This is a genomic window from Aquitalea sp. USM4 (assembly GCF_004328945.1).
In the GTDB taxonomy this organism is placed as follows: Bacteria; Pseudomonadota; Gammaproteobacteria; order Burkholderiales; family Chromobacteriaceae; genus Aquitalea; species Aquitalea pelogenes.
In genome coordinates, this window is sequence record NZ_CP029539.1 from 1 (window position 1) to 57,671 (window position 57,671).

Consider the following 57,671-nt stretch of genomic DNA (forward strand, 5'->3'; position numbering starts at 1 on the left):
TCTCACGCCTTGCGGCGCTGGAACCTAAATCCAGTGCGTCTACCAATTCCGCCACGCTCGCACAATTGGGTAACAAGGATATTGCCACCCGAAAGGAGGCCGAACTATACCGCAGGACAGCCTATCTTTCAAGCCATCCGGAATGAACCAAACACACGGTTTCGTGTCAGAATGCAGGCACATCGCCTTGAGCACACACAGACGCAGTATAAACACACAAAGGGAGCGCAGCATGCAACCAGATCTGCACAATACCTACCAAACCAGCACCGCCGACCTGTCGCGAAACAAGATTCTGCGCAATACCTATGGCTTGCTTGGTCTCTCGATGATCCCCACGGTCATGGGTGCACTGATTGGCACCCACCTGAACTTTGCCTTCATGGCAGCCAGCCCCATCATGGGCATGCTGGCCATCATGGCAGTATTTTATGGCCTGGTTTTTGCCATCGAAAAAAACCGCAATAACTCGCTGGGCGTGTTCCTGATGCTGGGCTTTACCTTCATGATGGGCCTGCTGCTGGGGCCTTTGCTGCAATTTGCCCTGCGCTTCAGCAATGGCGGCCAGCTCATCATGACAGCCGGTGCGGCAACTGCTCTGGTTTTCATCGTGATGGCAGGCATTGCCAGCACGACCAAGCGTGATTTGTCCGCACTGGGCAATTTCCTGACCGTAGGAGCCATCGTGCTGATGGTGGCTGTTGTTGCCAACCTCTTCCTGCAAATGCCCGGCGTACAACTGGCCATTGCTGCAGCCTTTGCCTTGTTCAGCTCGCTGATGATCCTGTGGCAAGTCAAGGTGGTGGTGGATGGCGGTGAGTCCAGCTATGTCTCGGCCGCCCTGTCCATTTACATCAGCATTTACAATCTCTTTACCAGCCTGCTGCAATTGTTGCTGGCTTTCAGCGGCGATCGGGATTAATCATAAGCTGCATAAGAAAAAGCGCCTTGTTCAAGGCGCTTTTTTCATTTCTGGCACCCATTCAGGCCAAAAGCCGCCGGGATCAAAACAATCACTTGCTACCGCGACGCCAGGTACTGCCAGCAGCCTGCCTTCAGCAGAATAAATTAGCGGCCATTGCTTGCGCAAAACCGGGGGCATTCCCGCCTCCTGCAACAGCTTACGCACTTCCTTGCGGCCATATGGCTGCATCAGCACCTCTCCACCCAGACGGGGTTGCAGTACCAAACCTTCGGCAATGACATCCATTGACAAGCCACCGCCTCCCTTCCACTGCAAGCCCCCAGCCCAGTCAGGTGAGCAAACGGTATTTTCCAGCGAGGCTGCATCCAGCCTGATCGGACTATCTGGCACATTTTTGAGCTGGGTCACCAAATAGAGAGACTGCCGATAGCGCAACAAAACCCTTCCATCCAATTGCAAAGAAGGATGCGCCTCGGCACCCGCGTGGCGCAATTGTCGCAGGAACTCTTGCAATCGATTCGGGGCAACACCTTGCAAACCCCTCTCCTGCAACCAGGCCAGCATGACAAAGCCCTGCCGAACCTCGGACAATGCCAGTAGCGGTGCCACTGCCAGGCCATCTGCCGTCAGGCAGGCAGAAAAATCGCCAGCCACCACCTCATCCAGCAATTGGGTAGCCTGCGCCATATGCCAGGCGGAACGAGCGATTTGGTGCCGATAAGCGGGAACATGCTGCTGCAGCAAGGGCATGATGCGATGACGAAGCATATTGCGCCGATAGCTCAGATCGTGGTTGCTATCATCCTCCACCCAGGCCAGCGCATGCTCACTGGCATATTGCTCCAGTTGCTGGCGGGTGAATTGCAATAGAGGACGCCACAGCGGCCTGTCGGTCAGTTGCCGCAATACCGGCATGCCAGCCAAAGCCCTTACCCCACCGCCACGTAACAACTGGAGCAGTACGGTTTCCGCCTGGTCATCCAGATGCTGCGCCAGCACCACCGCATCGGCCTTTGTTTGCTGATAGGCCTCATAGCGCAATTGCCTGGCATAGGCTTCAATGCCTTGCGGAGCGTTGCGATCAACCAGCACACGAACAACGCGCAGCGGAATGTGCCACTGGGCGCAAACCTGCTGACAGTGTTGCACCCAGGCTTCTGCAGCCGGGTTGAGGCCGTGATGAACATGCACCGCAGAAACCTGCAGGCCTGGACGGTGTGCCCGGGCACGCGCAAGCAGGGAGAGCAACACCATGGAGTCCAGCCCACCGCTGAGGCCAAGCTCAAAAGCACAAAGGCCGGACAATTCGTCCGGCCAGTTGGCTAATACATGTTCAAGCAGATCAGGCTGCATCTTCCTTGAAGCGTCCATAACTCATCAAACGATCAAAGCGCTCTTTGAGCAGTGCATCAATCGGCCGATTGGCAAAGTCTTTCAATTGCTCCTGAATGACGCGCTTCATGGCATTCATCATTTGCGCATGATCACGATGAGCGCCACCTGCTGGCTCATTGATGACGCGATCAATCAGTCCCAGTGTTTTGAGACGGTTGGCAGTAATGCCCAGCGCTTCAGCTGCTTCCGATGCACGCTCAGCCGTTTTCCACAGAATGGAAGCACAGCCTTCAGGCGAAATCACGGAATAAGTTGAATATTGCAGCATATTCACCTGATCACCCACCGCAATGGCCAGCGCACCACCGGAGCCACCCTCACCGATAACGGTACAGATGATGGGGACACGCAGGCGCGTCATCTCGTAGAGGTTGCGACCAATCGCTTCGGACTGACCACGCTCTTCTGCACCAATACCAGGGTAAGCACCCGGAGTATCAATGAAGGTGATGATGGGAATGCCAAATTTTTCGGCCAGCTTCATCAGGCGCAATGCCTTGCGATACCCTTCCGGGCGCGGCATGCCGAAATTACGGTAAATCTTTTCCTTGGTATCACGGCCCTTCTGATGACCAATCACCATGACTGGCTGGCCATTGAAGCGGGCCAGGCCACCCACGATTGCCGGATCATCAGCAAACGCGCGATCACCATGCAGCTCTTCAAAGTCGGTGAAGATGCTGCGCAGGTAATCCAGCGTATACGGACGCTGCGGGTGGCGCGCCACCTGCGAGATCTGCGAGGGGGACAGTTTGGCATATAGAGTCTTGGTCAGTTCCAGACTCTTCTTTTGCAGGCGTGCGATCTCTTCAGAGATGTCCAGTACGGAATCATCTTGTACGAATCGCAGCTCTTCTATCTTGTTCTCGAGCTCGGCGATAGGCTGCTCAAAATCGAGAAAGGTCGGCTTCATTATGCACATCATCCGATTAAGCGAATCGGGCAATCATACATGACAGCAAAAGAATCCGTCACGCCCCTGTCTGACAAAATTCAGTCTGCATAAGGAGTCGATCCGTTTATTCCGGCTATTACGCAAAAAAGTGAAACCAACCTCTTGCGCGGAGTTTTAGCCTGTGCTTTAATTCGCCTCCTCGCTGAGACGCAAACGCAGACAGCGAAAAGATTTCAGGGCGTTTAGCTCAGTTGGTAGAGCGTCTGCCTTACAAGCAGAATGTCGGCGGTTCGACTCCGTCAACGCCCACCAGGTTTGGAGTGGTAGTTCAGTTGGTTAGAATACCGGCCTGTCACGCCGGGGGTCGCGGGTTCGAGTCCCGTCCACTCCGCCAACAGTTTAAAAGCAGTAACCCTTTTCGGGCGTTTAGCTCAGTTGGTAGAGCGTCTGCCTTACAAGCAGAATGTCGGCGGTTCGACTCCGTCAACGCCCACCAAGGTTGGAGTGGTAGTTCAGTTGGTTAGAATACCGGCCTGTCACGCCGGGGGTCGCGGGTTCGAGTCCCGTCCACTCCGCCAATAATCAAAAAGCAGCCATCGGCTGCTTTTTTGCATTCAGATCATCCCCTCTCCAATAAAAAAACCGGCATTTCGCTGCATGCGAAATACCGGCCTGATCAGTTGTTTGCTTCAGGATTTACGAAACGCCAACCACAGTTGCAGCACAATCACACCGACAAAGAATACCGCCACCCAGAACGGCATTGCCTGCCCCAGGAAGGTCCAGTCAACCTTGGCACACTCGCCACTACCTTTGAATACCTTGGACAGCACATCCCACATCGGTGAGGTTTCCATCAGGTAATCCAGGCCAGGCCCACAAGCAGGAACCATGTCCTCAGGTAGGCTTTGCAACCACAACTGACGCAAAGACACCGCGCCACCAGCCATCGCCGCCAGCACGCCCAATACACCCCAAACCCTGTAACCAGTACGCCCCGGGTTATGCAGGGCAGCCAGCAAGGCAATAATACCGACCAAGATCACCCCTACCCGCTGAAAAATGCACAAGGGGCATGGCTCCAGATGCAATACGTATTGCGAATAAAGGGCAAAGGCCATTGCGGCGGCGCAGCCGACTGCGACCAGAAAAAAACCCTGTCTGCGTGATAAACGAATACTCACAACTTCCCCTTGTCTTTGTATTGGGCTTGAAAATGGAACATCTAGGATTTTAGTCCTGATTCAAAGTTCCAGAAATTGTCTGATGGCATCTTTCTGTGCCAGCGCATCCTTATAACCGAGTGCAATCAGTGCGCGACAATAACCCGGTTCAAACAGCAAATAAGTGGCCAACGTCATGCCACGCTGCCTGGTTCCACCTGCACCTTTCATCAGAAAGCGCAGCACGGGTGGAAATTCATGGGCGTACTGGTAGGCAATACTCTCCAGTGACTGACTGGGACTGAGCATGAAAATATCCACCTGCTTGAGGCTGGTCTGAGCACATAATTCCTCATGCCCTTGCAGCAGGGATACCGTGTGATTCACCCGCAGCAGACGCTCCATGTCCATGGACATGCTGTCAACAAACACACTATTGAGCAGATGACCGAAAATCTGCGCTGGCGAGGGTGCAACACCGGCAGCGCGACGCTCCACCGCCTGAGGCCGCTGACTGGTGAGGCCGACAATGAACAATTTGTCAGCACCCAGATGCAAGGCTGGTGACAAAGGCGTCATTTGCCGGATGGCACCATCGCAATAATGCAGTTTGCCAATCTGGGTGGAAGGAAAAATCAGCGGAATGGCCGAGGTCGCCATCAAGTGATCCAGGCCGATTTTTTCCCGCAACCCCATGCGCTGATGGCGATTCCACTCATCTATCTGCGGCTGTCCCTGAAAAAACGTCACCGACATTCCGGTGGTAAAACAGGATGCCGTCAGTGCCAAAGCCTGCAATGCCCCCTGCTGCAACGAGTGCTCGATGCCATCAAATGGCATGGCCTTGCCCAGGAATTCACGTAAGGGCGAATTATCCAGAAAGCTTTTCGGGTTGTGCCAGCCATGGCCACCGGTTGCAATGGAAATGCCAAAGTGGAAAAAGGTTTTGATGAAATAGGAAAGGCTGGCATCGTAAACATCATGGATGTGGAGGTTCTTCCACATCTGCGCAAGGTAGTGCACTGCTTGCCGGTAATTGGCAGCACCGGAGGCCACCGCCACCGCATTGATTGCCCCTGCTGATGTGCCACAGATAATGGGGAAAGGATTCACATCCGGATCGGGCAACATGCGCGAAATGGCCAGCAGCACGCCGGCCTGATAGGCCGCTCTGGCACCGCCTCCCGACAGCACCAGGCCGATATTGCATTTCCCCGCCATCTTGCACCTCGCTACGGATGCTTTTTCATCCATTCAGGAATAGCTGCCCACCAGCCACTTTGACAAGAACGGAAATGCCTGACAGAACGATGAAGGGTAGCCTGTTTGCCACCCTGCCTGCCTTGCAGCAAGGTAGCAAACGCTTGAGGACAGCTTAATCCTCGCCAGCCACCATCATGGACTCGATCAGCACCGAACCCATCACCTTGCCACCACGCGACAGGGTGTCCGTGCCCACGGCAACCATGCGGCTGAACATGTCGCGCAAATTGCCGGCGATGGTGATTTCTTCTACCGGATAGGCGATCACCCCGTTCTCCACCCAGAAGCCAGCCGCTCCGCGCGAGTAGTCACCTGTGACGGTATTAATGCCATGACCCAACAGTTCGGTAACCAGCAGGCCGGTACCCACCTGCTGCAACAGCTCGGCAAAGCTTTCACCGGTGGTATGCACCAGCAGATTATGTGGCCCACCGGCATTGCCGGTTGATTGCATACCCAGCTTGCGTGCGGAATAGCTGGCCAGCATGTAACCCTGCAACACACCCTGATCAATCAGGCGTCGCGCCGAGGTTTCCACCCCTTCGCTGTCAAACGCGCCACTGGACATGCCACGCAGTACAAACGGGTCTTCATCAATGATGATGTTGGGATGGAACACCTGCTGCCCCAAGGCATCCAGCAGGAAAGACGATTTGCGGTACAGGTTGCCACCGCTGATGGCGGAAACCAGATGACCAATCAACGACGCCGCAACCGGCGCTTCAAACAGCACCGGGTACTGACCTGTTTTTACGCGGCGTGCCGACAAACGACGTACGGCTCGTTCGCCCGCGGTCCGGCCTACCTTGATCGGGTCATCCAGATCATCCGGATGACGAGCGGCCGAATACCAGTAATCCCGCTGCATGGAGCCGGCCTCCTCCGCCACCACCGCAGCGGAGATGCTGTGACGGCTACCCGGGTAGCCCGCCATGAAACCATTGCTGTTGGCGTAGATGAAGTGACTGGCCTGTGCCGATACTGAAGCCCCTTCGGAATTGCTGATCCGCGCATCCACCCCGCGTGCGGCATCTTCGCAGTGGCGTGCCAGATCAATGGCCTGCTCGACAGACAGCTGCCACGGATGGAAGAGGTCCAGATCCGGAAAATCCGTTGCCAGCAATTGGCGATCCGCCAGGCCGGCACAAGCATCTTCTGCAGTAAACCTAGCAATATCCAGTGCAGCCTTCACAGTGTCCTGCAGAGCTTGATCTGAAAAATCCGAGGTACTGGCGTGGCCCTTTTTCTGTCCCAGATAAACAGTGACCGAAACGCCTTTGTCCTGATTGTATTCAATGGTTTCCACTTCACCCAGGCGCACGCTTACCGTCTGGCCCAAGCCTTCCGACACATCGGTCTCGGCAGCCGTCGCCCCTTGCTGACGCGCCAGGTCCAGTACCCGACTGGCGATGTCCTGCAATACGTCCTTACTGAAACTGAAAGTGTTGTCTGCCAATGTTTTATCTACCATGATGAATGTTGCCTTGCCGATGACGCATTATTGCCGTGACAGCAACACGCCATGCGAGTTTGCGCGGGAATCGGCCCGCCTTTTCCGGTATCATACCAGCCTTGAAAACCGTAGAGACTGTTGAACGATGACTGATTACCAGAACGACAACCTGCCCGATGGCATGGTCAGCAAATCCCAGCGCAAACGCGATATGGATGCGCTGCAAGACCTGGGCAAGGAGCTGGTCGAACTCTCCAAGGATACGCTGAAGAAAATGCAGCTGCCGGAGGATTTGCTCACTGCCATTCTGGACTACAAACGCTTTACCGCCCACGGCGCACTGCGCCGTCAGCTGCAATACATCGGCAAGCTGATGCGAGACATCGACCCGGAACCCATTCGCCAGTACCTGCTGGTCATCAAGGGCGAGTCAGCTGAGCACATCGCCTGGCAGCATTTGCTGGAACGCTGGCGCGAGCGCCTGATGAGCGACGATAAAATGTCCGCCACCTTCATCAACGAATTCCCCGGCGTGGATGCACAGCAGCTGCGCACCCTGATTCGCAATGCACGCAAGGAACAGGCTGAAAGCAAGCCGCCAAAATCCTTCCGTCTGCTGTTCCAGCTGATCAAGCAAGCCATTCCGGAACCGGGCAAGCCGCGTCAACAATCTGCTGATGCCGCCGCCGATGATGTCGAAGGAGAAGAGGAATAATGCTGAAGATCGGACTGGTATCAGTTTCGGATCGCGCCAGTAGCGGCGTATATCAGGATCAGGGCATTCCCGCCTTGCAAGACTGGCTGGCCAGCGCCTTGAGCAACCCGTTTGCCACAGAAACCCGCCTGATTGCCGATGAACAGGCAGTCATCGAAGACACCCTGCGTCAACTGGTGGATGAGGAAGGCTGCCAGCTGGTGCTGACGACCGGCGGTACTGGTCCGGCTCCGCGAGATGTCACACCGGATGCCACCCTGGCGGTGGCAGATCGCGAAATGCCCGGCTTTGGTGAACAGATGCGCCAGATCAGCCTGCGCTTTGTGCCCACTGCCATTCTGTCCCGTCAGCTTGGCGTGATCCGCAAGAGTTCGCTGATCCTCAATTTGCCCGGCCAGCCCAAGGCCATCAAGGAAACACTGGAAGGCCTGAAGAACGAACAGGGCGAATCCATCGTCCCAGGCATCTTTGCAGCCGTTCCCTACTGCATAGACCTGCTTGGCGGACCGTATATCGAAACCCGTCCGGAGGTCATCAAGGCATTCCGGCCCAAATCGGCCCAGAAGCCTCCCAGCGCCTGATGCGCTACACCGCACCACCCTGGCTGCCAGAAGGACATAGCCAAACCATCTGGCCCGCCCTGATGATTCGTACACCACGCCCCCACTATCGACGTGAACAGTGGCCCACCCCGGATGGCGGCAGCATTGTGCTGGATTTTATCGACGGCAAGCCTGGCAGCCCGCTGGTGGTGCTGTTTCACGGGCTGGAAGGCAGTAGCGACAGCCACTATGCCCGCGCCCTGATGCACGCACTGACCGGACTGGGCTGGCACGGCGTGGTTCCGCACTTTCGCGGCTGCGGTGGCATCGACAACCCTTTGCCACGCGCTTACCACGCCGGTGATGCAGATGAAATCCGCTGGATTCTGCAAAAACTGGCCATCCGCCACCCTGTCATGGCTGTTGCTGCCGTTTCGCTGGGCGGCAGCATGCTGCTGAACTATCTGGCCTGCGAGGGTGAACAGGCCATCCCCCGTGCGGCAGCAGCCATTTCCGCCCCGCTGGATCTGGTGGCGGCCAGCACCCGGCTGGACCGAGGCCTGGGTCGATTGCTGTATACCCGCATGTTCATGAACACGCTCAAACCCAAGGCCCTGGCCACCTTGCAACGTCATCCCGGCCTGTTTGATGGCAAGAAACTGCGCAAGGCGCGTACCTTCATCGAGTTTGACGACCTGGTCACCGCCCCGCTGCACGGCTACGGTACCGCACTGAACTACTGGACCAGCGCCAGCAGCAAGTCACGCTTGCAGTTGATCAGTTGCCCCACCCTGATTCTCAATGCCAGGAATGACCCCTTCCTGCCGGCAAGCGCCCTGCCCGCCCGGCACGAAGCCAGCCCGGCGGTGCAATTGGAGTTCCCCGCAGACGGCGGCCATGTCGGCTTTGTCAGCGGACGTTTTCCCGGCCACATCAACTGGCTGCCACAACGCATTCTGGACTTCTTCAAACCCCATCTGCAGGTTTGAAACCAAAGCCTTGCCTGTTCACCAGCCGAGCGCGCATTGCCAAAGCCCGCACAGTTCTGCATGATGTCCGTTTTGGCTGAACGCATCATCACAGGCTTACAGAATGTCCGACATCCTCAATACCATTGTTGCCACCAAACATCAGGAAGTCTCTGCCGCCCTGCAGCAGCGCCCGCTCAGTGCGGTACGCGAGGCTGCCGAAGCACGCAGCACCGACAAGCGCGACTTTGTTGCCGCCATGCGTGCCAAGCATGTATTGGGCCAGCCGGCAGTCATTGCTGAAATCAAGAAAGCCAGCCCCAGCAAAGGCATCATCCGCGCCGACTTTGATCCGCCCGCCATTGCCAGGAGCTATGCCACCGCTGGTGCCGCCTGCTTGTCGGTACTGACCGACAAGCAGTACTTCCAGGGGGATGCCGCCTATCTGGAAGCTGCCCGCGCCGCCTGCCATTTGCCGGTACTGCGCAAAGACTTCATGGTGGACGAATACCAGCTGTATGAAGCACGCGCCATGGGTGCCGACTGCATCTTGCTGATTGCCGCTGCCCTGCCGCTGGCGCAGATGCGCGATTTCGAGGCCCTGTCACGCGAACTGGGCATGGCCGTATTGGTGGAGGTTCACAACGAGGACGAGCTGGAACAGGCTTTGCAACTGGAAACCGAGCTGATCGGGGTGAATAACCGCAATCTGCGCACCTTCGAAGTGAGCCTGACCACCACGCTGAAGCTGCTGCCCGAAATCAGCAACGGGCGCATTGCTGTCACCGAAAGTGGCATCCTGACCCAGGACGATGTCCGACTGATGCGCAGCCATCAGGTGCATAGCTTCCTGGTTGGCGAAGCCTTCATGCGCCAGGATGACCCCGGTGCGGCCTTGTCCGACTTGTTTTTCCCCGCTTAAGCGTAAGCCCGCTCATAAACCGGTCTTCACCTGGACAGCAAAACGGCCACTATTACAGTGGCCGTTTTTGCTTTGGGCAACATTAATAATCCGCACCCAGGTAGAGATAACCGCTTAACTTGCCGTTACGGGCATTGCCTACCCCCAGGAAGAATGGCCCCAGAATGGTATCCGCAGCCAGGAACACAGACCCGGCAGGTATCCATGGGGTATTGCTGCCATTGAATGGATTGCCCCACACCCTTCCTACCTCGGCAGACATCCCGGCATACAAGCCGCTACCCAGGACCGAGGGCAAGGATGAAGCGCGCCAGTAAACCATCAGGCGGGATAGCGACACCTTTTCTCCCAGCAATTCGCCTGCCTGATAACCGGTCAGGTTCAGAAATCCACCCAGGGATTCCAAGCGGTAGTCATCCTGCTTGCGATTGACAATGCCCCGCATTTTGCCTGTCAGACGGAAAGTAATGTCACCAAAGGTTTTGACACCCTCCACCACTGCATCGTAATCGCGGCTGGCCGTGTAGCTGCCAAGTGCGGGCAAGGAAGAAGTAAAGACCGTACTCATGAAATAGCCGGAACGGGGCCACCGTGGATTATCAAACTGGTCGATGACAAAGCGGCTGCGGATACCGGCATAGCTGTGGTAGACGGTGGATGACAGCAAGGGAAACTGCCCCTGCGACAGATAACTTTCCACTCTGGAATCAAACAATCCCAGCCTCAGCTCGCCGAAACGGCCAAGCACCGTGCCGATATCGGCATTGACCGACGCAACGTCATTACTGACTTCTGCATATTTGATGTGATTGTCATCGTAAAAAGACAATGGCTGCACGTGATAGCTGAAGGAAGCCGCAGCAAACAAGGGGCTGTCATAAGACCAGGGCTGATACAGCTCGGTCTTGAACAGCTTGTCCTTGCCAATGGCCATTTCATTACGCCATGAGCCACCCGCAGCATTCAGCCAGTTACGCTGATGTGCTGCCAGAAAGGTAAAACTGGAATCACCGGGTGTAGAGCTGTTGAGGCTGAGGCCGAAATGAACGGCATTCGGACCGATACTCTTCTCCAGCGGCATCACTGTCATCACATGACGGCCATTCCTGTCATCAATGGCATAACTGAGCTGATCGTAGTCACCCGAGGCAAACACATTACGCAATTTCTGGCGAATATCATCCACAGCCTCCCCATCCTTGAAGTTGGCAATACTGCTGGCCAGACCCTCGGTATTGACAAAGTGGCTATCGGATTTCACCTGGACAACATCCACGCGCGGATGCTCCGGCAACTGCAAACGCTGACGCCAGGCCGCATAGCGCTCGGCACTGATGGCAAACTGGCTCAGCTGGGCTGCCTGTGCACTCGCCGCTTCGCTACCACGCTTGATGATGGCCTGGTTATCACCAAACGAAGCGGCACTGAAACCATCCAGGTCTGGACGAATCAGCACATCTCCCGGCTTGAGCAAAGCCATTTGCTCCTTGACGTTCCGGCTCACCATCAGATTGCTGGTTTGCGCCACCACATCGAACAGGCTGTTGATCTGGTCCTTGGTAAGCGGCGGGGTGCCAACATCCACCACAATCAGATTCCGTGCACATTGACGGGCATCCTGGATGGGCAGATTGCGCGCCAGCCCGCCATCCACCAGCAGACGACCATTGGTTTCCACCAGATCAAACAGTCCTGGCACAGCCATGCTGGCCCGCAAGGCTTCCGCCAGCGGGCCTTTGTCAAAAACCACGGCCTCGCCATTGGCCAGATCGGTAGCAACCGCACGGAAGGGAATGGGTAATTGATCGAAGGAATCCAGCTGACGATCGCGCGTCAGCTTGCGGATGAACATTTCGATTTCCTGCGAGTTGATGGCGCTACGCGGCACGCGCAACTGCCCTCCTTGCAGGCCGAAAGTGATATCCAGATAGTTTTTGTAGTCGTCGCGCTTCTTGTCGTAAGGAATTTCAGTGCGCGGCAACCGGCCGGACAGCATCTGATCCCAGTTGGCATGGTTGAAATCCGTGGCCATCTGATCCAAATCCAGCCCATTGGCATACATCCCGCCAATCAGGGCCCCAGCACTTGTGCCAGCGATGCAGCGAATGGGAACATGCAGGCGCTGCAACTCACGCAATACGCCAAGATGGGCAAAGCCACGCGCTCCGCCACCGCCAAGCACCACGCCCACGCCTTCATCCGGTGCCAGTTCAAAGGCCAGCGCGGGTGGGACATGCAGCATGCACAGAGCGGCAAGTATGATTCTGCTCAGAAAGCGGACAAATCTTTTCAGACAAACATGCATATTCGGTAAAAAAGGAAAAATTGCTATTTCACCCACGCATCCGGTGACGTAAGATATAGTGACATACATTCGATAAAACATAGAGCCCAACAAAGCTAAGGCACAATGTTCGATTTTAAATCTCTGGTCAGTTCCCTGCTCACAAAAAACTCTCTGGCAACAGGTATTGCGCAATCCGCTACCATGCTGGTGAGGGACCTGCCGCAGACAGAATACTTTACCGCCCTGGTTGAAATCATCAAGGCCATCTCCAAAATCAACGCGGACACCGACACCCCGTTGAAGGAGCGTATCAAGACCCTGGTTTATGTGGACGACAAAGCCCACAACATTCACCACCAGCTGTGCCAGGATTTCCTGGCCGCCACGCCGGGCAGCAAGAACTACCTGCCCACCATTCTTGCCTTCTGGCATGAACTGGCCAATGCCTACCAGATTTGCCTGCGCCTGTATCAGGCAGCTCCGAATACCGCGCTGGAAGCGGATATCCGCCTGATCACCGCACGCGGTCTGCATCACCAGATGCGCCTGATCGCGTGGAATTCACTGCGTTACCTGAAACCGGAAGGGTCGGTCTGGCAACAAGGCTTCCGCTTTTACATGCAGGCTGAAGAAGCCGGCGTTGCCCGCACGCCCTTGATGCTGTATCCGGACTCCAAGGTTGAGGTCAGCTGTGAACAGCTACTCCTGCAAGGCTGCATGCTGTATCTGGCGCAAACAGACAATATGCTGCACCGGGAAATCATTGCGGTAGACCAACTGATGATGCCGCTTAGCCAGGGTATTCATCTGGAAAAGCAGCCCCCTATCCAGGAGCCGGTTTTTGTCGTCAATCTGAGCATGCCGGAGCATCCGCAACCCATCCTGCGCGGCATGGCCGGCAAGTGGCTGCGTTACTGGTCCACCAACGACCTGACCAGCCGGCTTGCCGACCTGATGTTTGATCTGGACCGCTCGGTACCACCCGTCCTGCGTGCGCTGGATGCCAAGCTGGAACGGGAAGAATGGCTGGCCCTGTGTGAAAAGCTGGCCATCCGTTGGTCGGATGATGGTGGCAAATCCTTGCGCAAGTCCGAGCGCTCGCTGCACAGCTCGGCCGCACAAGTCACCATCGGCTTCGAACGCGCCGCCTTTGCCGTCAAGATTCAGGACATTGAAAACAATAGTGCCAACTCCATCCAGGAGTGGAAGGTCAACGATATCAGCAGCACCGGGATGGGCCTGACCTTTGTTGGCAAAAGTGTCGAACAACTCGCCATTGGTCGTATCGTGCTGGTCAAGACCGAGAGCCATCCCCTGTTGCTGGGTGCCATCCGCCGCATCTTGCGACAGCAGAATGACACGCGGGTCGGGATTGAAATACTGGGGCAAAACCCGGTTGGTGTTTCCCTGAGCGAGCCCGGTGGTAATCGTGACCAGCCCACCACTGCCATCTATATTACCCAGCCGAATTCACGCAAGGGTCAACGCTGGTTCCTGATGCCCAAGCCACTGGCCGAACCGGGCCGGGAGCAGATTCTCACGGCACAGGGCAAGTCTTACCTGATTCGCCTGAAAACGCCGCAGCAAGAATTCGAAGACTGCAGCAACAGTGATTTTGACACCTTGTCAAAGGTTGACTGAGCAACTCCATCCAAATCGAAACCAGAAACAAAAAACGCCCGTCAAACGGGCGTTTTTCATGCTGGGGTACTTGTTTACAGCACTTCGATAATGCCTGCCGCACCCATGCCGGTACCGATACACATGGTGACCATGCCGTAGCCCTGCTGGCCGGCATTACGCATGCCATGCACCAGCGTTGCGGTACGGATGGCACCCGTAGCGCCCAAGGGGTGACCCAGGGCAATGGCACCACCATGCGGGTTGATCTTGCTGGTATCCAGCGCCAGATCACGCGCCACGGCCAATGCTTGCGCAGCAAAAGCTTCGTTCAGCTCGATCCATTTCAGATCATCCTGTGTGATACCAGCTTGCTGGCAGGCAGCCGGAATGGCTTCTTTCGGGCCGATACCCATGATTTCCGGCGGCACACCCTTCACCGCGAAGGTGACATAGCGTGCCAGCGGCACCAGGTTGAATTCCTTCAGTACACGCTCGGACACCAGAATCACCGCGCCGGCACCGTCGGACATTTGCGAAGAGTTACCGGCGGTCACCGAGCCCTTGGCATCAAACACGGTTTTCAACTTGGCCAGGCCTTCCAGCGTGGTCTCGCGACGCGGACCTTCGTCAGTATCCAGCAGCCTGGACTTGCTGATGACTTCACCGGTTTCCAGATTCGGGGTGCGATAAGTCACCTCCAGCGGGGTGATTTCGCTCTTGAAGGCACCGGAATCAATGGCGGCGATGGCACGGCGATGCGACTCGACGGCAAAAGCGTCTTGGTCTTCACGCGACACACCCCACTGCTGGGCTACTTTTTCTGCCGTCAGGCCCATGCCGTAAGCGATGGCATAGTTCTCATCCTTGGCAAAAATTTCCGGGTTCAACGATACCTTGTTACCCATCATCGGCACTAGCGACATGGACTCGGCACCCGCGGCAATCACCACGTCGGCCTCACCCAGGCGAATGCGGTCAGCCGCCATCTGTACGGCATTGATACCGGACGAGCAGTAACGGTTGATGGTGATACCACCAACGGTATTGGGCAGCCCCGCCAGCAGCACGCCGATACGCGCCATGTTCAGGCCCTGCTCCGCCTCAGGAAAGGCGCAACCCACCACGCAGTCGGAAATCAGTTTCGGATCCAGCGTCGGCACCTGGGCCAGCGCGCCGGTAATCACATGCGCCAGCATGTCATCCGGACGCACATGACGCATCATGCCACGCGGTGCCTTGCCCACCGGGGTACGGGTGGCAGCGACGATATAAGCTTCCTGTACTTGCTTGACCATTTTTCAATCTCCTTGCAGCCGACGGCTCCGCCCCTCGCGGCCGTCGGTCTGATGCATTGTTCGTATTAGTTGCGCAGCGGTTTGCCGGTGGTGAGCATGTTGGCAATGCGATCCTGGGTTTTGGAATTTTGCAGCAGGGTCATGAAGGCCTTGCGTTCCAGATCCAGAATCCACTGCTCGTTCACCAGCGTACCGGCCTCAACATCACCACCGGTCATGACATCGGCGATTTGCGAAGCAATGAAGAAGTCATGCTGGGAGATGAAATTCCCTTCCAGCATATTGATCAGCGAGCCCTTGATGGAAGCGGCGCCAGAGCGGCCAGCCACCGGGAAGCCCTTCACTTTCAATGGCGGGCGATAGCCGGATTCAGCCATGGCCAGCGCTTGCTGCTTGGCGACATACAGCAGTTCGTAAGCATTGAATACCACCGGATCGCCCTTGCGGAAGAAGCCGATTTCCTGTGCTTCCTGACCGCTGGTGGCCACCTTGGCAGTAGCAATCGCCATGAAGTAATCCTTCAGCGCGGCCAACACATCACCCTTGGCTTCCTGTGCGGCACGCAGGGCGAATTCCTTGCAACCACCACCGCCCGGCAATAGGCCAACACCTACTTCCACCAGACCAACGTAGGATTCCAATGCCGCAACGGTCTTGTCGCAGTGCATGGCAAATTCGCAACCACCGCCGAACACATAGCCTTGAGTCGCGGCTACGGTGGGCACCTGGCTGTAACGCAGGCGCATGGAGATTTCCTGGAAGCGGCGCACGGTAGCGTCAATGGCAGCCCAGTCGCCGGTCATGAAGGCCGGCAGCATGGATTGCAGGTCGGCACCAACCGAGAACGGCTCTTCGGTCTGCCAGATCACCAGACCCTTGAAGCGCTGCTCTGCAACATCCAGCGCAGTGTTCAAACCGGTGATGACATCCGGGCCAATGGCATGCGCCTTGGACTTGAACGACACCACCAGGATTTCGTCACCCGTGGTGAAGGCACGTACGCCATCGTTTTCGAATACGGTTTCGCCCAGCGGAGCAGCCGCTTCACCCAGCACACGCGCTGGAGCCAGCTGGCGTTGGTATACGTCCAGCGTGGAGCGGCCTACCAGGTTCTGACCTGCCGCGTTGTAGGAGCCATCCGCAAAATGCACGCCGGCACGGTCGGCCTGCAATGCCCAGGCAGGCAATGCGGCACCGGACAAGGCCTTGCCTGCCTTGATGTCTTCATCAATCCACTGTGCTACCTGCTGCCAACCGGCAGCTTGCCAGGTTTCAAACGGACCAACCGACCAGCCAAAGCCCCAACGAATGGCAAAATCCACATCACGGGCGCAGTTGGCAATATCTGCCAGATGGTAAGAGATGTAATGGAATACATCGCGGAAGCAGGCCCACAGGAATTGTGCCTGCGGATGCTCACTCGCGCGCAGCTGACGGAATTTCTCCGCCGGGTCGGCAATTTTCAGGATGTCCTTGACCGCATCATCACCCTTTTGCCCGCCACCAACGTATTCGCCGCTAGCCGCGTCGAACACGAACATTTTCTTGCCGTCTTTCTTGTAGATACCAACTTTGGTCTTGGCACCCAGCGCACCGGCTGCAATCAGCTTCTGCAACCATTCCGGCGATTTGAACAAGCCATGCCACGGGTCACCCGGCAGGGTGTCGTCCATGGTTTTCACTACGTGGGCAAAGGTGTCCAGGCCTACAACGTCGGCAGTACGGAAAGTGGCAGACTTGGGGCGACCCAGGCGCGGGCCGGTCAGGTCGTCGACAATATCAAAGCGGATGCCGAATTTTTCAGCATTGGCGATGGTTGCCAGCATGGAGAACACACCAATGCGATTGGCAACAAAGTTGGGAGTATCCTTGGCACGTACCACACCCTTGCCCAGGGTGGTCACCAGGAAACGCTCCAGATTGTCCAGCATGCCCGCGTCCGACGTTACGCACGGGATGATCTCGACCAGGTGCATGTAACGCGGCGGGTTGAAAAAGTGCACGCCGCAGAAGCGCGTATGCACGGAATCGGGACAGCTCTCGGCCAGCTTGTTGATGGACAGGCCAGAGGTGTTGGTGGCGAAAATGGTGTGTTCGCCCAGATGCGGTGCCACCTTGTGATACAGGTCGGCTTTCCAGTCCATGCGCTCGGCAATGGCCTCGATCACCAGATCACAATCCTTGAGCAGGTGCAGGTGGTCTTCGTAGTTGGCCGGTTCTATGTAACCGACTGCGTCTTTATTGGACAGCGGGGACGGCTTGAGCTTTTTCAGGCCATCCAGTGCCTTGAGCACGATGCCATTCTTGTTGCCTTCTTTGGCCGGCAAATCAAACAGGATGGTCGGCACTTTGGCATTGACCAGATGAGCGGCAATCTGCGCACCCATCACGCCAGCACCCAGCACTGCCACCTTGCGTACATTGAACTTGGTTTGAGACATGGTTTCCTCGTTATGTTGAAACTCATCAATCATGGGGCAGGCCCCTCATGCCTGCCTTGCTTTCGGGCAGCAGCGACCAAGGCCACCGCTGCCCTGCCACGCCCCTAAACCGTTACTGTCTGTTTAGAAGCTGTAGTTGTACTGCAGACCAAGGAATTGCAGATTGGTCTTGTAAGAGCCCTTGGTGGTTTCGCCGTTACCGGTACATGTGGTCGACGTGGTAGTGCAGCTGTCGGTGTAGTTGACATTAGCATTCTTGAAGAACACATAAGAGTAGGCAAAATCCAGCGACGACTGCTTGCTCAGCTTGTAGTTGGCACCAAAGGACAACCAGTAGCGGTCGCTATCCGGCAAGGCCGGATGGGTTTCGTCTGCATTCTTGACCGGAGACTGGTCCCAGGCCACACCGGTACGCAGCAGCAGGTTGTCGCTGTAATGGTAATTGGCACCCAGGGACAGCTTGAAGGTATCGCGCCAGCCCTGCTTGATCACCAGGTCGCCTTCACCCGGCTGGCTGAACTTGATATCAATCTGGTCGAGGCGGGAATGGCGGGTCCAGGTCAGGTCGGCCATCAGGTCTACCTTGTCATTCAGCTTGTGGAAGCCATTGACCGAAATGGACTCTGGGGTATCCACAGTTACCGTGCCATCCGAATTTACGTGATGGAAGTTGTTTTGAATGACGGATGCAAACGAACCTGCCGCGCTCAAATCCCAGTACGCCTGCCCATCAAGCTTTTGACGGATATTGGAACGATAGGCAACACCAAAGCGGGTAGCATCATTCAGCTGGTACATGTAGCCAAGATTGAAACCGAAACCCCAGCCATCTGCACTCAAGGCAGCATGGCCATCACCGTTGTGAGGTACACCTGTCAGATCAACCGCCTTGGACAAGTATGCCTTCATGTATTGGGCAGAAACGCCAAAACCAAAGGCATGGTGATCATCCAGCTTGTAAGACACCGAAGGATTGAAGTTCAGGGTTTCCAGCTTGATGCTTTCCAGCGAATAACGGCCCGCCCAGGTTTCGCCATAGTTCAGTTCTGCACCAAACGGGACGAATACACCCAGACCAACCGTCCATTTATCATTGATCTGATGCGTTGCATAGAAAGATGGTGCAACTACATAGTCCGGCGCATAGCCACTGGCACTGCCACCGCCAGTCGAAGTTCCGGAATGTGTCTTGGAACCATTATCGGTATAGCTGGAATCCGGCACTACCAGGGTCAGGCCACCGGAGAAGTTGTTGCCAGTCAGGCGCGACATGCCAGCCGGATTATAAAAGATGGTGGAAGCGTCGCTGGCTTCTGCGCTATTGGCAAATGCCGTGCCTTGCGCGGAAACGCTTTGCGAGCCGAAGTGGTAACCGGAAGCCTGTGCTGTGGAAGAGAACGCCCCGACGGCAACTCCCATGAGCATCACGGATTGGCTGAGGTGCTTGAGTTTCATGTGTCATCCCTCTCTTGCGAATATATCTGTATGTAGTCCTAATCGCTTTTTATGTCCGTATTACTACGGATCAATTTGGATACTACCAGAGAATCTAAGCATGTCCACCAAAATAAGAGCGTTTGTTCCAAACGACCGTTTCACACAACAAACAAGCAACAAACACTCTTAAATTCAACCAACTTCCGCCAAATTTCGCGATTTACCATCAACATCAATTGCCACAAAAGTGGCGATTACTTCCGTGACAAATACCAGCTCGCCATCCAGCCGCTCCGCCTCAACCGATATCTTCAGCGTGACCGACTTTTGCCCCACCCGCAGCCTTTCCACATACAGATTGACCACATCCCCCAGCAAGATGGGGTGGGTGAACTGGAATGCATTCACCGCCACCGTCGCCACCGGCCCCCTTGCCAGGCGCTCTGCATCCAGGCTGCCCGCCATGTCGATCTGCCCCATCAGCCAGCCGGCCTGTACCCGCCCGTAGGCATTGGTGGCAGTTGGCAGAGCCCGTACCCGCAAGGTTGGCAGGCGAGGTGTAGTGGAATCCATAAGGCGCTCCTGGTGATCGCTCAGTCAAATTGCCGCAATACGGCAACTTGACTGAACGGCCGGATGAAGAATCACCCGGCAATCCATTCAGTGTAGAAAACAGGCTTAGAAAATGTGGCGCTTCAGCAGTGCCGCATCATGCTGCTCCAGAGCCATGTCGAAATCATCCACCATGATGACATCGCGCTTGAGCTTGCGTGCACGGGTGACCGCATCAAAATCAGCCTGGGTGATCAAGCCGCTTTGCAAGGCCTCTTCCAGTCGCTCACGCGCAGTAATGCGCGAGAACTTGCCATCACGCGCCAGCTTGCGCAGCTTTTGCTCGACGGGCTCGGTAGCCAGAATTGCATCCAGCGCATGACGCAGCACACCGACGGCATCTTCTTCCGAAGGCGATACATACATGCCCTGGGTCAAGCGATCGCGCATGCCGCCCGGCTCCATCATGGCGCGTGCAACCTTGGTGCCAATGCGATCGGATGCCGGCTTCAGCGTCAGGCCCCACGGGAAGATGATTTTGCGCAGCACCCAGGCCAGCCCACGACTGGGCAGGTTGGCCAGGAAGCCATCCATCGCCTGTTGCAGATCAAACAATGCGTTTTCCACCGCCCAGCGCAACACAGCCAGGTCTTCCTTTGGTGCGCCATCACGTTCAAAACGCTTGAGGCAAGCCGTGGCGATGTACAGATTGGACAACATGTCACCCAAACGGGCCGACAGCTTTTCGCGGAACTTCAGCGTGCCACCCAGGCTGAACATGGCCATGTCGGACAGCAAGGCAAAGGCACTGGAGAAACGGGTGACCTGCTTGTAGTAAAGCGCAGTTTCACCACCACGTGGCGCACCGGCAAAGCGGGCGCCGGTCAGCCCCAGCCACAGCGAACGGAACACATTGCTGATGACGAAGTTGATGTGACCGGTGATGGCACGATCAAACTCGGCAGCATCATTGGCCATGGCGGCCTTCATCTCGCGCAATACAAACGGATGGCAGCGGATGGCACCCTGACCGTAGATGATCATCGAACGGGTGAGGATGTTGGCACCTTCCACCGTAATGCCGATCGGGATGGACTGATAGGCACGTGCCAGATAGTTGCGCGGCCCCAGCACCACGGCCTTGCCGCCGTGAATGTCCATCGCATCATTGATGGTTTTGCGCATGCGCTCGGTGTTGTGATACTTGAGTACGGCGGACAGCACCGATGGCTTCTCGCCCATGTCCAGACCGGTCAGCGCCAGATCCTGCGAGGCTTCCATCTGGTAGGTGTAGCCGGCAATACGTGCCATGGCCTCGTCCACACCTTCGAACTTGCCGATGGGCAGGCCAAACTGGTCGCGAATGCGGGCATAAGCACCAGTAGTGAAGGTGGTTACCTTGCCGCAGGCCACCGACATGGCCGGCAGGGAAATGCAGCGACCAACCGACAGACACTCCACCAGCATGCGCCAGCCCTGACCGGCAAATTCACGCCCGCCAATGATCCACTCCAGCGGAATGAACACATCCTTACCCCAAGTCGGGCCATTCATGAACACAGCGCCACCCGGGAAATGACGGCGGCCAATGCAGACGCCTTCATGCTCGGTCGGCACCAGTGCGCAGGTAATGCCGATTTCTTCCTTGTCGCCCAGCAGGTGGTCCGGGTCGTACATCTTGAATGCCAGACCCAGAATGGTGGCCACCGGAGCCAGGGTAATCCAGCGCTTTTCCCAGCTGACGCGCAGGCCCAACACGTTTTCGTGCCGCTGGCCGCTGCGCGGGTCGGTATAGCTGCCACGGCAGACAATGCCATAGTCAGGAATGCTGCCTGCGTCCGAACCGGCATAAGGGCTGGTCAGGGCAAAGCACGGCACTTCCACGCCTTTGGCCAGGCGCGGCAGGTAATAGTCTTTTTGTGCTTCGGTGCCATAGTGCTGCAGCAACTCACCCGGACCGAGCGAGTTGGGCACCATGACCGACACCGCAGCAGAACCGCCACGCGTCGCAATCTTGGTAACCACTTTGGCGTGAGCATAGTTGGAGAATTCCAGACCGCCGTACTTCTTCTTGACGATCATGCCCAGAAAGCCGTTGTCCTTGATGAACTGCCACACTTCAGGCGGCAAGTCCTTCAGCTCGTGGGTGATCTTCCAGTCGTCGATCATCGCGCACAGCTGCTCGGTGGGGCCATCCAGGAAGGCCTGCTCTTCTGCGCTCAGCTTGGCATCCGGGAAGGCCAGCAGGCGCTGGTAATCCGGCTTGCCGGAGAACAAATCCCTATCCCACCACACCGTACCGGCATTAATCGCTTCCTGTTCGGTCTGCGACATCGCCGGGGTGATTTTCTTGAAGATACCGAATACCGGGCCGGTGAAAACGGCACGACGCAGCGGAACGATATTCAGCACAAATGCCAGAAGTGCAAACACACCCCAGACAATGGTGGAAACCGGGCAGCCAAACGCAAATTGCAGGCTGGCAAGCCAGGCTGCCAGCCCCACAGTCCACGCCAGCACCGGCGCGCGATAGTACGCCATCACACCAAGCAGTGCGATGAGAAGAACAGCAGCAAACATTGTGATTTACCCTCGTGTTGACCCTGCTAACCCTTGACAGGCGAGACCAACCCGGCAACCACAAATGGCACAAGATACTTCACGATCATGTCTGGATCCCGCGCGGAAACAATCTGGCTGCGTGTGAAAATCTTCAGCACATCATTTCCGGCGAAAGCGTTGAACATGACGCTGAATGCAAAGTGCATTCTCCAGGCCAGCTCCTCCACCCCAAGCTCTGGCAGCGCATGATGAAATGCGCGCGAGTAGCGTTGCACGAACACACTGTATTGCTGTGAGATGGTTTCACGCAGCAGCCGGTGGTTTTCCACCAGTGTGCGTGACAGAAGTCTGACAAACAGGGCCCCGCCCCTCGCAGGGTCCTTGGACAGTGCCAGACACGGCCGGATGAAGGTCGTGACCAAGCCTTCCACTGACAGCTTCTCTTCTCTTGCCTCCAGCTCGTCGAGTTCTGCAAGACAGGACGCAATCAAGGGCGCCAGCCTGCGCATGAACACGGCTTCAAACAGTGCATCCTTCGAGCCGAAGTGATAGTTCACCGCGGCCAGGTTGACTTCGGCCTGCTGAGTAATCATGCGAAGCGAGGTAGCCTCGAATCCGTGCTCCACGAACAGACGTTCGGAAACGTCAAGAATGCGTGTTGCCGTATCCGGGCGGCTGGCTTCCATGTTCTCTTGTGCCTTTTTTGTACTTGCAGGGTATTTAGTCTTGTCCATCTCAGCTTTCGAACAAGCGTTTCAAACTTACGTTTTAATTTGATCAATGTCAAGAACATCCCCCCATAAGTTCAGGTGGATTTCCAGTACACCATCGCGAAAACGGCAGTCTAAAGTCTAGACTGCCGTTCGTTTGAATGAAACGCAGGTATCAATATTTAGTCAAGTCCACGCGCCAGGTCCTTTTTCAGGTCCTCGACATTTTCCAGGCCCACGGCCACCCGGATCAGGCCTTCCTCGATGCCGGCTTTCTGCCGCACTTCAGGGGCCACCCGCGCATGCGTGGTAGATGCCGGGTGGGTAATTGTACTCTTTACGTCGCCAAGATTGGCAGTCCGTGAAATCAGTTCCACACCATCAACCAGTCGCCACGCCCCGGCACGCCCGCCTTTCACCACAAACGACACCACTGCACCACCCGCCTTTTGCTGACGCTGCGCCAGCTCATGCTGCGGATGGCTGGGCAGTCCCGGGTAATACACCCGTTCGATGGCGGGATGTGCCTCCAGCCAGCGCGCCAGTTCCAAGGCATTGGCGCTGTGTTTTTCCATGCGCAGCGACAGGGTTTCCAGACCGGACAACAACACCCAGGCATTGAACGGTGCCAGGGTCGGGCCGGCAGCGCGCACATGCAGGTAAACCTGCTCAACCAGCACATCACTGCCCACGACCGCGCCACCCATCACACGGCCATGACCATCCAGGTATTTGGTGGCGGAATGCATGACCAGATCAGCCCCCAGCTTCAGCGGCTGCTGCAAGGCCGGCGAACAAAAACTGTTATCCACCACCAGCAAGGCATTGTGACGATGAGCAAGGTTGGCAATGGCCGCGATATCCGCAATCTCGGTCAGCGGGTTGGAGGGGGTTTCCAAGAAAAACAGCTTGCTGTTGGGCTTGGCCGCAGCCTCCCATGCTGTCAGATCTCGTGCATCGACAAAGGTGGTTTCCACGCCGAATTTTGCCAGCAGCCCGGTAAACAGATTGGTGGTGGAACCGAACAGGCTTTGCGAGGAGACAATGTGATCACCTGCCTTGAGCAGGCTCATCATGATGGCCTGTATGGCCGCCATGCCGGTAGCTGTGGCGATGGCGCGCTCACCACCTTCCATCAATGCCAGTCGCTGCTGGAAGGCCGTGACGGTGGGGTTGGTGAAGCGGGAATAGGTATAACCTTCGATTTCACCCATAAACATGGCAGCGGCCTGCTCTGCCGACTCGTAACAGAAGCTGGAAGTCAGATGCAGGGCCTGGCTGTGTTCGCGATATTCACTGCTTTCACGGCCACCACGAATTGCCAGTGTTTCAGGATGATATTGTTGCGGATTATTTTCGACTGACATGATGATTCTCGAATCTTGTTGCCGGGAACAAGCCACCATGGCTCGCCACCGTCTTGCGCAGACTATCTTGCCTGATCAGTACCAGTTATCTAAATGAAATTGCGGCATAACGATGTCAGCCATCGGCAGCATGCCCGCGCCACCATGAAAAAAACCGGCCGAAGCCGGTTTTTCTGCGCCTGACTTACATCAGGTTTTGCTCTGCCACATTCAGGTTCAAATCAATCATCTGGGTGCTGACCGGATTTTCCTCTTTCTTGTCGGCACCGCGGGCGCACTCGATGGCATCCAGATAAGCCGCCGTGATATCACCGGTGATGTACTTGCCGTCAAAGCAGGAAGTTTCGAATTCATGCAGCTTCGGATTCACCGAATGCACTGCTTCCTGCAAGGCCGACAGGTCTTGGTAAATCACCGCATCTGCGCCGATTTCTGCCGCAATTTCCAGTTCGGTGCGACCGGTGGCCAGCAGCTCGGCACGGGTCGGCATGTCGATACCGTAAACATTGGGGAAGCGGACCGCCGGTGCTGCGGAAGCAAAGTACACTTTCCTGGCACCAGCATCACGCGCCATCTGCACGATTTCCTTGGACGTGGTACCACGCACGATGGAGTCATCCACCAGCAGTACATTGCGATCCTTGAATTCGCAGGCAACCGGATTGAGCTTCTGGCGAACCGATTTCTTGCGCACAGCCTGACCCGGCATGATGAAGGTGCGGCCGATATAGCGGTTCTTGATAAAGCCTTCGCGGTATGGCAAGCCCAGGCTGTTAGCCAGCGCCAAGGCACTTGGGCGGCTGGTATCCGGAATCGGCATGACTACGTCGATGTCCAGCTCCGGCAACACGCGGCGGATCTTCTCGCCCAGCTTCTCACCCATCACGATACGTGCCTGATAAACCGAAGCACCGTCAATCACCGAATCCGGGCGGGCAAAGTAGACATATTCGAACAGACAGGGCGCGTGGCGGACTTCCTTGGCACACTGACGGGCGTGGAAATCACCATCGAAGCTGACAAACACACCCTCACCCGGCTCGACATCACGCAGCGTGCTGAAGCCGGAGCAGTCCAGCGCAACCGATTCGGAAGCAAACATGTACTCGGTCTTGCCACTGCCCTGCGTGCTGCCGATCACCAGCGGGCGAATGCCATTGGGGTCACGGAAAGCCACCAAGCCGTAACCGGCGATCAGCGCTACCACGGCATAAGCACCACGCACACGGCGATGCACGGCTTCGATAGCACCAAAGATGGCCTCCACGCTCAACTCAAAGCCCACCACACGCTCGGCCAGTTCATGGGCGAATACGTTGAGCAGGACTTCCGAGTCGGAATTGGTGTTGATGTGACGCAGGTCGTGACGGAACATGTCCGCCTTCAGCTCGTCGGTGTTGGTCAGGTTGCCGTTATGCGCCAACACGATGCCGAAGGGCGAGTTGACATAGAACGGCTGAGCCTCGGCCAGACTGGAAGCAGAACCGGCCGTCGGGTAGCGCACGTGTGCGATACCGGCATTGCCCATCAGGGAGCGCATATTGCGGGTGCGGAATACATCGCGCACCATGCCGCTGCCCTTGTGCATGTGAAAGGTCTTGCCACTGGAGGTGACAATACCCGCCGCATCCTGCCCACGGTGCTGCAGCACTTGCAGTCCGTCATACAACAACTGATTGACGGGGGACTGCCCTACCACGCCTAGAATTCCACACATTGCTCTACTCTCTCTTCCCAACTACCAGGATTTTCAGACAAAACCTACAGCCAAAGAAAAAGGCGGAAATCTTGAGGTGAAGATATCAAGATAATCCGCCTGTTCCATCACACTAACCGGTGTAATGCAGATTGTCTGCCAGCATGGCTGGCAGCCAGGGCCTTAATGACAAGGCCAGTGATTCGAATGGAGCGGCCAATACCGCATTCCTCCACATAGGCTGGCGCGGCATGTCACTCAAGCCGCCCACCAGCACCAGCACCGTGACCAGCACCAGCCCGCGAGCCAGGCCGAACACGGCACCCATCAATCGGTTCAGACCACCCAGACCGGCCGAATCCAGCAGACTGGTCAGGGTGATACGCAATAATGCCGTGGCCAGCCACGACAGGAAAAACAGCAGTACAAAAGAAGCCAGCAGACGCAAACCCTGGCTTGGCAATTCGTTGGGCATGAAGCTTGCCACCAGTGGCGACAACTCCTTGGCACACCAGAAAGCCAGCAGCCAGGAGCCCAGCGACAGCACCTCGGCCACCAGGCCGCGCACCATGGCCACCAGCACGGAGCCAAGCAGGATGGCGATCACAATGTAGTCAAAGACGGTCATCGTTGCTTACTTGCTCACGACAATGCCGGAAACCCCAGCCTGGGAAAGCTTGCGCAATGCAGCTTCTGCCTCTGCCCGGCTGGCAAACGGCCCGACCCGCACACGGGTGACTTCACCCTTGCTGGTTTGCACCTTGCTGAAGTGGGCAGACACCCCAAGAGCAGACAACTTGTTCTTGAGTGCATCGGCCTTGGCCGGGTCTGACAGTGCCGCCAGCTGGATCACGGATTTGCCATTGCCGACATTATCCACTTTTTCCGGCTTGGACTCACTTTTCTTTACAGCAGCCGGCTTGCTTGCCGGTTCGTCATCAAAATGACCAGACAAAATGGCTGCCGGGTCAGGCTGTTTATGCTTGGCCGGAGCGGGCTTCTCCGCCTTGGCAGGCTTGCTGTCAGCCACTACCGGCTGACGCGCTTCCACCGGTTTGCTGGCCACTTTCTTTTTCGGCGGTTCGTGCACCAGCGGCTGGCTGGCGCCTTCCGGTGCCTTTGCCTTGGACTGCCCGGCGGCGATGGCACCTACCGTCGCCACCGCTGCAACTGCTGCAGGTGCCGCCACACTGGCAGTGGTGGCTGCAGGTTTGTCCGGCACCACAGAATTCAGATCTGCCGGCAGCTGGGTGCCGACAGTTTTGGCAACCGGAGCAGACGCACTGGCCAGGGCCGGAGCCGATGCCACCGGCTTGCCAACAGCAGGTGCAGAAGCACTGGCCACATGCACGGCCGGGGGCAGCGCAGTTTCTGCCGGAGCGCCGGAAGCTTCACTGGCGATCTCCACCGACTCCGGGCGCATTTGCTGATCCGGCAGATGACCAACCACATTCCACAGGACGCCCGTGGATACCGTCACCAGCACAACCGCACCAACCAGGCGACGCCGGGCACGCTTGCGCAACAAAATCAGTTCATCGTGGGCAGACAGTGCCATGCCATCCTCAAGTGCGTTGCCGACGGGCTTCCAGCACCTCGGCAACAGTGTGGAAAGAGCCAAAAACGGTAATTCTATCATTCTCGCCCGCTGCCGATAAGGCAGCTTGCCAGGCAGACGCAACATCTTCGAAGGCACGCACCTTGCCGATGCCCAGCGCATTCAGTTGCGCGGCAATCCCGGTGCCGCTCTGCCCGCGTGGCATATCAAGGCCAGCCACGAACCAGCCATCGAATTCATCCTTGGCCAGTTCGGCCACGGCAGCCAGGTCCTTGTCCGCCAGCATGGAAAATACTGCGTAACGGTTTTCGGCAAACGGTAACTGGCGCAGGCTGGCCACCATGGCCTTGACCGCATGCGGATTGTGACCGACATCCAGCACCACCACCGGCCGGCCCGGCAATACCTGGAAACGACCGGGCCATTCCACTTCGACCAGGCCTTGCTTGAGCGCACCAATACCGACCGGCAGGCGCTCATGCAGGCAGTCGAGCACTGCCAATGCAGCTGCGGCATTGCCCAGCTGGTAGCCACCACGCAGCGCAGGCATGGGCAAGGCATGGCGACGTGCGCTGCCCATCTGGAAGGACCATTGATTGTCCATGCGGCTATAGCTGTAATCGCGACCCAGCAGTTTGAGGTCGGCACCGATGACCGCGGCATGATCCAGCAGGCGCTGCGGCGGCTGCGGGTCTGCGCAGATGGCTGGCTTGCCCGGTCGGTAGATACCGGCTTTCTCGAAGCCGATATCCTCGCGGTTGTCACCCAGAATGGCAGCGTGGTCGATATCCACACTCACCACCACCGACACATCCGGTTCAAAGATGTTCACCGCGTCCAGACGTCCACCCAGGCCAACTTCCATGATGGCCACATCGACTTTTTCTTCGATAAAGCTGTGCATGGCCCCCAGGGTGCCGAACTCGAAATAAGTCAGCGAGGTATCACCACGCGCCGCATCGATAGCCGCAAAACTCTTGATGATGCGCTCATCACTCACTGGTTTGAGGTCGATCGCCACCCGCTCGTTATAGTGCTGGATGTGCGGCGAGGTATAACAGCCCACCTTGAAACCGGCACGCTGATACATGGTGGAGAGCATGGCACACACCGAACCCTTGCCATTGGTCCCGGCCACCATGATGACCGGGAAAGTGGGTTGCAGCTGCATGGCATGCCACACTTTGCGTACCCGTTCCAGACCCATGTCTATGGTGGTGACATGCAGGCCTTCCAGCCATTGCAACCATTCGTTCAGCGTAGTTCTTTGCATCATGGATTTTCCAAAACAGCAGGTGTAAGCCGCTCTGCTTCCGGATGGAACCACAGCAGATAGACCCGCAATTGCCGCAGTGCTTCCTGATCGGCGCTATCCGGCAACAGCAGACAACTGTGACGACGGCCTGCGGCCGTCACATTGACGATGACAAACAAGGGGGACACAAAACAGTCGTCGCGCAACTGCACTTCAACAGTGCGGTCGCCTTGCAAGCACTGCATGCGGCCATGGGCATCCACTTCGATACGCCGCACCCTGTCCGGATTTCCCCAGCCGTTGGCACGCAAGGCAAGCCACCCCAGCAGAAACTGACAGGGCAGCAGTGCCCACATGCGCGGCTGATAAAGCATCAACAAGACAGCAGACAAGGCCAGCACGCACAACACCAAAAGCAAGAAGATGCGGGACGGGCGTAATTGCAGCGCAAAGGGCGGCAGCAAGCGGGCCTTGTGCATGAAATGGCTTACAGCTCGCCTGCCGGGCTGTTGCTGATATCGCCTTCTACCGTATCCAGTACGGTAGAGTGGATTTCCACATCAAACCATTCCCAGAAGGTCTTGAGCGACATGTCCTTGGGCCACAGGTCTTCGTCGTCATACCAGGACGCCACTTCAATCTTGAACAATTGTTCGTACTGCTCATCGATATGGGCAACTGCCTCTTCCGGCTCATTGAACTCCGGCAACAGGATCACCGTGCAGTCACTGCGCAGGCTGTCCAGGGTCAAATCCACCATATCGTTGCCGGGCACGGCATTCAGCCAGTCCAGAAATGGCTGTTTGGGTTTGATTACGGCAACCGAGCGGTCAACAAAATACATGGCATTCCTTTCCATTCCGAGTTGGCGCGCATTGTAACCCAAGTCCGCAAGGACCAGCACGCCGCATGCTACAATTGCGACCATTGAACCCTGATTACAAGATGCTGCAATGTCATTGATTTCTGTTGAAAAGGCCTGCCTGGCTTTTGGCCATCACGCTTTGCTGGATAATGTCGAATTCGCGCTGGAGCCGGGCGAAGTGGTTGGCCTGATTGGCCGCAATGGTGCCGGCAAGTCGTCCTTGCTCAAGGGCATTGCGGGCGCCATCACGCTGGACGACGGGCGCATCAACATCAAGGGTGATGTGCGCGTGGCCTACGTGGCACAGGAGCCGGAACTCAACCCGGAGGACACCGTTTTTGACGCGGTTGCCAGCGGACTGGGCGAATTGAAAGCCTTGCTCAGCGAATACCATCAGGTTACCCAGCAACTGACCCAGCCGGATGCCGATCATGAAACCGCGCTGGCACGCATGGAAACGCTGCAACATGCACTGGAAGCACGTGATGGCTGGCAGTTTGATGCACTGATCTCCACCACCCTCTCCCACCTGGACCTGCAAGCCGACACCCTGATCCGTGAACTGTCCGGTGGCTGGAAAAAGCGCGTGGCACTGGCCCGTGCACTGGCGGCCAAGCCGGACGTGCTGCTGCTGGACGAACCGACCAACCATCTGGACGTTGCTGCCATCGAATGGCTGGAAGGCTTGCTGAAGAACTTCAGCGGCAGCGTGCTGCTGATCACCCACGACCGGCGCTTTCTGGACAATGTCGCCACCCGCATTGTGGAACTGGACCGTGGCATCGTGCGCAGCTATCCGGGCAGCTTCACCGCCTACCAGGTGCGCAAGACCGAAGAAATCGCCATCGAGGAAGAGCAGAACCGCATTTTTGACAAATTCCATGCGCAGGAAGAAGTGTGGATCCGCAAGGGCATCGAGGCACGCCGTACTCGTAACGAAGGCCGTGTCCGCCGTCTGGAAGCCATCCGCCGCGAACGCAGCGCCCGGCGCGAACGCGTGGGACAGGTCAATTTCCAGCTGGATGCCGGCGAGCGCTCGGGCAAACTGGTGGCCGAGCTGGAACATGTCAGCAAGGGTTTTGAAGGCCGCACCCTGATCAAGGACTTCACCACCCGCATCCTGCGCGGTGACAAGATCGGCCTGATCGGCCCCAATGGTGCCGGCAAGACCACCTTGCTCAAGCTGATCCTGGGTCAGCTGGAAGCGGACAGCGGCAGCATCAAGCAAGGCAGCAAGCTGGAGATTGCCTACTTCGACCAGTTCCGCGAACAGCTGGACGAAGACACCAGCGTGGCCGACATCATCAGCCAGGGCAATGACTTCGTCGAAATCGGCGGGGTGAAAAAGCATGTGATGAGTTATCTGGAAGACTTTCTGTTCTCGCCGCAACGTGCGCGCAGCCCGGTGCGCTCGCTGTCTGGTGGCGAACGTAACCGCCTGTTGCTGGCCCGCCTGTTCACCCGTCCGGCCAATGTACTGGTGCTGGATGAACCCACCAACGACCTGGACATCGACACGCTGGAACTTCTGGAAGACGTGATTGCTCAATACAGCGGCACGGTGTTTCTGGTCAGCCACGACCGGGCTTTCCTCGACAATGTGGTTACCCAGGTAATTGCCTTTGAAGGCAATGGTCAGCTGGAAGAATATCCGGGCGGCTATCAGGACTGGATCGACACCAAGGCGCGCATGGCAGCCATGCAGGGAACAGCGGCCAGCAAGACCACCACGACAGCCAGCAAGCCGGCCGCCCCGGCCAAGCCGGAGAAGCAGCGGAGCAATCGCAAGCTTTCTTATAATGAAACCCGCGAGCTGGCCGCACTGCCCGATGAGATTGCCGCTCTGGAACAGGAACAAGCCACGCTGAACCAGCAACTGCTGGACCCGAACTGCTATCGCGACACCCCCAAGGAAGCCATTGCCTGGCAGCAGCGCATCGAAGCCATCGACGAATTGCTGCTGGAAAAACTGGCCCGCTGGGAAGAACTGGAGGCAAAACAATCATGAGCAAAACCCGGCCCACCCTGCCCTCCCCGCAACGCCGCCGCCTTTTGGGCGGTGCCATGCTGGGCACGCTGGCTTTGTGGCTGAGCGGCTGCGGCACACCGCCGAAGAAGACCAGCCACGTGCGCCCCTATCCATCACAGGACAAAACGCTGTCTGCCCTGAAAGCAGATGGCGCGGGCCGGGAAATCCTCATGTACACCCTGGGACTGCTGGATCTGGACTACAAGTTCGGTGGTGCCAACCCGGAAGCCGGGCTGGATTGCAGCGGCATGGTCAGCTACATCTACCTGAATGCGGTGGGAGTGAAGCTACCGCACAATGCCGCCCAGATCGCCAGCCTGGCGCGCCCCGTCAGCAACAGCCAGATGCAAGTAGGCGACCTGGTGTTCTTCAACACCATGAACCGCTCCTTCTCCCACATGGGCATTTACATTGGCGACAACAAGTTCGTGCATGCCCCGCGCACCAATAGCGCCATCCGGGTAGACCGGCTGGACAACAGCTATTTCTCCGCCCGCTTCGAAGGGGCGCGCACCCTGTTTGCCTGAACATGGATCATCACTGGCAAAGCCGCTTGATCCGGGGCTGGCAGCAAAGACCCACCCTGCACCGGGATGGCGTCTCCCTGCAAGAAGACTGGCTGCTGCGCAAGTTACAGCAGGCATTGAATGGTGATGCGCTACAGATTGACGGCCTGTCACTGCTCAGCCGGGACAGCACCCTACATCTGACGTCACAGCAACCACTTGCCGCCAGGCTGACCCTGCACTTCGACTTTCTGCCCATCGACTGGGATAGCCGGCAAATACGACTGCGCTATCACGTGCAGGGCGAGGCCATATCCCCCTCCACCACACGCCGCTTGTTGGGCGGACTGCTGCTGGGCGTGATGGAAGGCGCATTCGGCCACAAGGCGCTGCGACAGCTGGCCAAGCCGCTGGACTGGCTGAACCTGGAGCAGGATGTTGCCATTATCGACCTCACCCGCTTGCCGGCGCTGCAACAATGGCTGGACTACCCGCTGCTGGGTAAACCGCTGGCTGCGCGCCTGACCATCAAGGCCATCGAGACCAGCCCCGGCCTGCTGCGCATACGCCTTGGCCGCTCACCAGCTCCAGCAGACTGAAAAACGAAACGCATGCCGAAACATCTGGCGCAATAAAAAACCCCGCCGTAGCGGGGTTGTTCGCGTCAGGGTGAAATCAATCAGCCCTTGACTACCTTGGCGATGGCTTCAGCCACATACGGCAGGTTCTTGCTGTTCAGCGCGGCCAGGCAGATACGGCCGGTGGATACGGCATAGATGCCGAATTCGCTCTTCAGCACTTCCACTTGCGCTGCAGTCAGGCCGGTGTAGGAGAACATGCCACGTTGCTGCGCCACGAAGGAGAAGTCCTGCTCAACACCCTGTGCCTTGATGGCGTCAACCAGACCGGTACGCATGGCGCGGATGCGGTCACGCATGCCTGCCAGTTCGTCTTCCCACTGCTGACGCAGTTCCGGGCTGGACAGCACGGCAGCAACGATGGCAGCACCGTGGATCGGCGGGTTGGAGTAGTTGGTACGGATCACGCGCTTCAGTTGCGACAGCACACGGCCGGTTTCTTCCTTGCTGGCAGTCACGATGGACAGAGCACCAACACGCTCGCCGTACAGCGAGAAGCTCTTGGAGAAGGAGCTGGACACGAAGAATTGCAGGCCGGAAGCCGAGAACAGGCGCACGGCAACGGCGTCAGCATCGATACCGTCAGCAAAACCCTGGTAAGCCATATCCAGGAAAGGAACCAGACCCTGGGCACGGCACACTTCCACCACTTCAGCCCACTGGGCGTCGGACAGGTCGGCACCGGTCGGGTTGTGGCAGCAGGCATGCAGCACGATGACGGAACCGGCAGCCAGACCTTGCAGGAAGGACTTCATGCCTGCAAAGTCAACGCCACGGGTCGCTGCGTCGTAGTAGGGGTAGTTTTCCACGGTGAAACCGGCGGATTCAAACAGCGCGCGGTGGTTTTCCCACGACGGGTTGCTGATGTAAACCTTGGATTCCGGGTTCAGGCGTTTCAGGAAGTCGGCACCAATCTTCAGGGCACCGGTACCGCCCAGCGCCTGGGCAGTCACTACCTGACCATTGCTGATCAGCGCGCTGTCAGCACCGAACAGCAGGTTTTGCACGGCGCTGTCGTAAGCGGCCGGGCCTTCGATCGGCTGATAGCCACGCGGCAGCAGCGCATCAACGCGGGCCTTTTCCGCGGCCTTGACGGCAGCCAGCAGCGGGATCTTGCCATTGTCGTCGCTGTAAACACCCACACCCAGGTTCACCTTGAAGGGACGGGTATCGGCGTTGAAAGCTTCGTTCAGGCCAAGAATCGGGTCGCGCGGGGCCAGTTCCACCGCGGCGAAGATCGAAGAGGTCATGCAGGGGCTCCATTTGCTTTGCAGAACAGCCGCAACCGGGCGCTGAGCATGCAGCAGGCCACGGCTGATTGATGAAAATCTTTGTCCGGGACAAAGTTTACCACCATCTGCGGGCTTGCTGCGCTGCAAAGCCGACAAAACAACAAGCTGCCAGCGCATTTGTGTCTGACAGGACATTGCATACAATCCACCGCTCGGACACGGCATCCATGCCCCTGACTTGAACCTTCTTGAACCTTGCACGCCAAGGTCTAGTCTCAATGCAAATACAAACGCATGATGAGGAGTTCTGACCATGAAAAAAGGCATCCTGCTGTTCTGGCCGTCTTTTCTGATCGCCGCACTGGCTACCAGCGTGTTTTTCTCGATTTTCGACCCCGCCGAGTTAACCCTGCACGGCAATGCCCTGTTTGCCGACAAGCTGTCGGCCTACTCGGTATTTTTCCTGATCAGCTGGGCTTTTGGTGCGCTCAATACTGCCATTGTGCTGGTACTGGAAAAGTCCTCCCGCGACATTAACGGCTTTACACCGCCACCGGTGCAACCCATGGATGATGCGGAAGACCCGCTGCGCAGCTGAAACGGCGTGGTGCGTGGGCAGACAAGAAAGGGCGACCCGCGTCGCCCTTTTGCTTGACTGTTTTCAGCCAGACGCATCAGCCATGAGACGGTGCAACCGGAGTCTGCCCCACCACAAAATATTTGCGCACCGGCTGCACTACCTCGAACACGCCGGTGAAACCTGCCGGTATCACCGCCGCTTCGCCAGGCTTCACTTCCACCACTGTCCCGGCTTCATCATGCAGGCGCACCAGTCCTTCGATCACGCAGAAGAATTCGTGCTTGTTATCGGCAAACTGAATGCGCCAGGCACCGGTCTCGCAGGCCCAGATACCACAACTGAGCGCCTCGTCGGCGGTTTCGTAGTGAGTCCAGGTATGACGCTGCGGATTCCCGGCCAGCAGTCGATCCGGACGGGGCTGGTCGGCTACGGGTGTCACTGCCTGGGAAAAATGGGTGATGGCGGGCATGCGGCTTGTTCCCTGCAAACGAAAAACACCATTATCACCGTAGCTGCCCGCTGGAGCCAGACTCACCCAGCCGCTGTGCCATACGGCGCAACATCAGCTTGCTCAGCAGCCAGTGCACAGGCAGCACCAGCGCCAGATACAGCCAGCCACCCCAGTGATGTGGCCGTACCCAGGTTTCAACCTGCAGGCGGCTGCCACCAACCTCGGGGCTGACTGACAGCAGAATGCGGAAATCCAGATGACGGTCATCCTCACCCAGCACCGCCAGTTGCGGGCCAAGGTGCATGATGCGGAACATGCCGATATGGCCGCCCGGTTGCAAAGACAAGGTTCCGGACTGCTGCATGGGGCCGGTCTTGAGGCCAAAGCGTGCCACCAGCCGGTTACGCCATGCCATCAGGGTGCCAGCCCAGCCTGGTGCAGCAGTGGAAAAAGCCGTCAGCAGCTGTGTTGCGCCAAGGTCGGCCCTTCGGCAATGTGCCTGATGCATGTCGCGAAACGGGTAATGCGCAGCCTGTGGCAGGGAGTCCGGCATAAATGGTTTTCCTGGGACGAAAAGCTGATTATCCCGTGGCTTGTGTCCGCTGCTCCATGCCTGAAACTACCTAGTAGCGAGTGTTATCGGTGCCGCAATCAACTTGAATCCCATCTCGCAGGCCTGGTTTGCCTCTTTCCAAGCCTGCCGGCAAAGCCAGGCAACATTCAAAGCCCGTCTTGCCACTTGATGGACGCATGCGAGCCGTCACAAAACGGCTTGTTAGCAGAAGCCCCGCAGCGACATAAGGTCATACGCTCCCGTACCGGATAGGGCTTGTCGCCCTCGACATCCAGCGCATCCGCTGCTTTCACCCACAAGGCAGCCGAACAGTGCAGCTTCGGGTCTTCCAGCAAATAGAGAGCCTGGGTATCAGGCTCTTTGCTGATTTGTTCTTGCGACTGGATATCCCACACTTTCAAGCGACCAGCAGGGCAATGTTCTGCCTCGCGTACAGCCAAGGCAATCGACTGTGCATCTGTCTGCTCCACCAGATTCCAGATCTGGCCACCCGCATCGCAAAAGCGAGCAAAGGCACAGAGCTTTTCGGCATCGGACAAAGCAGCGACCGGCCCCTCTTGCAACTGTGCTTGCTGGAAATAGTCTGCACGGGTTGCATCTACCCGACCATCGAAACCGGTGGTCTGGTGGCTGCCATCACAATAGGGCTTGTTGGCGGAATGACCACACCGGCACAACAAGCTGCCTTCTTCCTGCAATGGAAAGGCTTTGCCTTCGCGATAGCTCCAGGACAAGCCTTGTGCGTTTGGCTGAATGAACAGTTGGGTGATTTGCCTGGCACCCACCACGCGATAGGACCCATTGGCCAAAACAGTAATTTTCATTGCTTTCATTGCCTGCTCCTGTGCGCTATTGAGCTAACCTTGCCGCATTATGTGACTGTCTGTTGGTACGGTAACTGGGGCTTATCACAGGTGGCGCAGTGACTTTTCCGATGGATCTGCCGGAAGTCGCCAAATGCAATAAAAAAAGCCGACCTGCTGGGTCGGCTTTTGGCAGTAGGTGTTTTCCAGTCAGGCAAACACCAGCTGACCGTCGCGTGCTTCCACCATGATGGTGGCCTTGGGCGGATACTTGCCAGCCAGAATGGCCTTGGCCAGCGGGTTTTCCAGCTCGTTCTGGATGGCACGCTTGAGCGGACGTGCGCCATAGACCGGATCGAAGCCTTCTTCCGACAGCAGCGACAAGGCGTCTTCGCTGATCTGCAGATTGAGCTCCAGCTTGGCCAGACGACTTTCCAGACCCTTGAGCTGGATACGGGCAATGGCCTTGATGTTCTTCTCGTCCAGACCGTGGAACACCACTACCTCGTCGATACGGTTGATGAACTCTGGGCGGAAGTGGGTTTTCACCTCGGCCATCACCGCCAGCTTGATCACCTGATAGTCATCCGTTGCCATGGCCTGGATTTGCTGGCTGCCCATATTCGAGGTCATCACCACCACCGTGTTCTTGAAGTCCACGGTGCGGCCCTGGCCATCAGTCAGGCGGCCGTCATCCAGTACTTGCAGCAGGATGTTGAACACATCCGGATGCGCTTTTTCCACCTCGTCCAGCAGGATCACGCTATACGGTTTGCGGCGTACTTGCTCGGTCAGATAACCACCCTCTTCGTAACCCACATAGCCGGGAGGTGCGCCAATCAGCCGCGCTACCGAGTGCTTCTCCATGTATTCGGACATGTCGATGCGGATCAGGTGCTCTTCGCTGTCGAACATAAAACCGGCCAGCGTCTTGCACAGCTCGGTCTTGCCCACGCCGGTCGGCCCGAGGAACAGGAAGGAACCATAGGGCTTGTTCGGGTCGGCCAGACCGGAACGCGAACGACGGATGGCATCGGCCACTGCGCGCACTGCTTCGTCCTGCCCCACCACGCGCTGGTGCAGCACTTCTTCCATGCGCAGCAGTTTTTCCCGCTCCCCGGTCAGCATTTTCGACACCGGAATACCTGTAGCCCGGCTGATGACTTCGGCAATTTCCTCGGCACCTACCTGGGTACGCAGCAAGCGGTTGGGCTTGTTGTCCGCACCGGCATCGGCTGCTTCGGCTTCACGCAGCTGGGCTTCCAGCTGCGGCAGCTTGCCATATTGCAGCTCGGCCAGCTTCTGCCAGTCGCCCTTGCGCTTGAGGTCTTCCATGTCCACCTTCAGGCGGTCGATTTCCTCCTTGATGGACTGACTGCCTTGCGCCGCGGCTTTTTCTGCCTTCCAGATTTCCTCCATGTCGGCGTATTCACGCTGCAGACGCTGGATTTCGTCTTCGATCAACTGCAGGCGCTTCTGACTGGCCTCGTCGGTTTCCTTGTTGACCGCTTCACGCTCGATTTTCAGCTGGATCAGGCGGCGGTCCAGCTTGTCCATGGCTTCCGGCTTGGAGTCCAGCTCCATCTTGATACGGCTGGCGGCTTCATCGATCAGGTCGATGGCCTTGTCCGGCAGGAAGCGATCAGTGATATAGCGGTTGGACAGCTCGGCCGCTGCCACGATGGCCGGGTCGGTAATGTCCACACCATGGTGGATTTCATACTTCTCCTGCAGGCCACGCAGAATGGCGATGGTGTCTTCCACCGTCGGCTCATTCACCAGCACCTTCTGGAAGCGGCGCTCCAGTGCAGCATCCTTTTCGATGTACTTGCGGTATTCGTCCAGCGTGGTGGCACCAATGCAGTGCAGCTCGCCACGCGCCAGCGCCGGTTTGAGCATATTGCCGGCATCCATCGCACCATCGGCCTTGCCCGCCCCTACCAGGGTGTGGATTTCGTCGATGAAGATCAGCGTCTGGCCATCGTCCTTGGACAAATCATTCAGCACGGCTTTCAGGCGTTCTTCGAATTCGCCACGGAACTTGGCACCGGCAATCAGCGCTGCCAGGTCCAGCACCAGCAGCCGTTTGTTTTTCAGGCTATCCGGTACTTCTCCGTTCACAATACGCTGGGCCAGTCCCTCGACAATAGCGGTCTTGCCCACGCCGGGTTCGCCAATCAGCACCGGGTTGTTCTTGGTACGGCGCAGCAGCACCTGAATGGCGCGGCGGATTTCATCATCGCGGCCAATCACCGGGTCCAGCTTGCCGTTACGGGCGCGCTCGGTCAGGTCGGTGGTGTACTTTTTCAGTGCCTCGCGCTGGCTTTCCGCGTCCTGACTGCCCACGGTCTGGCCGCCACGCACCGCCTGGATGGCAGCCTGAATGGCGTTGTGATTACCACCATGTTCTTTCAGCAGGCGGCCGGTTTCACCCTTGTCCTGCGACAGGGCGGACAGGAAGGACTCACTGGAGATGTATTCATCCCCCTGCTTGGTGGCAATCTTGTCGGTGACATTGAGCAGGTTGCCCAGCTCGCGCGAGACAGTGATTTCACCATTGGTGCCCTGCACTTTCGGCAGGCGCTGGATGGCGCTTTTGAGTGCCAGTTTCAAGCCCGGCACATTGACACCGGCACGGGCCAGCAGGCCGCCGATACCGCTGTCGTTGTCATCCATCATGGTCAGCAGCAGGTGTTGCGCCTCGATATAGGCATTGTCTTCAGCCAGCGCCATGCTTTGTGCGTCGCCCAGGGCCTGCTGGAATTTTGTCGTCAGTTTTTCGAATCTCATCAAAAAGCTCCCTTCAAACAAGATAACGCTCTGTTTGCAATATTCACGCATGCCACACACCCTGCCCGACCAGAAGGTGCAGCCATCTGACACTGCATATGCGGGCAGATTTCAACGCCACAAGGCATGGTATGTTTTTTTCTCATGGCTGGAGCCCAAAATGGCAAAAAAAGAAAAGCCGGATGATTAATCCGGCTTTTACCATTCCAGCAAACAGGCAAGTCAGGTGCGGAAAGCCCGGACTTCTTCCTTCAGGGCATCGGCCAGACCCGCCATATGGCGTGCCGTTTCTGCCGAGCGTTCGGCCGCATCGTTGCTGGCTTCGGCCTGCCGGGCCACCGAATTCACCCGCTCGGCCATCTGCTCCACGATGTCACGCTGTTGCGACAGTTCGCGGTTGATGTTTTCCACCACTTCCATCGCGCGACGCGAGTCTTCCACGATGGAGCCGATTGCCTGACGGGCGGCCGAGGTAATGGCCGCGCCTTCGGACGCCTGCACCACCGATTGGCGCATGGATTTGACCGCGCCTTCGGTCGCATCCTGGATCTTGCTGATCATCCCGCTGATTTCCTGGGTAGACACACTGGTGCGCTCGGCCAGCTTGCGCACTTCGTCGGCCACCACGGCAAAGCCGCGCCCCATCTCCCCGGCACGCGCCGCTTCGATGGCGGCATTCAGTGCCAGCAAATTGGTCTGATCGGCAATATCGTGAATCACGTTGACGATGGCGGTAATCTGCTGCGCGCTGCTCTCCAGCATTTTCAGGCTGTCGGCCGCACCGGCCAGGGTGGCGGAAATCTGGCTGACGCCATCCACCGCGGCCACCAGGCTCTGACTGCCTTCCATGGCTGCCGCACTGGATGCGCGGGCGGCGTCACTGGCTTCACCGGCCACTTTTTCGATTTGCGCCACACCGGCAATCAGCATGCCGGTTTGCTCGGACATGGCCTGCGCACTCTGGCGCTGTTCACCCGAGCTGGCAGCAGCGGCTCCAGCCTTGTCGGACAAATCCTGTGCGGCGTGGTCAAGGTCCACCGCATGGGAGCTGGTGCGGTTGAGTGCCTGCTGGAAGCTGTCCAGCAGGCTGTTCATGGCATCGGCCACCTGCCCTACTTCATCCTTGCGGTTGATGGCCAGCCGCCGGGTCAGGTCACGGCTATCGCGGATATTGCCTACGTCAGCCACCAATTGCTGCACCGGTCTTGCCACCAGACGACGGGTAAACAGCAGCAGGGCAAGCGCCAGAATGGTCAGCAGCAAGGCTGCACCACCAGCCAGCCACAGCAGCAGCTGGCGGTTTTCCTTTTCCAGCTCGCTACGGGTTTCATTGCTGACGATCATCCAGCCCCATGGTTTGTAAGTGGCATAGGACAGCATGTGTTCGGCCACACCGGCATCACCGGGCAGCTTGACGTTGAGATTGCCCTGACCGGCTGCCATCAGCTCGTTGGCATAGGCCTGGCCGTTGGCATCAAGGTCCTTGCTGACGGCCCGACCGGACAATTTGGGATGCAGCACATATTGCCCGTAGGTTCTGGATGTCTTGTTGACGTCGATGATGTCGACATGACCGCTTTCGGCCAGCTTCACCTTGGACAGACGCACCAGCAAACCGGCAATGCCTTCGGTGGCGCCCACGCCGACAAAGGTGGCGCCGATGACATTCTGCGCAGCATCCTTGATGGGGCTGTAACTGGTGATGTAGTCACGACCATACAGGTCCACCCGGCCGGAATAGTTCTCGCCATTCATCAACTGGGCATAAGCCGGGCTGGCGTGATCGAGCTTGCTACCCAGTGCGCGCCCGCCGTCTTCTTTCAATACCGAGGTAGCAACACGGACAAACTCGTTACCGTCCTTTACAAACAGGGTGGCGACATTACCGGTCTTGGAGGAAAAGCGGTCGACAATATCGTTGTTGCCATTGACCGGCGTACTGCCCAACACCAGTGCGGGTGTCGAGGTACCGGCCACGTCGATGCGGCTGGCCGGGTTAAGGGAGAATGCGCCACCGATTTCGCCCAGCAGGACTTTCTCGAACTGCCGGGTAGTGATCTTGAGCGATTCATTAAAGGCATCAATCATGTTGAGCGACTGCGTCAGCAGCTGCGCCTGTACCTTTTCCGTCCGCTCTTGCATCACCCTTCCGGTGAACACATAGAGTGGCAACATCAGGGCCATTGCCACCACCACCATCAGGACTACCTGGGTCGTTACCAGCCGCGACCCAATGCTCATGCCTCGCTTCATCAGCTTCACCCTCTACACTGCCGCACCTGTTTTACAGGATTGTTTATTTATAATTCAGTATCTTTTTGAAATACTGGCTTTATATCAGCGAACAAGAAAAATGCGCGAGAAACATGCAGTTGTCAATGCAAACCCACGCTCTTGCCATTGCTGATCAAGCAAGAACAACGCCAGCAAACCCTGTACATTCAGCCAGATTAAAGCCTCATTCAGCAGCATAGCCTGCTTTTCCGCAGTGAGGGTGTGACAGCATCACCAGCGGCAAGCGGACAATAAAAAACCCGACAGTGCGTCGGGTTTGCTGTGGTTTGAACGGTATCAGTCCATTCAGTCAACACGGATGCGGGCAGCGCCGGCCTCCAGCCTGCCAATCACCCGTGCATAGCCGAAACCCTGGTCATGGAAAGCGGCCAGCACGGCATCGGCCTGCTCTGCTGCCACCGACACCAGCAAACCGCCACTGGTTTGCGGATCGGCCAGCAGGCGACGCTGCCACTGCGCCACGCTGTCGGCATAATCGACAGCCTGATCAAAACTGGCCTGATTGCGTTCGATGGCGCCCGGTCCATAACCCTGCTCGGCAAAGGCCTGCGCTTCACGAATCACCGGAATCCGTGCCATCTCCAGCTGCGCTTGCAGGCCGGAGCCCTTGCAGATTTCCAGCAAGTGCCCCAGCAGGCCAAAACCGGTGACATCGGTCAGCGCATGCACACCGGGCAGTTGCGCCAGCGTGCTCCCCACCTTGTTCAACTGCGTGGTGGAGGCAATTAGGGCCTGATAGCCTGCCTCGTCCAGCACGCCCTTTTTCATGGCTTGCGCCAGAATGCCGACGCCCAGGCCCTTGCCCAGAATCAGCACATCTCCCGCGCGGGCATCGCTATTGCGCTTGAGCTTGTCCGGATGCACCAGCCCCAGCGCCACCAGGCCGTAAATGGGTTCCGGCGAGTCGATGGAGTGGCCACCGGCAATCGGGATTCCCGCGTCCGCACACACGGCCTGGCCACCATCCAGAATGGCGCGGATGGTTTCCACCGGCAGCACATTCACCGGCATGCCGACAATGGCCAGAGCCATGATGGGTGTGCCACCCATGGCGTAGATGTCCGACAGCGCATTGGTGGCAGCAATGCGGCCAAAGTCGAAGGCATCATCCACGATGGGCATGAAGAAGTCTGTGGTGGCCACAATGGCCTGCTCGTCATTCAAGCGATACACCGCTGCATCATCACTGGTCTCGGTGCCGACCAGCAGTTGCGGGAACACCATTTTTTCCCTGGCGGTGGACAGGATGGACTCCAGCACCGCCGGTGCGATTTTGCAGCCGCAGCCACCACCATGAGACAATTGCGTGAGTTTGATTTCAGCCATTTCCAGGACCACCTTCCCTATGCACTTCAAGGTCGCGACGCTAGCACAGCTGGCGCAGTTTGACGAGATCATCGACGTGCGCTCGCCCGGCGAGTTCGCCGAGGATCATCTGCCGGGTGCCATCAACTGCCCGGTGCTGGATGACGCAGAGCGGATTCAGGTAGGCACGCTGTACAAGCAGGTGAGCCCGTTCGAGGCGCGCAAGCTGGGCGCGGCACTGGTGGCGCAAAACATTGCCCGTCACCTGCAACAGCAGTTTCACGACCGGCCCAAGCACTGGAAACCGCTGATTTATTGCTGGCGCGGCGGTCAGCGTTCGGCGTCGATGGTCATCATCTTCAGCCAGATCGGCTGGGCGGCCCACCAACTGGATGGCGGTTACAAGCAATACCGCCAGCAAGTGCTGGCCGACCTCGCCAGCCTGCCTGCACAGTTGGACTTGCAAGTGATTTGCGGCCCGACCGGTTCCGGCAAAAGCCGGCTGCTGGATGCACTGCACCGTGCCGGCAAACAGGTGCTGGATCTGGAAGGTCTGGCCCGCCACCGGGGTTCGGTATTGGGCAAGCTGCCCGATCAGGCACAGCCGACGCAAAAATGGTTCGACACCCAGCTGCACCAGGCCATGCTGCGGCTGGACCCGGCGCGGCCGGTATACATAGAGGCCGAAAGCCGCAAGATCGGCCAGATCACCCTGCCGGACAGTCTGTTTGCCCGCATGCACGACAGCGACTGCCTGCAGTTGCAGGTGGCACGGCCCGAACGGGTGCGCTTCTTGCTGGAGGACTACCCGTTTTATGTCAGCGAGCCGGAAAGACTGGAAACGCAGCTGGGTTTTCTCAAGGCCGTGCATTCACGTGAGCAACTGCAACAATGGCAGGCCATGATCAGCCACGGCGACTATGCCGCACTGGTGGAACAATTGCTGGAACAGCATTACGACCCGCTCTACACCCGCTCCATGCACAGGCATTACCACCGGCTGCAACAGGCAGTACTACTCAAGCCGGACAGCCTGCAGGCCGATGCACTGGATGCGCTGGCCGCCAGCCTGCCCGGTTAAGCAGGGTGTGCACTGCCCCGGATTAACAGCATTTGCCCGGTCGCATTGCAGCTGACGGTTCATCACACGGGTGCGCAGCCGGTGAAAGGGGTAGAATAGGCCCCTTACCGCGCTCCTTCTTCCTTGTTTGGCATGAGTTCACACGCACAACTCGACTGGCTGGATGGTCAGCCCGTTTCGGTCGCCTTTGGTGATGTCTATTTTTCCCGCAGCAGTGGCCTGGACGAAACCCGTCACGTCTTCATCCGGCACAACCAGCTGGAAGAACGCTTTGGCGACTTGCCGGCCCAGGGACAGTTCTGCATCGGGGAAACCGGCTTTGGTACCGGCCTGAATTTCCTGTGTGCCTGGCAGCACTTTCTGCAGCACGCGCCGGACACCGCCCGCCTGCACTTCATCAGCACGGAGCGCTATCCGCTAAGCCGGGCAGACCTGCAACAGGCGCTGGCCTTGTGGCCGGAACTGGCAGCACAGGCGGAACAGCTGTTACAGCAATACGATGTGCTGACCGGTGGCTGGCACCGCTTTGTGCTGGAACAGGGGCGCATCATGCTGACCCTGCTGATTGGCGATGTGCTGGAAACCCTGCCGCAGCTGGATGCCCGCATCGACGCCTGGTTCTTGGACGGTTTTGCCCCATCCAAAAACCCGGACATGTGGCAACCCGCCCTGTTTGCCCAGATGGCACGCCTGTCTGCACCGGGCGCCAGTTTTGCCACCTTTACCAGTGCCGGTTTCGTACGCCGCGGCCTGAAAGAAGCCGGGTTTGCGGTGCGCAAGGTGGCCGGGCATGGCCAGAAACGTGAAATGAGCTGTGGCGAACTGCTGACGCCGCCAGCGGCAGCATGGTCAGCCCCCTGGTATGCCCGTCCCGCGACAGTCGCGCAACAAGAACGCAGCGCCATCGTGGTGGGAGGCGGTATTGCCGGGGCAGCCACCGCCCACAGCCTGGCCATACGCGGCTGGCAAGTCACCCTGATTGAACGCCTGCCCGCACTGGCCCAGGCAGCGTCCGGCAACCCGCAAGGCGTGCTTTACACCAAGTTGTCGCCGCACTTCACCCCGCTTACCCGTCTGGTTCTGGCGGGCTATGCCTATTCCTTGCGCTGTCTGCACCAACATTTGCCGCAGGGCGAAGAGAGCTGGCAAGCCTGCGGCGTGCTGCAACTGGCGCACGACAGCAAGGAGGCCGAACGCCAGTCCCGGCTGGCGCAAGCCGGGCTGCCAAGCTCCTTGCTGCACTTGGTGGATAGTGAAGAAGCCAGCCGGATTGCCGGCATTGCGCTGCCATCCGGCGGGCTGTTTTTCCCGCAAGGTGGCTGGCTGAACCCACCCAGCCTGGTGCAAGCCTTGTGCGCTCACCCCAATATCCAGCTGCGTACCAGCCATACCGTTATCGAGCTGGATTACAACCCGGTCGAGCAGAGCTGGCTGGCCAGCAGCGAACAAGGCCCGCTGGCCATGGGCAGTGTGGTGGTGCTATGTACCGCCGCCGATACCACCGCCTTCGACAGCACCAGCCATTTGCCGCTCAAGGCGATCCGTGGCCAGGTAAGCACCCTGCCGGTGACCGCCGAGAGTGCCGCCTTGCAAACCGTGCTGTGCGGTGAAGGCTATGTTTCACCGGCACGCCATCAGCATCATTGCGTGGGTGCCAGCTTCAAGTTTGACGCAGACCACCTTGACGTCACGACAGACGAACATGCGGAAAACCTGCAGATGCTGGCAGGACTGGCACCTGCCCTGCACCAGGCCTTGCAGGCCGATACCCTGAGCGCGGAGCAACTGGGTGGCCGCGCCGCCTACCGCTGCACCAGCCCGGACTACCTCCCCATCATCGGCCCGGTGGTGAACCGGCAGGACTTTGCCAACTGCTACAGCGCACTGGCCAACGATGCCACGCTGCCACTGACACAAGCAGCACCGTATATTCCCGGCCTGTATGTGAATGCCGCCCATGGCTCGCGCGGCATGATCACCGCCCCGCTGTCCGGCGAAATCATTGCTGCCTATCTGGAAGGCGAAGCCGCCCCGCTACCGGTGGACCTGATGCAGGCAGTGCACCCCAGCCGCTTTTTACTGCGCCGACTGATTCGCAAGCAGGGCTGAGCCTTCAGCCTGGCGGGCCACCGCCTGTTCAATCACCTGGCGGATGTCATCCGGAATGGCTACCGGCACCCCGGCCTGGTAGTCCACCCACACCAGGGTGACGTCGCCATAGGCATACACGGTGTGCGGGTCACCCTGCCGGTAGAAATGATGGCGCAACTGCAAGCTACTGCGACCCAGCTTTTCCAGCTCGATGGTGATTTCCACCGTGGCCGGGTAGGTCAGTTGCTTGCGGAAGGTGCAGGAGGTGCTGGCCAGAACCGGCCCCCTGCCCTGGGGATTGATGCTGTGCCCCATGGACTCCAGCCAGTTCAGGCGGATTTGCTCCAGATAGCGGAAGTAATAAGTATTGTTGAGATGGCCAACCGCATCCATGTCACCCCAGCGCATGGTGATGGTCTGGCGGTCAATGACCGGGTAGGTTTTTTCCACTATGTTCTCCTTACCTTAACGTCATGCTGTGCTGCATCATAACGCCAGCCGTCAAAATCCGTCACAAAAAAACCATGCAATGATGCTATTGAGAGCCAGTACGGCTTGCGCATAATCAGGCTGTTCCTGCTCTACAGCTTGTGTGGTGCAGGGACATGGCTGTCAGTCGGGTAATCGGTTCCCCCCGGCCCGCCTGACTGGCAGTTCCTGAGCGAAGGTGCAAGCTGGAGCCCCGTCCCCCAAGGCCGGGGCTCGTTTTTTTCCTGCGGCTGCCATCCAGCAACACACCAGCCAGCCACAAAGCAAAAGGGCCGCAGATGGCGGCCCTTATCATTTCATTCTGTGACCAGACATCGCCGGCATTACATCACCAGCTTGGCCCCCACCACGGCCAGCATGACCGCGAGCGCAGGGCGCAACCAGCTGTCGGTCAGGCTGCGTGTCAGCTTGCTGCCCAGCCAGATACCCGGCAGCGAGCCCATCAGCAGGTTAAGCAACAGCATGTAATTGAGGTTACCCATGCTGGCATGGCCCAAACCCGCCACCAGCGTCAGCGGAACGGCATGGGCAATTTCGGTTCCCACCAGGCGTCGGGTGGGCAGGGCCGGATACAGTGCAAACAAGGCCAGGGTACCCAGCGCACCGGCACCAATCGAACTGAGGGTGACCAGCACACCAAGGCCAACGCCAATCAGCACGGTGGGCAAGGGCTTGAGCACCAGCTCGGCCTGCGGATTGCCAGCCGGGTTGATCAGCTTCATCAGCTTGGGTTTGAGCAGGATGGACGCGGCGGTCAGCAACAGCGCAATACCCAGCACCAGCTTGAAGACGGAATCCAGCACATGGCTGGAGAGATGCAGCCAGGACAAGAGGCCCAGCGTCAACAGCGCAGCGGGTACGCTGCCCATGGACAGCCATCCGGTCAGCTTCCAGTCCACGTGTTTTTGCTTGTGATGGACAAACACCCCACCGGCCTTGGTCACGGCGGCATACAGCAAATCGGTGCCGACGGCGGTGGACGGCGAGATGCCGAACCACAGCAGGATGGGGGTCATCAGGGAGCCTCCACCCACGCCGGTCAATCCGACGATGAAGCCCACCACCAGGCCCGCAATTGCATATCCTAACTCCATGACCACTCCAGACTAAGTTCTGGCGCTATGCTACTGCACACAACATATAACCAACTAGATTGTTTGATTTATTCGATATTCAATAAAAGTCTATACCGCATCGCAGCAGGGTTATACGGGAATGTCAGCGTCAAATCTGCTACAAATAACCATACGTAGGGAGATGTAGCGCGGCAAACACACAACATTTTGGGAATTGCTTGACTGATCAGGCTTTACAAATGTTTGAAATACAGTCAAGTTTTAATGGTTGGCACAACCAACCGCATGTTGTAGTACCCACATCAGGAGGTGCAAGGATGATTTCCCGTATTCCTCTCAGCGTCCGCCGCAAGCAGGCGCGTGATCAGCATGAAAGTTTTCTGTACGCGGTAGCCAAACCGCAATTGAGTGACACCGAACGCTGCCGGCAACAAAAGGTTCGCCAGCGCGCCCATGACCGTGATGATGCCCGCTTCATGGCCGAACGCTGCGAAGACGATCTGTTCTAGACACACTTCAACACTGCAAGACACCATGGCGCCACACGCTGGCGCCTTTCCCCTTTTGCATTCCGCCACACCCCGCAGACACCCCACACAGGCATGCATCCCGGCATGCCTGCTGATTTTTATCTTTTCTTTATCTCCCCTCCGCGCTTTTTAGCAGGTTTTTGACACCGCTTTGCGTACCTTTCACTGGCACCTAACGTCCACCAAAGGAAACGCAAAATGGATTTGGTCTACCTGGGCCTGACCCTGGGCTTTACCGCGCTGACATTGGCTTTTGTCGCAGCCTGCCAGCAGCTGGAGGGCAAATAAGCCATGAACCTGTTTTATCTGATCAGTACCGTGATCGCACTGGGACTGCTGGGCTATCTGGTCTACGCCCTGATCAAGCCGGAGAACTTCTGACATGAGCACACCTGCCTTTCTCCAACTGGGGCTGTTCCTGCTTGTCCTGCTCGCACTGGCCTGGCCCCTGAGCAGCTATATCACCCGCGTCATGCAAGGGGAAAACCCTGGCGTGCTGCGATTTGTTGCGCCACTGGAACGCGGTGTCTACCGCCTGGCCGGTATCCGGCCTGATGAAGACATGGGCTGGCGCGGCTATGCAGTGGCCTTGCTGCTGTTCAATCTGCTGGGCGCACTAGTGGTTTATGGCCTGCAGCGTTTGCAGGGCATCCTGCCCTTGAACCCGCAGGCTTTGGCCGGCGTTGCGCCGGACTCTTCATTCAATACTGCCATTTCCTTCATCACCAATACCAACTGGCAAGGCTATGGTGGCGAAACCACCATGAGCTACCTCACCCAGATGCTGGGGCTGACGGTACAGAACTTCCTGTCGGCAGCCACCGGGGCCGCGGTGGTGATTGCGCTGATCCGTGGTTTTGCCCGCCACAACTCGGCCAGAATCGGTAACTTCTGGGTCGATGTCAGCCGCTTTACCCTGTATATCCTGCTGCCGCTGTCTCTGGTGCTGGCGCTGGTATTCACCCAGCAAGGTGTGATCCAGAACCTGCTGCCTTACCAGACCGCACACACCGTTGAGGTGACGCAGTTCCAGCAGCCCAAGCTGGATGCCAAGGGCAGCCCGCTCATCGGCAAGGATGGCAAGCCTGTCATGGTAGACAGCCAGACCCGGCAGCAAACCCTGCCGATGGGTCCGGTCGCCTCGCAGGAAGCCATCAAGATGCTGGGCACCAATGGCGGTGGTTTCTTCAATGCCAACTCGGCCCATCCGTTTGAAAACCCGACCCCGCTGTCCAATCTGCTGCAAGAGCTGGCCATCTTCCTGATTCCGGCCGCTCTGTGCCTGGTATTCGGCCGCATGGTGGGCGACCGGCGTCAGGGCTGGGCCATTCTGGCCGCCATGCTGCTGATGTTTGCCACTGCCGTGGTGGTGGAAACCGGTGCCGAACAGGCTGGCATTCCGCAACTGAGCGCCATGGGGGTAGACCAGCAAGCCAGCAGCATGCAGGCCGGCGGCAATATGGAGGGCAAGGAAAGCCGCTTCGGCATTATCGACACCTCGCTGTTTACCGTCATCACCACTGCGGCGTCCTGCGGGGGCGTGGTGGCCATGCATGATTCGCTCACCCCTGTCGGCGGCCTGGTGCCCACCTTCCTGATGCAGCTGGGCGAAGTGGTATTTGGCGGTGTAGGTTCCGGCCTGTACGGCATGCTGGTCTTTGCCATTCTGGCGGTATTCATTGCCGGCCTGATGGTGGGGCGCACGCCGGAATACCTCGGCAAGAAGATAGAAACCTACGAAATGAAGATGACCGCCATCACCATTCTGGTGACGCCCATCCTGGTGCTGGTACTGACCGCCATTGCTGTCAGCCTGGATGCGGGCAAGGCCGGTATCGCCAACCCCGGCGCGCATGGTTTCAGCGAAATCCTCTATGCCTTCACCTCGGCCGCCAACAATAACGGCAGCGCCTTTGCCGGGCTGTCGGCCAACACGCCGTTCTACAACATCATGACCGCCATCGCCATGTTCTTTGGCCGCTTTTTGATGATTGTGCCCATCCTGGCCATTGCCGGTTCGCTGTCCGCCAAGAAGCGTCTGGCCGTCACCAGTGGCACCTTGCCCACCCACGGCCCGCTGTTCGTGGTGTTACTGATCGGCACCGTGTTGCTGGTAGGCGCGCTCAACTATGTTCCGGCGCTGGCACTGGGCCCGGTGGTGGAGCATCTGCAAATGGTGAGCGGACATTAATCCTGCAAGCGGACACGCAACAGGATCAAGGAAATCAATATGAACGATCGCAATCATTCTTCTGTTTCTGCCACGGCAGAACAGTCTGCCAGCCAGCAGATCAAGACTGGCAAGGGCATGTTTGACCCGGCGCTGATCAAGCCGGCCATCATCGACTCTTTCAAGAAGCTGTCGCCGCGTACCCAGTGGCGCAATCCGGTGATGTTTGTCGTCTATGTCGGCAGCATCCTGACCACAGCGCTATGGCTGCAGGCCCTGTTTGGCAAGGGCGAGGCCGCCCCCGGCTTCATCCTGGCCATTACCCTGTGGCTGTGGTTTACCGTGCTGTTTGCCAACTTTGCCGAAGCCCTGGCCGAGGGCCGCAGCAAGGCACAGGCCGCCAGCCTGCGCTCGGCCAAGAAAAACGTGGTGGCCAAGAAGCTGTCCGGCCCGCGCCGCGACGCCGGTGTCACCATCGTGGATGGCCACAGCCTGAAAAAAGGCGACATCGTGCTGGTGGAAGCTGGCGATGTGATTCCGGTGGATGGCGAAGTGATTGATGGCGTGGCGTCGGTGGACGAATCAGCCATTACCGGGGAATCTGCCCCGGTGATCCGCGAATCCGGTGGTGATTTTTCCTCGGTCACCGGTGGCACCCGCGTGCTGTCGGACTGGATTGTGGTGAAGATTACCGCCAATCCGGGCGAAACCTTCCTCGACCGCATGATTGCCATGGTGGAAGGTGCCAAGCGTCAGAAGACACCCAATGAAATCGCGCTGACCATCCTGCTGGTGGCGCTGACCATCGTATTCCTGATTGTCACCGTCACCCTGCTGCCCTACTCGCTGTTCAGCGTGGAGGCAGCCAAGGCCGGCTCGCCCATCAGCATCACCACGCTGGTGGCGCTGTTGGTGTGCCTGATTCCCACTACTATTGGCGGCCTGCTGTCCGCCATTGGTGTGGCCGGCATGAGCCGCATGATGGGTGCCAATGTGATTGCCACCTCCGGCCGCGCCGTGGAAGCGGCGGGCGATGTGGACGTGCTGCTGTTGGACAAGACCGGCACCATCACCCTGGGCAACCGTCAGGCATCGGCCTTCATCCCGGCACCGGGCATCAGCGAACAGCAACTGGCCGATGCCGCCCAGCTGGCTTCGCTGGCGGATGAAACCCCGGAAGGCCGCAGTATCGTGGTATTGGCCAAGCAGAAGTTTGCCCTGCGCGAGCGTGAGCTGGCCAGCCATGAAGCCAGCTTCATTCCGTTTACCGCCCAAACCCGCATGAGCGGCATCGACTACGATGGCCGGCAGATCCGCAAAGGTGCCATCGACGCCATCCGCCGTCATATCGCCGAGCAAGGCGGGGCCTTCCCCGATGCGCTGGCCAAGAGTGCCGATGAAGTAGCACGCCGCGGTTCTACCCCGCTGCTGGTGGCCGAAGGCAATCGTGCGCTGGGGGTGATCGAGCTGAAAGACATCGTCAAGGGCGGCATCAAGGAACGCTTTGCCGAGCTGCGCCAGATGGGCATCAAGACCATCATGATCACCGGCGACAACCCGCTGACCGCCGCCGCCATTGCCGCCGAGGCCGGCGTGGACGACTTTCTGGCCGAAGCCACGCCGGAAGCCAAGCTCAAGCTGATCCGCAATCACCAGGCCGAAGGCAAGCTGGTGGCCATGACCGGTGACGGCACCAATGACGCACCAGCGCTGGCCCAGGCTGACGTGGCGGTGGCGATGAACACCGGCACCCAGGCGGCAAAAGAGGCCGGCAATATGGTGGATCTGGATTCCAACCCGACCAAGTTGATCGAGATTGTTGAAATCGGCAAACAGATGCTGATGACCCGCGGCTCGCTCACCACCTTCTCCATTGCCAATGATGTGGCCAAGTATTTCGCCATCATCCCGGCTGCCTTTGCCAGCACCTATCCGCAACTGGGCGCGCTGAACGTGATGGGTCTGAACAGTCCGGCCTCGGCCATCATGTCGGCAGTGATCTTCAATGCGCTGATCATCGTGTTCCTGATTCCGCTGGCACTCAAAGGGGTGAAATACCACGCCAGAAGCGCGGCCGAACTGCTGCGCGGCAATTTGCTGGTCTACGGCCTGGGTGGCCTGCTGCTGCCTTTTGCCGGTATCAAGCTGATCGACATGCTGCTGGGCGCGGCCGGTCTGGTCTGACCATCGCCCCTGACATAAAGGAAATCATCATGCTCAAAACCCTGCGCCCGGCACTGGTGCTGTTTGTCATCCTGTCTGCCATCACCGGGCTGGCCTATCCGCTGCTGACCACGGGCCTCGCCCAGTTGCTGTTTCCGTATCAGGCCAATGGCAGCCTGATCGAGAAAAACGGCCAGATCATCGGCTCGCAGCTGATCGGCCAGAACTTCTCTGGCAAGCAGTATTTCTGGGGCCGCCCCTCCGCCACCAGCCCGCAAGCCTATAATGCCGGCAGTTCCGGTGGCTCCAACCTGGGCCCCACCAACCCGGCCCAGCTGGATGCAGTCAAAGGCAATCTGGAACGACTGCGCAAGGCACATCCCACCCAGACAGCCACCGTACCGGTTGACCTGGTAACCGCATCCGCCAGCGGGCTGGACCCGGACATCTCCGTCGCTGCCGCCTACTACCAGATGGAGCGTGTCGCTGCAGCACGCCAGATGCCGCTGGCCCGATTGCATAAGCTGGTGGATGACCACATCATTGGCGAAACCTTCGGCCTCCTGGGCGAACCGCGTGTCAATGTGCTGACGCTGAACCTAGCACTGGACGGCCTGGGCGCCAAGTAAACATCGCGCAGCGACCCAGCCATCCAGGAAGGCGGGGCCGCTGCGCGGTTTGGCTGCGACTGGCCAGAAAAAGAAAGCCGATGACTGATACCCGACCCGATCCCGATGCCCTGCTCGACGCCATCAAGCAGGATGAACTGGCCGCCCAACGTGGCCGTTTGAAAATCTTTTTTGGTGCCTGCGCCGGTGTGGGCAAGACCTTCGCCATGCTCAGTGCTGCCCGTGTACGCCAGCAAGAAGGCTGCAAGGTACTGGTGGGCGTGGTGGAAACGCATGGCCGCAAGGAAACCGAAGCGCAGCTGCATGGACTTGAAGTACTGCCCCTCACACAGATTGAATACAAGGGGCGCAGTCTGGCCGAGTTTGATCTGGACAGCGCACTGGCCCGCCAGCCGCAGCTGATCCTGATGGACGAGTTCGCTCACTCCAACGTTCCCGGCTCACGCCACAGCAAACGCTGGCAGGACGTGGAAGAGCTGCTGGCCGCCGGCATTGATGTCTACACCACACTGAATGTGCAGCACCTGGAAAGCCTGAACGATGTGGTGGGCCAGATCACTGGCATCGTGGTGCGCGAAACCCTGCCCGATCATGTATTCGATCAGGCTGCGGAAGTGGCGCTGGTCGACCTGCCGCCGGACGAACTGCTGGCGCGACTGGCCGCCGGCAAGGTGTATCTGGCTCACCAAGCTGAACGGGCAGTGAAGAACTTCTTCCGCAAGGGCAATCTGCTGGCGCTGCGCGAGCTGGCCCTGCGCCGCACCGCCGACCGGGTGGATGCGCAAATGCGTGCCTACCGCGCCGACCAGTCAATCAAGCCGGTGTGGCATGCCCGTGAACGCTTGCTGATCTGCGTGGGACATGGTCCCGGTACGGAAAAGCTGGTGCGCAGCGGCAAGCGGCTGGCGGCCAGCCTGGATGCCGACTGGATTGCCGTATTTGTGGAAACCCCGGCACTGCAACGCCTGCCGGAAGCCCAGCGCGCCCGCATCATGAAGGGACTTAAACTGGCACAGGAACTGGGCGCGGAAACCACGGTACTGGGCGGTAGCGACCTGGCCGCCACCCTGCTGGCCTATGCGCGCAGCCGCAATGTTTCCAAGCTGGTGGTGGGCAAGTCCTCGGCCGGCCCATTGCGCCGCCTGCTGCGCCAACCCTTGCTGGAACAGCTGACGCGGCAGGCAGATGATGTCGATGTCTACGTGGTATCCCACGAGCACGACCCGGACAGCACAGCAACGCAGGAAGGTTTCAACCGGCTGCTGTTTGGTGAAGCCAGCCGGCAGAAACAAGGCCACGGCTATGTGGCTGCCTTGCTGGCCTGCCTGCTGACCACCGGTCTTGTGAGCCTGCTGACGCCGTTTTTTGACCTGTCCAATGTGGTGATGCTCTACCTCTTGGCCGTGGTGCTGATTGCCGTACGCTTTGGCCGCGGCCCCGGCGTGCTGGCCTCGCTGGTATCGGTGGCCACCTTCGACTTTTTCTTTGTGCCGCCACGGCTGTCCCTGTCGGTATCCGACACCCAGTATCTGCTCACCTTCGCCGTGATGTTTGCCGTGGCGCTGATCATCAGCCAGCTGGCAGCCAGGCTGCGCTTTGAAGCCAATATCGCCACTTATCGCGAACGCCGCACCCGCGCGCTGTACGAGCTGGGCCGCGAGCTGGCAGCGGCCCTGACTGCCAACCAGATCATCGACATCGCCGTCAGCCGCCTGCAACCCTTGTTCAATGCCAGCATCGTGCTGCTCACCCCCAACAGCCAGGAACAGCTGCGCGCCGAAAACGACAGTACAGCACAGGCCGATCTGGGCGTGGCGCAATGGGTCTACGACAAGCAGCAAGCCGCAGGCCTTGGCACCCAGACCCTGCCCTCCAATGCCATGCTCTACCTGCCGCTCAGGGCGCCGATGCGCAATCGCGGTGTACTGGCCGTGTTGCCCGAACAACTGGATCAGGTTTTCCTGCCGGAACAGCAACGCCTGCTGGAAACCTGCGCGGCCCAGATTGCGCTGGCGCTGGAACGGGTGCATTACGTCGAAGTGGCGCAGGACGCCATTGTCGCCATGGAATCCGAACGACTGCGCAACAGCGTGCTGTCCGTCATCTCGCACGACCTGCGCACCCCGCTCACCACGCTGGTCGGTCTCTCCAGCCTGCTGGCGGAAGGCCAAGTGGATGCGCGCAAACAAGCCAGCATTGCCCAGTCCATCCAGGAAGAATCGCTGCGCATGAACCATCTGGTGACCAATCTGCTGGACATGGCCAGGCTGCAATCCGGCGTCAAACTCAACAAGGCTTGGCAGCTGCTGGATGACGTGGTGGGCAGCGCGCTGCGGGCTTGCCAGCGCAATCTGCAAGGGCATCAGCTGGAGGTGGCACTGGCCAGTGATTTGCCGGTGCTGGAATACGATGCCGTGCTGATTGAGCGCGTACTGGTGAACCTGCTGGAAAACGCGGCCAAATATACGCCGCCCGGCAGCCATATCACCCTGCTGGCCCAGCCGGAGGGCGCTACAATACGCGTTTGCGTGCAGGATGACGGCCCCGGCCTGCCCAGTGGACTGGAACAAAAACTGTTCGACAAATTCAGCCGCGGCAACAGCGAATCCACCACACCTGGCGTGGGCCTTGGCCTGGCCATCTGCCGCAGCATTGTCGAAGCACACGGCGGCCAGATTACCGCCAGCAACCGCCAGCCACACGGTGCCACCTTCTGCTTTACCCTGCCGGTCAGCCAGATGCCGGCCCTGCCCGGCGACGAGGAAATCCAGCCATGAGTGAAACACCTGTCCACCTGGTGGTCATCGAGGACGAAAAACCCATCCGCCGCTTTCTGGCCTCGGCACTGGATGGCGACAACTGGGTGGTGCACGAAGCCGAAACCGGCAAGCAAGGCCTGATTGAAGTGGCCACCCGCAAACCCGACCTGGTGATACTGGACCTGGGCCTGCCGGACATGAACGGCATTGAAGTAATCCGCCAGCTGCGCGAGTGGACCGACCTGCCCATTCTGGTGCTCTCCGCCCGTACCCAGGAAACGGAAAAGGTACTGGCGCTGGATGCCGGTGCCGACGACTACCTGACCAAACCGTTTGGCGTGGCCGAGTGCATGGCGCGCATCCGTGTCCTGCTGCGGCGACGCAACCAGGGCAGTGCCGCCCCGGTGCAAACCTTTGGCTTTGGCCCCATCGAAGTGGATCTGGTCAACCGCACCGTCAGCAAGCATGGCAAGCCCATCCACCTCACCCCCATCGAATACCGCCTGCTGGCTACCCTGATCCGCAACAGCGGCAAGGTCATCACCCACCGCGAACTGCTGCTGGCGGTATGGGGGCCGTCCTTTTCCGAGCACAACCAGTACCTGCGCGTCTACATGGGACATTTGCGGCAAAAGCTGGAAGACAATCCGGCCATGCCGCAGCACATCCTCACTGAAACCGGCGTGGGCTACCGCCTGCTCGAACGCTAGCTACTGCGGCTTGCCCGGCCAGCCGCCCCACGGCTCGCTTGGCGGCGGTCCCGGCCTGCATGGCATTTTCCGGATGGCCACCATTTTCACCTGACATATCAAGTAAAAATCCCTAGCAATCGACCAGCCATTTCCTGCCAGCATAATCAGAAATCGGCTATTTCTGGCCCACTTCCCGCATTTGTAGACTGCTCTCCCAGCCACCACTGAAACGCCTGCCCTCCGGCATCGCGCATCAGTCATCAATCGGGAGAGACCTTGAAACGCTTTGCCATTGCCGGCATCCAGATGCCGGTTTCCGCCTTCGAAGAAAACATCACCCGCATGGGGCACTACGTCGCCCATGTCAAACACCGTTTTCCCTGGGTGGACATGGTGCTGTTTTCCGAGCTGGCCGCCTACGGCCCCAATCCACTGCGCGCCGAAACCATGCCGGGAGAGGCCGAAGAACGACTGTGCCGGATTGCCGCGCGCCATGGCGTATGGCTGATTCCGGGCTCGCTGTTCGAACAGCGTGATGGCTGCATTTTCAATACCAGCCCGGTCATCAACCCGCAGGGCGAAGTCATCGCCCGCTTCAGCAAGCTGTTTCCCTTCCTGCCCTACGAAAAAGGCATTACCGCCGGTGACCAATTTGTAGTGTTTAACGTGCCGGGCGCAGGCCGCTTCGGCATCTCCATTTGCTACGACATGTGGTTTCCGGAAACCACCCGCACCCTGGCAGCCATGGGGGCGGAAGTCATCCTGCACCCCACCATGACCGACACCATAGACCGCGAGGTGGAGCTGGCCATTGCCCGCGCCTCTGCCGCCACCAACCAGCTGTATTTCTTCGACATCAACGGCGTGGGCGATGGCGGCACGGGCCGCTCCATCGTGGT

At 58.4% G+C, this 57,671-nt stretch carries 49 protein-coding genes and 4 tRNA genes (1 of these 53 running past the window's edge); 25 read left to right on the forward strand and 28 right to left on the reverse strand.

Annotated features, from left to right (window positions below):
* Positions 1 to 232: 232 nt before the first annotated feature.
* The gene (locus DKK66_RS00005; RefSeq protein WP_131354318.1) at positions 233 to 922 is read left to right on the forward strand and encodes a Bax inhibitor-1 family protein; all 690 of its coding nucleotides are present in this window, start codon (positions 233 to 235) and stop codon (positions 920 to 922) included.
* A 30-nt stretch (positions 923 to 952) separates the two neighbouring features.
* Here the strand turns inward: DKK66_RS00005 and tilS are convergent, their stop codons facing one another.
* Positions 953 to 2,278, reverse strand: a complete 1,326-nt coding sequence (gene tilS, locus DKK66_RS00010; RefSeq protein WP_165494077.1) for a tRNA lysidine(34) synthetase TilS — start codon at positions 2,276 to 2,278, stop codon at positions 953 to 955.
* Positions 2,268 to 3,233: an acetyl-CoA carboxylase carboxyltransferase subunit alpha gene (locus DKK66_RS00015; RefSeq protein ID WP_131354324.1), complete on the reverse strand. Its 966-nt coding sequence runs from the start codon at positions 3,231 to 3,233 to the stop codon at positions 2,268 to 2,270. Before DKK66_RS00015 ends, tilS begins: the two co-directional genes overlap by 11 nt.
* A gap of 218 nt (positions 3,234 to 3,451) precedes the next feature.
* Here DKK66_RS00015 and DKK66_RS00020 point away from each other — a divergent pair.
* From DKK66_RS00020 to DKK66_RS00035, 4 genes are all read left to right on the forward strand, one after another.
* Positions 3,452 to 3,527, forward strand: a tRNA-Val gene (locus DKK66_RS00020).
* 5 nt (positions 3,528 to 3,532) lie between these two features.
* Positions 3,533 to 3,609 (forward strand) — tRNA-Asp (locus DKK66_RS00025).
* Between the two features lie 26 nt (positions 3,610 to 3,635).
* Positions 3,636 to 3,711, forward strand: a tRNA-Val gene (locus DKK66_RS00030).
* Between the two features lie 5 nt (positions 3,712 to 3,716).
* Positions 3,717 to 3,793: transfer RNA gene (locus DKK66_RS00035), tRNA-Asp, on the forward strand.
* Positions 3,794 to 3,904: 111 nt separating this feature from the next.
* Here the strand turns inward: DKK66_RS00035 and DKK66_RS00040 are convergent.
* The 3 genes from DKK66_RS00040 to pmbA form a co-directional block, all read right to left on the reverse strand.
* Positions 3,905 to 4,399, reverse strand: a complete 495-nt coding sequence (locus DKK66_RS00040) for a disulfide bond formation protein B (RefSeq protein WP_255434208.1) — start codon at positions 4,397 to 4,399, stop codon at positions 3,905 to 3,907.
* Positions 4,400 to 4,459: 60 nt separating this feature from the next.
* Positions 4,460 to 5,599 carry a patatin-like phospholipase family protein gene (locus DKK66_RS00045; protein ID WP_131360755.1) on the reverse strand — a complete coding sequence of 380 codons (1,140 nt, stop codon included), beginning with the start codon at positions 5,597 to 5,599 and terminating at the stop codon, positions 4,460 to 4,462.
* Positions 5,600 to 5,753: 154 nt separating this feature from the next.
* Entirely contained in the window at positions 5,754 to 7,112 is a 1,359-nt protein-coding gene (gene pmbA / locus DKK66_RS00050) for a metalloprotease PmbA (RefSeq protein ID WP_062788999.1), read from the reverse strand.
* 127 nt (positions 7,113 to 7,239) lie between these two features.
* Here pmbA and yjgA point away from each other — a divergent pair, with 127 nt between their 5' ends.
* The 4 genes from yjgA (at position 7,240) to trpC (ending at position 10,241) form a co-directional block, all read left to right on the forward strand.
* Positions 7,240 to 7,809 carry a ribosome biogenesis factor YjgA gene (gene yjgA / locus DKK66_RS00055; RefSeq protein ID WP_045848063.1) on the forward strand — a complete coding sequence of 190 codons (570 nt, stop codon included), beginning with the start codon at positions 7,240 to 7,242 and terminating at the stop codon, positions 7,807 to 7,809.
* A complete protein-coding gene (gene mog / locus DKK66_RS00060) occupies positions 7,809 to 8,390 on the forward strand; it encodes a molybdopterin adenylyltransferase (RefSeq protein ID WP_131354327.1) in 582 nt (193 codons plus the stop codon). Before yjgA ends, mog begins: the two co-directional genes overlap by 1 nt.
* Positions 8,390 to 9,340, forward strand: coding sequence for a YheT family hydrolase (locus tag DKK66_RS00065; protein ID WP_131354330.1), 951 nt, complete (start codon positions 8,390 to 8,392; stop codon positions 9,338 to 9,340). The genes mog and DKK66_RS00065 overlap by 1 nt, the downstream gene beginning before the upstream one ends.
* 103 nt (positions 9,341 to 9,443) lie before the next feature.
* A complete protein-coding gene (gene trpC, locus DKK66_RS00070; RefSeq protein WP_062789002.1) occupies positions 9,444 to 10,241 on the forward strand; it encodes an indole-3-glycerol phosphate synthase TrpC in 798 nt (265 codons plus the stop codon).
* Between the two features lie 82 nt (positions 10,242 to 10,323).
* On the opposite strand, the gene DKK66_RS00075 is transcribed toward trpC, so the two are convergent.
* Complete coding sequence (locus DKK66_RS00075; protein WP_165494078.1) at positions 10,324 to 12,483, reverse strand: patatin-like phospholipase family protein; 2,160 nt, start codon at positions 12,481 to 12,483, stop codon at positions 10,324 to 10,326.
* Positions 12,484 to 12,729: 246 nt separating this feature from the next.
* Here DKK66_RS00075 and DKK66_RS00080 point away from each other — a divergent pair, with 246 nt between their 5' ends.
* Positions 12,730 to 14,169: a PilZ domain-containing protein gene (locus DKK66_RS00080; RefSeq protein ID WP_242673530.1), complete on the forward strand. Its 1,440-nt coding sequence runs from the start codon at positions 12,730 to 12,732 to the stop codon at positions 14,167 to 14,169.
* Between the two features lie 74 nt (positions 14,170 to 14,243).
* On the opposite strand, the gene DKK66_RS00085 is transcribed toward DKK66_RS00080, so the two are convergent.
* The 13 genes from DKK66_RS00085 to DKK66_RS00145 form a co-directional block, all read right to left on the reverse strand.
* The gene (locus DKK66_RS00085; RefSeq protein WP_131354339.1) at positions 14,244 to 15,446 is read right to left on the reverse strand and encodes an acetyl-CoA C-acyltransferase; all 1,203 of its coding nucleotides are present in this window, start codon (positions 15,444 to 15,446) and stop codon (positions 14,244 to 14,246) included.
* A 65-nt stretch (positions 15,447 to 15,511) separates the two neighbouring features.
* Positions 15,512 to 17,887, reverse strand: a complete 2,376-nt coding sequence (locus DKK66_RS00090) for a 3-hydroxyacyl-CoA dehydrogenase/enoyl-CoA hydratase family protein (protein WP_131354342.1) — start codon at positions 17,885 to 17,887, stop codon at positions 15,512 to 15,514.
* Between the two features lie 123 nt (positions 17,888 to 18,010).
* Complete coding sequence (locus DKK66_RS00095) at positions 18,011 to 19,342, reverse strand: OmpP1/FadL family transporter (protein ID WP_131354345.1); 1,332 nt, start codon at positions 19,340 to 19,342, stop codon at positions 18,011 to 18,013.
* A 174-nt stretch (positions 19,343 to 19,516) separates the two neighbouring features.
* A complete protein-coding gene (locus DKK66_RS00100) occupies positions 19,517 to 19,897 on the reverse strand; it encodes an acyl-CoA thioesterase (protein ID WP_062789005.1) in 381 nt (126 codons plus the stop codon).
* 105 nt (positions 19,898 to 20,002) lie between these two features.
* The gene (locus DKK66_RS00105) at positions 20,003 to 22,456 is read right to left on the reverse strand and encodes an acyl-CoA dehydrogenase (RefSeq protein WP_131354348.1); all 2,454 of its coding nucleotides are present in this window, start codon (positions 22,454 to 22,456) and stop codon (positions 20,003 to 20,005) included.
* 26 nt (positions 22,457 to 22,482) lie between these two features.
* Positions 22,483 to 23,124: a TetR/AcrR family transcriptional regulator gene (locus DKK66_RS00110; RefSeq protein ID WP_045848053.1), complete on the reverse strand. Its 642-nt coding sequence runs from the start codon at positions 23,122 to 23,124 to the stop codon at positions 22,483 to 22,485.
* A 206-nt stretch (positions 23,125 to 23,330) separates the two neighbouring features.
* Entirely contained in the window at positions 23,331 to 24,515 is a 1,185-nt protein-coding gene (locus DKK66_RS00115; RefSeq protein WP_131354351.1) for an O-succinylhomoserine sulfhydrylase, read from the reverse strand.
* A 184-nt stretch (positions 24,516 to 24,699) separates the two neighbouring features.
* Complete coding sequence (gene purF, locus DKK66_RS00120) at positions 24,700 to 26,232, reverse strand: amidophosphoribosyltransferase (RefSeq protein ID WP_131354354.1); 1,533 nt, start codon at positions 26,230 to 26,232, stop codon at positions 24,700 to 24,702.
* Between the two features lie 112 nt (positions 26,233 to 26,344).
* Entirely contained in the window at positions 26,345 to 26,839 is a 495-nt protein-coding gene (locus DKK66_RS00125; protein WP_045848050.1) for a CvpA family protein, read from the reverse strand.
* A 6-nt stretch (positions 26,840 to 26,845) separates the two neighbouring features.
* Positions 26,846 to 27,769 (reverse strand): SPOR domain-containing protein, encoded by a 924-nt coding sequence (locus tag DKK66_RS00130; protein WP_131354357.1) that lies wholly within the window; start codon positions 27,767 to 27,769, stop codon positions 26,846 to 26,848.
* A 7-nt stretch (positions 27,770 to 27,776) separates the two neighbouring features.
* Positions 27,777 to 29,042 (reverse strand): bifunctional tetrahydrofolate synthase/dihydrofolate synthase, encoded by a 1,266-nt coding sequence (gene folC, locus DKK66_RS00135; protein ID WP_131360757.1) that lies wholly within the window; start codon positions 29,040 to 29,042, stop codon positions 27,777 to 27,779.
* Positions 29,042 to 29,503, reverse strand: a complete 462-nt coding sequence (locus tag DKK66_RS00140) for a protein YgfX (protein WP_131354360.1) — start codon at positions 29,501 to 29,503, stop codon at positions 29,042 to 29,044. The genes folC and DKK66_RS00140 overlap by 1 nt, the downstream gene beginning before the upstream one ends.
* 8 nt (positions 29,504 to 29,511) lie before the next feature.
* Positions 29,512 to 29,868 carry a hypothetical protein gene (locus DKK66_RS00145; RefSeq protein WP_131354363.1) on the reverse strand — a complete coding sequence of 119 codons (357 nt, stop codon included), beginning with the start codon at positions 29,866 to 29,868 and terminating at the stop codon, positions 29,512 to 29,514.
* A gap of 109 nt (positions 29,869 to 29,977) precedes the next feature.
* Here DKK66_RS00145 and DKK66_RS00150 point away from each other — a divergent pair, with 109 nt between their 5' ends.
* From DKK66_RS00150 to DKK66_RS00160, 3 genes are read left to right on the forward strand one after another with little or no spacing between them, the layout of a single operon-like run.
* Positions 29,978 to 31,897, forward strand: coding sequence for an ATP-binding cassette domain-containing protein (locus tag DKK66_RS00150; RefSeq protein WP_131354366.1), 1,920 nt, complete (start codon positions 29,978 to 29,980; stop codon positions 31,895 to 31,897).
* Positions 31,894 to 32,445, forward strand: coding sequence for a C40 family peptidase (locus tag DKK66_RS00155; RefSeq protein WP_242673531.1), 552 nt, complete (start codon positions 31,894 to 31,896; stop codon positions 32,443 to 32,445). The genes DKK66_RS00150 and DKK66_RS00155 overlap by 4 nt, the downstream gene beginning before the upstream one ends.
* Positions 32,446 to 32,447: 2 nt before the next feature.
* Positions 32,448 to 33,023: a hypothetical protein gene (locus tag DKK66_RS00160; protein WP_131354369.1), complete on the forward strand. Its 576-nt coding sequence runs from the start codon at positions 32,448 to 32,450 to the stop codon at positions 33,021 to 33,023.
* Between the two features lie 80 nt (positions 33,024 to 33,103).
* Here the strand turns inward: DKK66_RS00160 and DKK66_RS00165 are convergent, their stop codons facing one another.
* Positions 33,104 to 34,312 carry an amino acid aminotransferase gene (locus DKK66_RS00165; protein ID WP_045848045.1) on the reverse strand — a complete coding sequence of 403 codons (1,209 nt, stop codon included), beginning with the start codon at positions 34,310 to 34,312 and terminating at the stop codon, positions 33,104 to 33,106.
* A gap of 295 nt (positions 34,313 to 34,607) precedes the next feature.
* On the opposite strand from DKK66_RS00165, the gene DKK66_RS00170 reads away from it, so the two are divergent.
* Complete coding sequence (locus tag DKK66_RS00170; protein WP_131354372.1) at positions 34,608 to 34,892, forward strand: hypothetical protein; 285 nt, start codon at positions 34,608 to 34,610, stop codon at positions 34,890 to 34,892.
* Positions 34,893 to 34,968: 76 nt separating this feature from the next.
* On the opposite strand, the gene DKK66_RS00175 is transcribed toward DKK66_RS00170, so the two are convergent.
* The 4 genes from DKK66_RS00175 to clpB all read right to left on the reverse strand — a co-directional run bounded on the left by DKK66_RS00175 (position 34,969) and on the right by clpB (position 39,492).
* Positions 34,969 to 35,343, reverse strand: a complete 375-nt coding sequence (locus DKK66_RS00175) for a cupin domain-containing protein (protein ID WP_131354375.1) — start codon at positions 35,341 to 35,343, stop codon at positions 34,969 to 34,971.
* A 34-nt stretch (positions 35,344 to 35,377) separates the two neighbouring features.
* Positions 35,378 to 35,878 carry a DUF2867 domain-containing protein gene (locus DKK66_RS00180; RefSeq protein WP_131354377.1) on the reverse strand — a complete coding sequence of 167 codons (501 nt, stop codon included), beginning with the start codon at positions 35,876 to 35,878 and terminating at the stop codon, positions 35,378 to 35,380.
* Between the two features lie 167 nt (positions 35,879 to 36,045).
* Complete coding sequence (locus tag DKK66_RS00185; protein WP_165494079.1) at positions 36,046 to 36,723, reverse strand: CDGSH iron-sulfur domain-containing protein; 678 nt, start codon at positions 36,721 to 36,723, stop codon at positions 36,046 to 36,048.
* Between the two features lie 189 nt (positions 36,724 to 36,912).
* Positions 36,913 to 39,492: an ATP-dependent chaperone ClpB gene (gene clpB / locus DKK66_RS00190; protein WP_131354383.1), complete on the reverse strand. Its 2,580-nt coding sequence runs from the start codon at positions 39,490 to 39,492 to the stop codon at positions 36,913 to 36,915.
* 49 nt (positions 39,493 to 39,541) lie between these two features.
* Between clpB and DKK66_RS20115 the strand changes: the two genes are divergently transcribed.
* Positions 39,542 to 39,682, forward strand: coding sequence for a hypothetical protein (locus DKK66_RS20115; RefSeq protein WP_165494080.1), 141 nt, complete (start codon positions 39,542 to 39,544; stop codon positions 39,680 to 39,682).
* Between the two features lie 32 nt (positions 39,683 to 39,714).
* On the opposite strand, the gene DKK66_RS00195 is transcribed toward DKK66_RS20115, so the two are convergent.
* Together DKK66_RS00195 and selD are read right to left on the reverse strand one after the other, a co-directional pair.
* Positions 39,715 to 41,733: a methyl-accepting chemotaxis protein gene (locus DKK66_RS00195; protein WP_062789014.1), complete on the reverse strand. Its 2,019-nt coding sequence runs from the start codon at positions 41,731 to 41,733 to the stop codon at positions 39,715 to 39,717.
* 339 nt (positions 41,734 to 42,072) lie between these two features.
* Entirely contained in the window at positions 42,073 to 43,113 is a 1,041-nt protein-coding gene (gene selD / locus DKK66_RS00200; RefSeq protein ID WP_131354389.1) for a selenide, water dikinase SelD, read from the reverse strand.
* Between the two features lie 19 nt (positions 43,114 to 43,132).
* Between selD and mnmH the strand changes: the two genes are divergently transcribed.
* On the forward strand, positions 43,133 to 44,173 hold the full coding sequence (mnmH, locus tag DKK66_RS00205) for a tRNA 2-selenouridine(34) synthase MnmH (protein WP_131354392.1): 1,041 nt from the start codon (positions 43,133 to 43,135) through the stop codon (positions 44,171 to 44,173).
* 132 nt (positions 44,174 to 44,305) lie between these two features.
* Positions 44,306 to 46,282 (forward strand): bifunctional tRNA (5-methylaminomethyl-2-thiouridine)(34)-methyltransferase MnmD/FAD-dependent 5-carboxymethylaminomethyl-2-thiouridine(34) oxidoreductase MnmC, encoded by a 1,977-nt coding sequence (mnmC, locus tag DKK66_RS00210; protein WP_131354394.1) that lies wholly within the window; start codon positions 44,306 to 44,308, stop codon positions 46,280 to 46,282.
* On the opposite strand, the gene DKK66_RS00215 is transcribed toward mnmC, so the two are convergent.
* The gene (locus DKK66_RS00215) at positions 46,250 to 46,714 is read right to left on the reverse strand and encodes a thioesterase family protein (RefSeq protein ID WP_131354396.1); all 465 of its coding nucleotides are present in this window, start codon (positions 46,712 to 46,714) and stop codon (positions 46,250 to 46,252) included. The two genes, mnmC and DKK66_RS00215, sit on opposite strands and share 33 nt — an antisense overlap.
* 362 nt (positions 46,715 to 47,076) lie before the next feature.
* Entirely contained in the window at positions 47,077 to 47,847 is a 771-nt protein-coding gene (locus tag DKK66_RS00220; protein ID WP_131354398.1) for a sulfite exporter TauE/SafE family protein, read from the reverse strand.
* 299 nt (positions 47,848 to 48,146) lie between these two features.
* Between DKK66_RS00220 and DKK66_RS00225 the strand changes: the two genes are divergently transcribed.
* The 8 genes from DKK66_RS00225 to DKK66_RS00260 form a co-directional block, all read left to right on the forward strand.
* Positions 48,147 to 48,338 (forward strand): hypothetical protein, encoded by a 192-nt coding sequence (locus DKK66_RS00225; protein WP_045848034.1) that lies wholly within the window; start codon positions 48,147 to 48,149, stop codon positions 48,336 to 48,338.
* 312 nt (positions 48,339 to 48,650) lie between these two features.
* A complete protein-coding gene (kdpF, locus tag DKK66_RS00230; protein ID WP_131354400.1) occupies positions 48,651 to 48,740 on the forward strand; it encodes a K(+)-transporting ATPase subunit F in 90 nt (29 codons plus the stop codon).
* A 1-nt stretch (position 48,741) separates the two neighbouring features.
* Entirely contained in the window at positions 48,742 to 50,550 is a 1,809-nt protein-coding gene (gene kdpA / locus DKK66_RS00235) for a potassium-transporting ATPase subunit KdpA (RefSeq protein WP_131354403.1), read from the forward strand.
* Positions 50,551 to 50,667: 117 nt separating this feature from the next.
* Positions 50,668 to 52,713, forward strand: coding sequence for a potassium-transporting ATPase subunit KdpB (gene kdpB / locus DKK66_RS00240; RefSeq protein ID WP_131360760.1), 2,046 nt, complete (start codon positions 50,668 to 50,670; stop codon positions 52,711 to 52,713).
* A 29-nt stretch (positions 52,714 to 52,742) separates the two neighbouring features.
* A complete protein-coding gene (gene kdpC / locus DKK66_RS00245) occupies positions 52,743 to 53,321 on the forward strand; it encodes a potassium-transporting ATPase subunit KdpC (protein ID WP_131354405.1) in 579 nt (192 codons plus the stop codon).
* An 80-nt stretch (positions 53,322 to 53,401) separates the two neighbouring features.
* A complete protein-coding gene (locus DKK66_RS00250) occupies positions 53,402 to 56,098 on the forward strand; it encodes a DUF4118 domain-containing protein (RefSeq protein WP_131354408.1) in 2,697 nt (898 codons plus the stop codon).
* Complete coding sequence (locus DKK66_RS00255; protein ID WP_062789021.1) at positions 56,095 to 56,790, forward strand: response regulator; 696 nt, start codon at positions 56,095 to 56,097, stop codon at positions 56,788 to 56,790. The genes DKK66_RS00250 and DKK66_RS00255 overlap by 4 nt, the downstream gene beginning before the upstream one ends.
* Before the next feature lie 258 nt (positions 56,791 to 57,048).
* Positions 57,049 to 57,671, forward strand: the 5' portion of a protein-coding gene (locus DKK66_RS00260; protein ID WP_207389828.1) for a carbon-nitrogen hydrolase family protein. It continues 319 nt past the right edge of the window; only the first 623 of its 942 coding nucleotides appear in the window; its start codon is at positions 57,049 to 57,051; its stop codon lies beyond the right edge, outside the window.

Excerpts from the sequence above, each read along its gene's own strand:
- DKK66_RS00065 (WP_131354330.1), top strand. The coding sequence starts at position 8,390 with ATGCGCTACACCGCACCACCCTGGCTGCCAGAAGGACATAGCCAAACC.
- DKK66_RS00085 (WP_131354339.1), bottom strand. The coding sequence starts at position 15,446 with ATGGTCAAGCAAGTACAGGAAGCTTATATCGTCGCTGCCACCCGTACC.
- clpB (WP_131354383.1), bottom strand. The coding sequence starts at position 39,492 with ATGAGATTCGAAAAACTGACGACAAAATTCCAGCAGGCCCTGGGCGAC.
- DKK66_RS00175 (WP_131354375.1), bottom strand. The coding sequence starts at position 35,343 with ATGCCCGCCATCACCCATTTTTCCCAGGCAGTGACACCCGTAGCCGAC.
- purF (WP_131354354.1), bottom strand. The coding sequence starts at position 26,232 with ATGTGTGGAATTCTAGGCGTGGTAGGGCAGTCCCCCGTCAATCAGTTG.
- yjgA (WP_045848063.1), top strand. The coding sequence starts at position 7,240 with ATGACTGATTACCAGAACGACAACCTGCCCGATGGCATGGTCAGCAAA.
- DKK66_RS00005 (WP_131354318.1), top strand. The coding sequence starts at position 233 with ATGCAACCAGATCTGCACAATACCTACCAAACCAGCACCGCCGACCTG.
- DKK66_RS00105 (WP_131354348.1), bottom strand. The coding sequence starts at position 22,456 with ATGTTTGCTGCTGTTCTTCTCATCGCACTGCTTGGTGTGATGGCGTAC.
- DKK66_RS00110 (WP_045848053.1), bottom strand. The coding sequence starts at position 23,124 with ATGGAAGCCAGCCGCCCGGATACGGCAACACGCATTCTTGACGTTTCC.
- DKK66_RS00115 (WP_131354351.1), bottom strand. The coding sequence starts at position 24,515 with ATGTCAGTCGAAAATAATCCGCAACAATATCATCCTGAAACACTGGCA.
- folC (WP_131360757.1), bottom strand. The coding sequence starts at position 29,042 with ATGCAAAGAACTACGCTGAACGAATGGTTGCAATGGCTGGAAGGCCTG.
- kdpB (WP_131360760.1), top strand. The coding sequence starts at position 50,668 with ATGTTTGACCCGGCGCTGATCAAGCCGGCCATCATCGACTCTTTCAAG.
- DKK66_RS00100 (WP_062789005.1), bottom strand. The coding sequence starts at position 19,897 with ATGGATTCCACTACACCTCGCCTGCCAACCTTGCGGGTACGGGCTCTG.
- selD (WP_131354389.1), bottom strand. The coding sequence starts at position 43,113 with ATGGCTGAAATCAAACTCACGCAATTGTCTCATGGTGGTGGCTGCGGC.
- DKK66_RS00015 (WP_131354324.1), bottom strand. The coding sequence starts at position 3,233 with ATGAAGCCGACCTTTCTCGATTTTGAGCAGCCTATCGCCGAGCTCGAG.
- kdpF (WP_131354400.1), top strand. The coding sequence starts at position 48,651 with ATGAACCTGTTTTATCTGATCAGTACCGTGATCGCACTGGGACTGCTG.
- mnmC (WP_131354394.1), top strand. The coding sequence starts at position 44,306 with ATGAGTTCACACGCACAACTCGACTGGCTGGATGGTCAGCCCGTTTCG.
- tilS (WP_165494077.1), bottom strand. The coding sequence starts at position 2,278 with ATGCAGCCTGATCTGCTTGAACATGTATTAGCCAACTGGCCGGACGAA.
- DKK66_RS00045 (WP_131360755.1), bottom strand. The coding sequence starts at position 5,599 with ATGGCGGGGAAATGCAATATCGGCCTGGTGCTGTCGGGAGGCGGTGCC.
- DKK66_RS00220 (WP_131354398.1), bottom strand. The coding sequence starts at position 47,847 with ATGGAGTTAGGATATGCAATTGCGGGCCTGGTGGTGGGCTTCATCGTC.
- pmbA (WP_062788999.1), bottom strand. The coding sequence starts at position 7,112 with ATGGTAGATAAAACATTGGCAGACAACACTTTCAGTTTCAGTAAGGAC.
- DKK66_RS00090 (WP_131354342.1), bottom strand. The coding sequence starts at position 17,887 with ATGTCTCAAACCAAGTTCAATGTACGCAAGGTGGCAGTGCTGGGTGCT.
- DKK66_RS00185 (WP_165494079.1), bottom strand. The coding sequence starts at position 36,723 with ATGAAAATTACTGTTTTGGCCAATGGGTCCTATCGCGTGGTGGGTGCC.
- DKK66_RS00080 (WP_242673530.1), top strand. The coding sequence starts at position 12,730 with ATGCTGGTGAGGGACCTGCCGCAGACAGAATACTTTACCGCCCTGGTT.
- DKK66_RS00095 (WP_131354345.1), bottom strand. The coding sequence starts at position 19,342 with ATGAAACTCAAGCACCTCAGCCAATCCGTGATGCTCATGGGAGTTGCC.
- DKK66_RS00165 (WP_045848045.1), bottom strand. The coding sequence starts at position 34,312 with ATGACCTCTTCGATCTTCGCCGCGGTGGAACTGGCCCCGCGCGACCCG.
- DKK66_RS00170 (WP_131354372.1), top strand. The coding sequence starts at position 34,608 with ATGAAAAAAGGCATCCTGCTGTTCTGGCCGTCTTTTCTGATCGCCGCA.
- kdpC (WP_131354405.1), top strand. The coding sequence starts at position 52,743 with ATGCTCAAAACCCTGCGCCCGGCACTGGTGCTGTTTGTCATCCTGTCT.
- DKK66_RS00195 (WP_062789014.1), bottom strand. The coding sequence starts at position 41,733 with ATGAGCATTGGGTCGCGGCTGGTAACGACCCAGGTAGTCCTGATGGTG.
- DKK66_RS00140 (WP_131354360.1), bottom strand. The coding sequence starts at position 29,503 with ATGCACAAGGCCCGCTTGCTGCCGCCCTTTGCGCTGCAATTACGCCCG.
- DKK66_RS00225 (WP_045848034.1), top strand. The coding sequence starts at position 48,147 with ATGATTTCCCGTATTCCTCTCAGCGTCCGCCGCAAGCAGGCGCGTGAT.
- trpC (WP_062789002.1), top strand. The coding sequence starts at position 9,444 with ATGTCCGACATCCTCAATACCATTGTTGCCACCAAACATCAGGAAGTC.
- DKK66_RS00155 (WP_242673531.1), top strand. The coding sequence starts at position 31,894 with ATGAGCAAAACCCGGCCCACCCTGCCCTCCCCGCAACGCCGCCGCCTT.
- kdpA (WP_131354403.1), top strand. The coding sequence starts at position 48,742 with ATGAGCACACCTGCCTTTCTCCAACTGGGGCTGTTCCTGCTTGTCCTG.
- DKK66_RS00250 (WP_131354408.1), top strand. The coding sequence starts at position 53,402 with ATGACTGATACCCGACCCGATCCCGATGCCCTGCTCGACGCCATCAAG.
- DKK66_RS00180 (WP_131354377.1), bottom strand. The coding sequence starts at position 35,878 with ATGCCGGACTCCCTGCCACAGGCTGCGCATTACCCGTTTCGCGACATG.
- DKK66_RS00125 (WP_045848050.1), bottom strand. The coding sequence starts at position 26,839 with ATGACCGTCTTTGACTACATTGTGATCGCCATCCTGCTTGGCTCCGTG.
- DKK66_RS00130 (WP_131354357.1), bottom strand. The coding sequence starts at position 27,769 with ATGGCACTGTCTGCCCACGATGAACTGATTTTGTTGCGCAAGCGTGCC.
- DKK66_RS00150 (WP_131354366.1), top strand. The coding sequence starts at position 29,978 with ATGTCATTGATTTCTGTTGAAAAGGCCTGCCTGGCTTTTGGCCATCAC.
- DKK66_RS00145 (WP_131354363.1), bottom strand. The coding sequence starts at position 29,868 with ATGTATTTTGTTGACCGCTCGGTTGCCGTAATCAAACCCAAACAGCCA.
- DKK66_RS00160 (WP_131354369.1), top strand. The coding sequence starts at position 32,448 with ATGGATCATCACTGGCAAAGCCGCTTGATCCGGGGCTGGCAGCAAAGA.
- DKK66_RS00255 (WP_062789021.1), top strand. The coding sequence starts at position 56,095 with ATGAGTGAAACACCTGTCCACCTGGTGGTCATCGAGGACGAAAAACCC.
- mog (WP_131354327.1), top strand. The coding sequence starts at position 7,809 with ATGCTGAAGATCGGACTGGTATCAGTTTCGGATCGCGCCAGTAGCGGC.
- DKK66_RS20115 (WP_165494080.1), top strand. The coding sequence starts at position 39,542 with ATGCCACACACCCTGCCCGACCAGAAGGTGCAGCCATCTGACACTGCA.
- DKK66_RS00075 (WP_165494078.1), bottom strand. The coding sequence starts at position 12,483 with ATGCTGCATGTCCCACCCGCGCTGGCCTTTGAACTGGCACCGGATGAA.
- mnmH (WP_131354392.1), top strand. The coding sequence starts at position 43,133 with ATGCACTTCAAGGTCGCGACGCTAGCACAGCTGGCGCAGTTTGACGAG.